The sequence below is a fragment of the Corynebacterium sp. ACRPQ genome, assembly GCF_022347225.1.
Lineage (GTDB): Bacteria > Actinomycetota > Actinomycetes > Mycobacteriales > Mycobacteriaceae > Corynebacterium > Corynebacterium tuberculostearicum_D.
Genome location: NZ_JAKRNF010000010.1, coordinates 1 through 54,852, shown reverse-complemented (window position 1 = coordinate 54,852; position 54,852 = coordinate 1). Strand labels below are relative to the sequence as shown.

At 61.3% G+C, this 54,852-nt stretch carries 58 protein-coding genes and 2 pseudogenes (1 of these 60 only partly in view); 34 read left to right on the top strand and 26 right to left on the bottom strand.

Features of this window, described 5'->3' with window-relative positions; genetic code table 11:
* From MHY24_RS07405 to MHY24_RS07395, 3 genes are all read right to left on the bottom strand, one after another.
* A protein-coding gene (locus tag MHY24_RS07405; protein ID WP_239229030.1) for a sodium:solute symporter family protein crosses the window boundary here: on the bottom strand, positions 1 to 440 show its start. Its footprint begins 1,210 nt before the window's first position; the window shows 440 of its 1,650 coding nt (coding positions 1–440); it begins with the start codon at positions 438 to 440; its stop codon lies off the left edge, out of view.
* Positions 441 to 451: 11 nt separating this feature from the next.
* Complete coding sequence (locus tag MHY24_RS07400) at positions 452 to 1,351, bottom strand: aldose epimerase (RefSeq protein ID WP_239229028.1); 900 nt, start codon at positions 1,349 to 1,351, stop codon at positions 452 to 454.
* A gap of 195 nt (positions 1,352 to 1,546) precedes the next feature.
* The gene (locus MHY24_RS07395) at positions 1,547 to 1,990 is read right to left on the bottom strand and encodes a YdcF family protein (protein WP_204610001.1); all 444 of its coding nucleotides are present in this window, start codon (positions 1,988 to 1,990) and stop codon (positions 1,547 to 1,549) included.
* Between the two features lie 129 nt (positions 1,991 to 2,119).
* Between MHY24_RS07395 and MHY24_RS07390 the strand changes: the two genes are divergently transcribed.
* From MHY24_RS07390 to rbsD, 6 genes are read left to right on the top strand one after another with little or no spacing between them, the layout of a single operon-like run.
* Positions 2,120 to 3,109 (top strand): LacI family DNA-binding transcriptional regulator, encoded by a 990-nt coding sequence (locus tag MHY24_RS07390; protein ID WP_239229026.1) that lies wholly within the window; start codon positions 2,120 to 2,122, stop codon positions 3,107 to 3,109.
* The gene (locus MHY24_RS07385) at positions 3,106 to 4,650 is read left to right on the top strand and encodes a sugar ABC transporter ATP-binding protein (protein ID WP_239229023.1); all 1,545 of its coding nucleotides are present in this window, start codon (positions 3,106 to 3,108) and stop codon (positions 4,648 to 4,650) included. Before MHY24_RS07390 ends, MHY24_RS07385 begins: the two co-directional genes overlap by 4 nt.
* Positions 4,647 to 5,588 carry an ABC transporter permease gene (locus MHY24_RS07380; protein WP_239229021.1) on the top strand — a complete coding sequence of 314 codons (942 nt, stop codon included), beginning with the start codon at positions 4,647 to 4,649 and terminating at the stop codon, positions 5,586 to 5,588. The genes MHY24_RS07385 and MHY24_RS07380 overlap by 4 nt, the downstream gene beginning before the upstream one ends.
* A 12-nt stretch (positions 5,589 to 5,600) precedes the next feature.
* Positions 5,601 to 6,515: a substrate-binding domain-containing protein gene (locus MHY24_RS07375; RefSeq protein ID WP_239229011.1), complete on the top strand. Its 915-nt coding sequence runs from the start codon at positions 5,601 to 5,603 to the stop codon at positions 6,513 to 6,515.
* Positions 6,512 to 7,420 carry a ribokinase gene (locus tag MHY24_RS07370; protein WP_239229009.1) on the top strand — a complete coding sequence of 303 codons (909 nt, stop codon included), beginning with the start codon at positions 6,512 to 6,514 and terminating at the stop codon, positions 7,418 to 7,420. Before MHY24_RS07375 ends, MHY24_RS07370 begins: the two co-directional genes overlap by 4 nt.
* Positions 7,413 to 7,787: a D-ribose pyranase gene (gene rbsD, locus MHY24_RS07365; RefSeq protein ID WP_204610011.1), complete on the top strand. Its 375-nt coding sequence runs from the start codon at positions 7,413 to 7,415 to the stop codon at positions 7,785 to 7,787. Before MHY24_RS07370 ends, rbsD begins: the two co-directional genes overlap by 8 nt.
* Here the strand turns inward: rbsD and MHY24_RS07360 are convergent.
* Positions 7,784 to 8,050 (bottom strand): type II toxin-antitoxin system RelE/ParE family toxin, encoded by a 267-nt coding sequence (locus tag MHY24_RS07360; protein ID WP_150851167.1) that lies wholly within the window; start codon positions 8,048 to 8,050, stop codon positions 7,784 to 7,786. The genes rbsD and MHY24_RS07360 overlap by 4 nt on opposite strands.
* Before the next feature lie 69 nt (positions 8,051 to 8,119).
* Here MHY24_RS07360 and MHY24_RS07355 point away from each other — a divergent pair, with 69 nt between their 5' ends.
* Entirely contained in the window at positions 8,120 to 8,371 is a 252-nt protein-coding gene (locus MHY24_RS07355) for a type II toxin-antitoxin system Phd/YefM family antitoxin (RefSeq protein ID WP_239229007.1), read from the top strand.
* Here the strand turns inward: MHY24_RS07355 and MHY24_RS07350 are convergent.
* The 3 genes from MHY24_RS07350 to MHY24_RS07340 form a co-directional block, all read right to left on the bottom strand.
* Entirely contained in the window at positions 8,368 to 8,649 is a 282-nt protein-coding gene (locus tag MHY24_RS07350) for a type IV toxin-antitoxin system AbiEi family antitoxin domain-containing protein (protein WP_239228998.1), read from the bottom strand. The genes MHY24_RS07355 and MHY24_RS07350 overlap by 4 nt on opposite strands.
* A gap of 257 nt (positions 8,650 to 8,906) precedes the next feature.
* On the bottom strand, positions 8,907 to 9,407 hold the full coding sequence (gene purE, locus MHY24_RS07345) for a 5-(carboxyamino)imidazole ribonucleotide mutase (RefSeq protein WP_239228989.1): 501 nt from the start codon (positions 9,405 to 9,407) through the stop codon (positions 8,907 to 8,909).
* 24 nt (positions 9,408 to 9,431) lie between these two features.
* Positions 9,432 to 10,547: a 5-(carboxyamino)imidazole ribonucleotide synthase gene (locus tag MHY24_RS07340; protein ID WP_239229128.1), complete on the bottom strand. Its 1,116-nt coding sequence runs from the start codon at positions 10,545 to 10,547 to the stop codon at positions 9,432 to 9,434.
* A 79-nt stretch (positions 10,548 to 10,626) separates the two neighbouring features.
* Between MHY24_RS07340 and budA the strand changes: the two genes are divergently transcribed.
* Positions 10,627 to 11,358: an acetolactate decarboxylase gene (gene budA, locus MHY24_RS07335; protein WP_239228961.1), complete on the top strand. Its 732-nt coding sequence runs from the start codon at positions 10,627 to 10,629 to the stop codon at positions 11,356 to 11,358.
* Here the strand turns inward: budA and MHY24_RS07330 are convergent.
* Together MHY24_RS07330 and MHY24_RS07325 are read right to left on the bottom strand one after the other, a co-directional pair.
* The gene (locus MHY24_RS07330; protein ID WP_049378610.1) at positions 11,336 to 11,776 is read right to left on the bottom strand and encodes a hypothetical protein; all 441 of its coding nucleotides are present in this window, start codon (positions 11,774 to 11,776) and stop codon (positions 11,336 to 11,338) included. The genes budA and MHY24_RS07330 overlap by 23 nt on opposite strands.
* A gap of 24 nt (positions 11,777 to 11,800) precedes the next feature.
* Positions 11,801 to 12,700, bottom strand: a complete 900-nt coding sequence (locus tag MHY24_RS07325) for a biotin--[acetyl-CoA-carboxylase] ligase (protein ID WP_239228959.1) — start codon at positions 12,698 to 12,700, stop codon at positions 11,801 to 11,803.
* Between the two features lie 44 nt (positions 12,701 to 12,744).
* On the opposite strand from MHY24_RS07325, the gene MHY24_RS07320 reads away from it, so the two are divergent.
* Positions 12,745 to 13,731 (top strand): ABC transporter ATP-binding protein, encoded by a 987-nt coding sequence (locus MHY24_RS07320; RefSeq protein WP_239228957.1) that lies wholly within the window; start codon positions 12,745 to 12,747, stop codon positions 13,729 to 13,731.
* A 29-nt stretch (positions 13,732 to 13,760) separates the two neighbouring features.
* Here MHY24_RS07320 and MHY24_RS07315 read toward each other — a convergent pair.
* From MHY24_RS07315 to MHY24_RS07305, 3 genes and pseudogenes are all read right to left on the bottom strand, one after another.
* Positions 13,761 to 14,209, bottom strand: a pseudogene (locus tag MHY24_RS07315) (integrase core domain-containing protein); the annotation flags it as partial.
* Positions 14,209 to 15,453: an MFS transporter gene (locus MHY24_RS07310; protein WP_239228946.1), complete on the bottom strand. Its 1,245-nt coding sequence runs from the start codon at positions 15,451 to 15,453 to the stop codon at positions 14,209 to 14,211. The gene MHY24_RS07310 and the pseudogene MHY24_RS07315, both read right to left, overlap by 1 nt.
* On the bottom strand, positions 15,450 to 17,102 hold the full coding sequence (locus MHY24_RS07305; RefSeq protein ID WP_239228944.1) for an ABC-F family ATP-binding cassette domain-containing protein: 1,653 nt from the start codon (positions 17,100 to 17,102) through the stop codon (positions 15,450 to 15,452). The genes MHY24_RS07310 and MHY24_RS07305 overlap by 4 nt, the downstream gene beginning before the upstream one ends.
* A gap of 401 nt (positions 17,103 to 17,503) precedes the next feature.
* Between MHY24_RS07305 and MHY24_RS07300 the strand changes: the two genes are divergently transcribed.
* The 5 genes from MHY24_RS07300 (at position 17,504) to MHY24_RS07280 (ending at position 22,377) form a co-directional block, all read left to right on the top strand.
* The gene (locus MHY24_RS07300) at positions 17,504 to 18,757 is read left to right on the top strand and encodes an ABC transporter substrate-binding protein (protein ID WP_239228941.1); all 1,254 of its coding nucleotides are present in this window, start codon (positions 17,504 to 17,506) and stop codon (positions 18,755 to 18,757) included.
* Between the two features lie 179 nt (positions 18,758 to 18,936).
* Positions 18,937 to 19,884 carry a carbohydrate ABC transporter permease gene (locus MHY24_RS07295; protein ID WP_239193485.1) on the top strand — a complete coding sequence of 316 codons (948 nt, stop codon included), beginning with the start codon at positions 18,937 to 18,939 and terminating at the stop codon, positions 19,882 to 19,884.
* Positions 19,884 to 20,705 carry a carbohydrate ABC transporter permease gene (locus MHY24_RS07290; RefSeq protein WP_239193378.1) on the top strand — a complete coding sequence of 274 codons (822 nt, stop codon included), beginning with the start codon at positions 19,884 to 19,886 and terminating at the stop codon, positions 20,703 to 20,705. Before MHY24_RS07295 ends, MHY24_RS07290 begins: the two co-directional genes overlap by 1 nt.
* Positions 20,705 to 20,890, top strand: a complete 186-nt coding sequence (locus MHY24_RS07285) for a hypothetical protein (RefSeq protein WP_236587053.1) — start codon at positions 20,705 to 20,707, stop codon at positions 20,888 to 20,890. Before MHY24_RS07290 ends, MHY24_RS07285 begins: the two co-directional genes overlap by 1 nt.
* Positions 20,887 to 22,377, top strand: a complete 1,491-nt coding sequence (locus tag MHY24_RS07280; protein WP_239193376.1) for an alpha-amylase family protein — start codon at positions 20,887 to 20,889, stop codon at positions 22,375 to 22,377. Before MHY24_RS07285 ends, MHY24_RS07280 begins: the two co-directional genes overlap by 4 nt.
* Positions 22,378 to 22,489: 112 nt before the next feature.
* Here MHY24_RS07280 and MHY24_RS07275 read toward each other — a convergent pair whose 3' ends face one another.
* From MHY24_RS07275 to MHY24_RS07265, 3 genes are read right to left on the bottom strand one after another with little or no spacing between them, the layout of a single operon-like run.
* Entirely contained in the window at positions 22,490 to 23,068 is a 579-nt protein-coding gene (locus MHY24_RS07275) for a hypothetical protein (RefSeq protein WP_005326721.1), read from the bottom strand.
* A gap of 2 nt (positions 23,069 to 23,070) precedes the next feature.
* Entirely contained in the window at positions 23,071 to 23,643 is a 573-nt protein-coding gene (locus tag MHY24_RS07270; RefSeq protein WP_198492602.1) for a hypothetical protein, read from the bottom strand.
* 33 nt (positions 23,644 to 23,676) lie between these two features.
* Positions 23,677 to 24,945 (bottom strand): hypothetical protein, encoded by a 1,269-nt coding sequence (locus MHY24_RS07265; protein ID WP_150851249.1) that lies wholly within the window; start codon positions 24,943 to 24,945, stop codon positions 23,677 to 23,679.
* Between the two features lie 350 nt (positions 24,946 to 25,295).
* On the opposite strand from MHY24_RS07265, the gene MHY24_RS07260 reads away from it, so the two are divergent.
* The 5 genes from MHY24_RS07260 to MHY24_RS07240 are packed head-to-tail and all read left to right on the top strand — an operon-like array spanning position 25,296 to position 28,765.
* A complete protein-coding gene (locus tag MHY24_RS07260) occupies positions 25,296 to 26,756 on the top strand; it encodes an acyl-CoA carboxylase subunit beta (protein WP_239193372.1) in 1,461 nt (486 codons plus the stop codon).
* Between the two features lie 8 nt (positions 26,757 to 26,764).
* Positions 26,765 to 26,974, top strand: coding sequence for an acyl-CoA carboxylase subunit epsilon (locus MHY24_RS07255; protein WP_239193361.1), 210 nt, complete (start codon positions 26,765 to 26,767; stop codon positions 26,972 to 26,974).
* Positions 26,974 to 27,561 (top strand): nucleoside triphosphate pyrophosphatase, encoded by a 588-nt coding sequence (locus tag MHY24_RS07250; protein WP_239193359.1) that lies wholly within the window; start codon positions 26,974 to 26,976, stop codon positions 27,559 to 27,561. Before MHY24_RS07255 ends, MHY24_RS07250 begins: the two co-directional genes overlap by 1 nt.
* Positions 27,562 to 27,592: 31 nt before the next feature.
* The gene (locus tag MHY24_RS07245; protein ID WP_239193357.1) at positions 27,593 to 28,009 is read left to right on the top strand and encodes a DUF3151 domain-containing protein; all 417 of its coding nucleotides are present in this window, start codon (positions 27,593 to 27,595) and stop codon (positions 28,007 to 28,009) included.
* Between the two features lie 15 nt (positions 28,010 to 28,024).
* Positions 28,025 to 28,765: a hypothetical protein gene (locus tag MHY24_RS07240; RefSeq protein ID WP_239228937.1), complete on the top strand. Its 741-nt coding sequence runs from the start codon at positions 28,025 to 28,027 to the stop codon at positions 28,763 to 28,765.
* Positions 28,766 to 28,876: 111 nt separating this feature from the next.
* Here the strand turns inward: MHY24_RS07240 and MHY24_RS07235 are convergent, their stop codons facing one another.
* On the bottom strand, positions 28,877 to 29,770 hold the full coding sequence (locus MHY24_RS07235) for a DUF4282 domain-containing protein (RefSeq protein ID WP_239193353.1): 894 nt from the start codon (positions 29,768 to 29,770) through the stop codon (positions 28,877 to 28,879).
* Positions 29,771 to 29,858: 88 nt separating this feature from the next.
* Complete coding sequence (locus MHY24_RS07230) at positions 29,859 to 30,920, bottom strand: Cj0069 family protein (protein WP_005326737.1); 1,062 nt, start codon at positions 30,918 to 30,920, stop codon at positions 29,859 to 29,861.
* A gap of 248 nt (positions 30,921 to 31,168) precedes the next feature.
* Between MHY24_RS07230 and MHY24_RS07225 the strand changes: the two genes are divergently transcribed.
* The 7 genes from MHY24_RS07225 (at position 31,169) to MHY24_RS07195 (ending at position 37,702) form a co-directional block, all read left to right on the top strand.
* Positions 31,169 to 32,032, top strand: a complete 864-nt coding sequence (locus MHY24_RS07225; RefSeq protein WP_150850515.1) for a sulfurtransferase — start codon at positions 31,169 to 31,171, stop codon at positions 32,030 to 32,032.
* Positions 32,033 to 32,188: 156 nt separating this feature from the next.
* The gene (locus tag MHY24_RS07220) at positions 32,189 to 33,952 is read left to right on the top strand and encodes an acetyl/propionyl/methylcrotonyl-CoA carboxylase subunit alpha (RefSeq protein ID WP_239228934.1); all 1,764 of its coding nucleotides are present in this window, start codon (positions 32,189 to 32,191) and stop codon (positions 33,950 to 33,952) included.
* 23 nt (positions 33,953 to 33,975) lie between these two features.
* Positions 33,976 to 34,419 carry a hypothetical protein gene (locus tag MHY24_RS07215; protein WP_239228922.1) on the top strand — a complete coding sequence of 148 codons (444 nt, stop codon included), beginning with the start codon at positions 33,976 to 33,978 and terminating at the stop codon, positions 34,417 to 34,419.
* A gap of 42 nt (positions 34,420 to 34,461) precedes the next feature.
* Entirely contained in the window at positions 34,462 to 35,043 is a 582-nt protein-coding gene (locus MHY24_RS07210; protein WP_239228920.1) for an ATP-binding cassette domain-containing protein, read from the top strand.
* Positions 35,040 to 36,062 (top strand): ABC transporter permease, encoded by a 1,023-nt coding sequence (locus MHY24_RS07205; protein WP_239228918.1) that lies wholly within the window; start codon positions 35,040 to 35,042, stop codon positions 36,060 to 36,062. Before MHY24_RS07210 ends, MHY24_RS07205 begins: the two co-directional genes overlap by 4 nt.
* Before the next feature lie 141 nt (positions 36,063 to 36,203).
* Positions 36,204 to 36,581 (top strand): GntR family transcriptional regulator, encoded by a 378-nt coding sequence (locus tag MHY24_RS07200; RefSeq protein ID WP_204610055.1) that lies wholly within the window; start codon positions 36,204 to 36,206, stop codon positions 36,579 to 36,581.
* Positions 36,582 to 36,628: 47 nt separating this feature from the next.
* The gene (locus MHY24_RS07195; protein WP_239228915.1) at positions 36,629 to 37,702 is read left to right on the top strand and encodes a DUF5808 domain-containing protein; all 1,074 of its coding nucleotides are present in this window, start codon (positions 36,629 to 36,631) and stop codon (positions 37,700 to 37,702) included.
* A 172-nt stretch (positions 37,703 to 37,874) separates the two neighbouring features.
* Here the strand turns inward: MHY24_RS07195 and MHY24_RS07190 are convergent, their stop codons facing one another.
* Positions 37,875 to 41,306 (bottom strand): pyruvate carboxylase, encoded by a 3,432-nt coding sequence (locus tag MHY24_RS07190; protein WP_239228906.1) that lies wholly within the window; start codon positions 41,304 to 41,306, stop codon positions 37,875 to 37,877.
* Between the two features lie 360 nt (positions 41,307 to 41,666).
* Between MHY24_RS07190 and MHY24_RS07185 the strand changes: the two genes are divergently transcribed.
* The 4 genes and pseudogenes from MHY24_RS07185 to MHY24_RS07170 all read left to right on the top strand — a co-directional run.
* On the top strand, positions 41,667 to 42,035 hold the full coding sequence (locus MHY24_RS07185) for a GntR family transcriptional regulator (RefSeq protein ID WP_049359605.1): 369 nt from the start codon (positions 41,667 to 41,669) through the stop codon (positions 42,033 to 42,035).
* Complete coding sequence (locus MHY24_RS07180; protein ID WP_239228894.1) at positions 42,022 to 42,876, top strand: ATP-binding cassette domain-containing protein; 855 nt, start codon at positions 42,022 to 42,024, stop codon at positions 42,874 to 42,876. Before MHY24_RS07185 ends, MHY24_RS07180 begins: the two co-directional genes overlap by 14 nt.
* Before the next feature lies 1 nt (position 42,877).
* A complete protein-coding gene (locus tag MHY24_RS07175) occupies positions 42,878 to 43,561 on the top strand; it encodes a transglycosylase (RefSeq protein WP_239228891.1) in 684 nt (227 codons plus the stop codon).
* Between the two features lie 112 nt (positions 43,562 to 43,673).
* Positions 43,674 to 44,315 (top strand): annotated as a pseudogene (locus MHY24_RS07170) (short-chain fatty acyl-CoA regulator family protein); the annotation flags it as partial.
* A 68-nt stretch (positions 44,316 to 44,383) separates the two neighbouring features.
* Here the strand turns inward: MHY24_RS07170 and MHY24_RS07165 are convergent.
* The 4 genes from MHY24_RS07165 to upp all read right to left on the bottom strand — a co-directional run bounded on the left by MHY24_RS07165 (position 44,384) and on the right by upp (position 48,223).
* Positions 44,384 to 45,811 (bottom strand): NAD(P)H-quinone dehydrogenase, encoded by a 1,428-nt coding sequence (locus MHY24_RS07165; RefSeq protein WP_239192811.1) that lies wholly within the window; start codon positions 45,809 to 45,811, stop codon positions 44,384 to 44,386.
* Positions 45,812 to 45,881: 70 nt separating this feature from the next.
* Positions 45,882 to 47,072 carry a M20 family metallopeptidase gene (locus MHY24_RS07160; protein WP_204610087.1) on the bottom strand — a complete coding sequence of 397 codons (1,191 nt, stop codon included), beginning with the start codon at positions 47,070 to 47,072 and terminating at the stop codon, positions 45,882 to 45,884.
* Between the two features lie 93 nt (positions 47,073 to 47,165).
* Positions 47,166 to 47,540 carry a helix-turn-helix domain-containing protein gene (locus tag MHY24_RS07155; RefSeq protein WP_204610089.1) on the bottom strand — a complete coding sequence of 125 codons (375 nt, stop codon included), beginning with the start codon at positions 47,538 to 47,540 and terminating at the stop codon, positions 47,166 to 47,168.
* A 47-nt stretch (positions 47,541 to 47,587) separates the two neighbouring features.
* Positions 47,588 to 48,223: a uracil phosphoribosyltransferase gene (upp, locus tag MHY24_RS07150; RefSeq protein ID WP_204610091.1), complete on the bottom strand. Its 636-nt coding sequence runs from the start codon at positions 48,221 to 48,223 to the stop codon at positions 47,588 to 47,590.
* A 57-nt stretch (positions 48,224 to 48,280) separates the two neighbouring features.
* On the opposite strand from upp, the gene MHY24_RS07145 reads away from it, so the two are divergent.
* From MHY24_RS07145 to MHY24_RS07135, 3 genes are read left to right on the top strand one after another with little or no spacing between them, the layout of a single operon-like run.
* Positions 48,281 to 48,559, top strand: a complete 279-nt coding sequence (locus MHY24_RS07145) for a hypothetical protein (protein ID WP_049383645.1) — start codon at positions 48,281 to 48,283, stop codon at positions 48,557 to 48,559.
* Positions 48,560 to 49,504 carry a C40 family peptidase gene (locus tag MHY24_RS07140; RefSeq protein WP_239228889.1) on the top strand — a complete coding sequence of 315 codons (945 nt, stop codon included), beginning with the start codon at positions 48,560 to 48,562 and terminating at the stop codon, positions 49,502 to 49,504.
* Positions 49,505 to 49,555: 51 nt separating this feature from the next.
* Positions 49,556 to 50,794, top strand: a complete 1,239-nt coding sequence (locus MHY24_RS07135) for a hypothetical protein (protein ID WP_239228887.1) — start codon at positions 49,556 to 49,558, stop codon at positions 50,792 to 50,794.
* A 102-nt stretch (positions 50,795 to 50,896) separates the two neighbouring features.
* Here the strand turns inward: MHY24_RS07135 and MHY24_RS07130 are convergent, their stop codons facing one another.
* From MHY24_RS07130 to MHY24_RS07115, 4 genes are read right to left on the bottom strand one after another with little or no spacing between them, the layout of a single operon-like run.
* Positions 50,897 to 51,103, bottom strand: coding sequence for a hypothetical protein (locus tag MHY24_RS07130; RefSeq protein WP_239228877.1), 207 nt, complete (start codon positions 51,101 to 51,103; stop codon positions 50,897 to 50,899).
* A 26-nt stretch (positions 51,104 to 51,129) separates the two neighbouring features.
* Positions 51,130 to 52,161 carry an alpha/beta hydrolase gene (locus MHY24_RS07125; protein WP_239228866.1) on the bottom strand — a complete coding sequence of 344 codons (1,032 nt, stop codon included), beginning with the start codon at positions 52,159 to 52,161 and terminating at the stop codon, positions 51,130 to 51,132.
* A complete protein-coding gene (locus tag MHY24_RS07120; RefSeq protein WP_239228857.1) occupies positions 52,162 to 52,839 on the bottom strand; it encodes a type 1 glutamine amidotransferase domain-containing protein in 678 nt (225 codons plus the stop codon).
* A gap of 11 nt (positions 52,840 to 52,850) precedes the next feature.
* Positions 52,851 to 53,741 carry an adenosine deaminase gene (locus tag MHY24_RS07115; protein ID WP_239228855.1) on the bottom strand — a complete coding sequence of 297 codons (891 nt, stop codon included), beginning with the start codon at positions 53,739 to 53,741 and terminating at the stop codon, positions 52,851 to 52,853.
* Positions 53,742 to 53,780: 39 nt separating this feature from the next.
* Between MHY24_RS07115 and MHY24_RS07110 the strand changes: the two genes are divergently transcribed.
* Positions 53,781 to 54,852, top strand: a 1,072-nt coding sequence (locus tag MHY24_RS07110) for a D-alanyl-D-alanine carboxypeptidase family protein (RefSeq protein ID WP_239228854.1), incomplete at its 3' end; no start/stop codon positions are given.

Below are 54,852 nucleotides of genomic sequence, written 5' to 3'. Positions count from 1 at the left end.
AGGTTCACGCCGGCAATAAGCAGCTGGGCCACAGCGAAGGAAATCGCATTGACCAGGTGCGCGGCATTGCCAAAACGCTTGCGCATGAACTCCGGCACCGAGCGCACCTTGGAGCCGTAGTAGAACGGCATCATCACAATGCCCAAAAAGACCATTGCCGGGATGGCGCCGATCCAGAAGTAGTGCATGGTTTGGAAGCCATACTCCACGCCATTGGCGGACATACCGATGATTTCCACCGCGCCCAGGTTGGCCGAGACGAAAGCCAGTCCGGTCACCCAGGCGGGCAATCCGCGGCCGGAGAGGAAGAAGTCGATGGAGCTAGACACTCGGGCCTTGGCGGCCCAGCCGATGCCTAGCACGAAGAGGAAGTAGATGGCTACCAAAAAGTAGTCCACCCAGGAGGCATCGAGCCTCAATACGGATTCAGCAGTCTCCATGGCTGACCTTTCTAGTTATTGTTCTCTGCTGCAAGGCGCAGCGTGAATCTCTGCGGGTTCTGAGCGCTCAGGTGCACGAGGTCTTCCCCGCTGCGCAGCGCATTCGGCGGCGCGCTCATGGGCTCCACGGCCAATGCCTTGCCGGGGCCACCTGCCCGCGGGAAATCGGCCGGGGTAAACATCTGCACCCAGTTCAGGCCTTCGCCCATCTCCAGGCGCACCCCCTTTCCACCGGCCGAATACACGGCCGTCAGTGGGCCTTCGCCGTGGAAGCAATCGTCCCAGTCCACCTCGGCGATGGGCTGATTAACAATGCGCACCTGCTCCGTCTTTCCCGTAGGCAGGTTGCGGGCGCCGAGCAGGTAGCGCTTGCCGACGTCCACACTGAGCACCGCTTCCTCCGCCCCTGCCCCTTGTGGGCAGAGGTAGAGGTGCAGCCCATAGGCGAAGGGAACCTCGCCGGGTTCCGCGGTGCGGGCGGTGAGCTGGTGGTGCAATCCCTGCTCATCGAGGGCATAGGTGGCCTCGAGCTGAATCGCCCACGGCCAGCCCTGGCGCGGCTCAATATCAAAGGTGATGACCACCCGGTTGTCCGAGCGTTCCTTGACGTGCCACCAATCCACCGCGAATCCATGGATGGCGTTATTGCGCTCTGGCTCCGTGATGCCTAACTGGTGGACAGTCCCCTGCCATTCAAACCAGCCATCTTCGGTGCGATTCGGCCACGGCGCCAGCACCACGCCAGCCATCAGCGGCGGCTTGCCTTCGTAGCTTTCTACCAAGGGCGCACCGCGATAGGTCAGCGCCTTGAGTGCACCGCCGAATAGACCGATCTCGGCCGCATAATCGCCGTGGGCAAGTGCGACGCTGGGGTAGTCGGCGTCAGGGCCAGCCGCTCCTCCACTGGTCATAACAAAGACCTTTCTGGCTATAACTTTCGTTGGATTTAGCCTAGGAGTACGGCGAAGCGCCGGTCAATCGTTTGCATAACTGCTGGCTCAAACCCACGGTTTCAGCAGCTCACCGCCCTTGAGTTAACCTCCAGTTAACCTCTTTCGGGGCTGGAAGCGCACGTGGGAAACAGGCCGCCACACCGGGCAGGAACACTACCCCTGCATCCGCCGCCACACTATTCGCGCCGCGGAGTGTGGCGTGGCCAAGACTTCGCGCAGGTAGTTGCGCGGCATCAACCGCCACGGGGTGCGCGCGGAATGCAGGTGCACGGCAATGCCGAGGTGCCAGGCCCACAACGCGGTGCGCAGGATATGAAAATCATTGGTCACCACGTGTAATACGGCATCCGGGGCCAAGCGGTGGGCATTCTCTAGATTTTCATTAGTGCTCGTGGCTTCCAGTTCCACCACCACCCGCTCGGCCGGCACGCCACGTTCGATGAGGTATGTAGCCATAGGCCCCGCCTCACCACGGCCGGAGACAATGATGCGCTGACCGCTATAAAGCGCCAACGCCTTATCAAGGCGCGAGCGCAGCATGGCGCCGGGATAGCCATGGGTTACGCGGGAGCCCAAAACAAGGAGCGGGTCAGACATGGATACCAGCATAGACTTGCCGGCTCTTGACATGAAGATGGAAATAGCCGTACCTTTAACTCAAATGTGCAATCGATTGCACCCAGGAGGGCCGGACGTCGGCTCATACGCCTAACCAAGGAGGACAGCATGGCCGGAACCACTCTCAAGGACGTGGCCGCTGCTGCTGGAGTATCCATTTCCACCGCGTCCCGTTCGCTCTCGGGCAACCCAGCCATCTCGGAGTCCACGCGCCAACGCGTAAAGGACACGGCCATCAAGCTCAACTATAGGCCCAATGCCCAAGCCCGAGCATTGCGCAGTTCCCGATCTAACGCCATCGGCTTGGTCATCCCCAGCCTAGATAATGCCTACTTCGCCGCAATGGCCGCAGCCATCGAAGAAGCCGCCGATAAGCAGGGACTCGCCACGATGATTACCAGTTGTGGCGAGGATCCGCAGCGGCTAGTCAAGGCCCTCGATGCCCTGATGGAACGCCAGGTAGACGGCATTATCGCGGTACCTCTCGAAGGCGCCGAAGAAGCGCTGGAGCAGGCGCGCGCTTACCGTCCACTCGTGCTCATTGACCGCACCCTGGGCCAGATTCCAGCAGTGCTATCAGACCCCCACCCGGGCATGAAACAAGCCGTGGAACAGCTTAAAGAAAAAGGGCACACGCACATCGGCTACCTTTCCGGGCCGCAGGAAACCTCCACCGGCCGCCAGCGCCTCCAAGCATTCGAGGCCGCCACCCGCGGTATGCCTACCCATATCCACCACGGCAGCTACCGCCACCGCGAAGGTTATAAGGGTGCTATCGCACTCCTGCAGGAAGGCGTCACCGCGCTCATTGCCGGAGATTCCATGATGACGGCCGGCGCGCTGGAGGCCTGCCATAACGCGGGCAAGCGCATCGGAGAAGAAATCGCGCTCGTCGGCTTCGATGACTTCATCTACCTGCGCTTCCAACCCTCCCCTATCTCGGTGGTGGACCAGGACGTTGCCCGGATGGGCGAGACCGCCACGGCTAAGCTCATCGCGGCCATCAATGATAAGCACCAACCGGAAGGCGAGGTGCTAGAAACCCGCTACATCCCGCGCATGTCCACCGCCCACCAACTCGATGGGGCCACGCCATGAGTGACTGCGTTTTGCGCCTGGACAATGTCACCAAATCCTTCGGACCGGTGGAGGTCATTAAGGGTGTAGACCTCACCGTCCGCCGCGGCCAGGTGCAGGCCTTGCTGGGTGAAAATGGCGCGGGAAAATCCACCCTCATCAAAATGATTGCCGGCGTGCACGAACCAGATTCCGGCCGCATCCTGGTAGATGGCACAGAGGTGAAAATCCCAAATACCAAGGCCTCTGAGGCGCTGGGCATCGCCACCATTCACCAAGAGCTCAACCTTGTGCCCACTATGTCGGTGGCCGAGAACATCATGCTTGGGCGCACCCCACGCCGCTTTGGGTTGGTCAATCGCAAGCATCTCAAGGCACAAGCCCAAGCTGCACTGCATCTTATCGGTTTGGACGTGGACCTAGACATGCCGGTGGGCGAGCTGGGTGTGGCCAAGCAGCAGCTCGTAGAAATCGCCAAGGCGCTGTCCATGAACGCGCGCATTCTCATCTTGGATGAGCCCACTGCCGCGCTCACCGGCAAGGAGGTTGATGCACTCTTTGCCGTGCTCGAGGAACTCAAGGCCAAGGGCGTGGCCATGGTCTTTATCAGCCACCACCTGGAGGAGCTGGCGCGCATTGCAGAAACCATCAGCGTGCTGCGCGATGGCTCTTTCATCGCCGAGGTCCCAGCCAATACGGACGAAGACGAGCTGGTGCGCCTCATTGTCGGCCGCGAGATTGAAAACCAATACCCGCGCGAGGTTCCTCCCGAGCGCGGCGAGGCCCTGCTGGAAGTCTCCGAGCTGACTGCCGACGGCGCCTTTCACGACGTCACCTTCACCGTCCATGCCGGCGAAGTCGTCGGCCTTGCCGGGCTCGTGGGAGCCGGCCGCACCGAAATCATTCGCGCCATCGCGGGCGCTGACCCGTACGATTCCGGCACCATCCGCGTCGGCGGCACGCAGCTGCGCGGCGGCGATATTCGTGCCGCCATCCGCGCCGGCGTGGGCCATATCCCCGAAGACCGTAAGTCCCAAGCGCTAGTTCTCGATGCCTCCGTGGGCGATAACCTCGGATTCGCCACCCTCTACCCCACCGCTAAGGTGGGGCTGGCCGACCGCAGCGGTCAACGCCGCCGCGCCGGTGACGTAGCGGAAAAGCTGCGCATTCGCATGGCCGATCTCTCCCAGCCCATCCGGAACCTATCCGGCGGCAACCAACAAAAGGCGGTCTTTGGCCGCTGGGTACTGGCCGGTTCCAAAGTCCTCCTCCTCGATGAGCCCACCCGCGGCGTCGACGTCGGCGCCAAGGTGGAGATTTATAACATCATCAATGAGGTCACCGCTGCCGGCGGCGCTGTGCTCATGGCCTCCTCCGATCTGCCTGAGGTGCTCGGCATGTCCGACCGCATCCTCGTCATGTCCGGCGGCCAACTCGCCGGCCAGCTACCCAAGGACTCCACCCAAGACGAGGTCATGGCCTTTGCCGTATCCAATGTGACCTCTTCTACCTCTGCCTCTGCTGCCGCGCCCGCCGGCACTAACCCCAAGGATGAAGCATGACCAAGAATCGAGTAGTTAACTGGGCGATGAATAATGGCGCGCTCGTCGGCCTCATTGCCCTGTGCATCGCGCTGTTTATCGCTACGCCGTACTTCCTCACCGTGGCGAACCTGCTCAATATCGGCATCCAAGCCGCCACGGTGGCCATCTTGGCCTTCGGCATGACCTTTGTCATCGTCACCGCAGGCATCGACCTCTCAGTGGGCTCGGTCGCCGCGCTCGGCGCCGTGGTCTCTGCCTACATGTTCTCCACCGCGGGACTGCCTGGCTGGCTCACCCTGCTCCTCGGCCTGATCGTCGGCGCGCTGGCCGGCGCCATCTGCGGCATGGCCACCGCGTGGGGCAAGATCCCCTCCTTCATCGCGACGCTGGCCATGATGTCCATCGCCCGCGGCCTCACCCTGGTCATTTCCCAGGGCTCGCCGATTGAAACCGCCCCGTCCGTCAACGCCTTTGGCGGCGATATCGCCGGCTTCCCCGTGCCCATCATCATGATGGTTATCGCCGGGCTCATCTGTTGGTTCATCTTGGAGCGCACGGTGCTCGGCCGTTCCATGTACGCCATCGGCGGCAACCTGGAGGCCGCCCGCCTCTCGGGCCTGCCGGTCAAGCGCATCCAGATCGCCGTCTTCGCACTCTCCGGTTTCTTCGCCGCCTGGGCCGGCATGGTCATGGCCGGCCGCCTCGAATCCGCACAGCCGCAGGCCGGCACCGGCTATGAGCTCGATGCCATCGCGGCCGTCGTCATCGGCGGCGCCTCACTCTCCGGTGGCCAAGGCAGGGCCACCGGCACCCTGGTCGGCGCGATTCTCTTGGCCGTCATCCGCAATGGTTTGAACCTGCTCAACGTCTCCTCTTTCTGGCAGCAGATCGTGATCGGCCTGGTCATCGCGCTGGCCGTCGGCTTCGACGTCATCCGCAATAAGACGGCCAACTAAGGAGCACCCGCTATGAAAAAGCTCATCGCCACCCTCCTCGTACCGGCCCTCGCGTTAGGCCTTGCCTCCTGCAACCGCTCGGAAGAAGACCGCAACCGCATTACGCTAGCGCTCTCCACGCAAACCAACCCCTTCTTCGTCGAACTGCGCCACGGCGCACAGGATAAGGCCAAGGAACTCGGCGTTCCGCTAGACATCCAAGACGCTTCCGATGACCCCGCCCAACAGGTCAATCAGCTGGGCAATGCCACCTCCATGGGCGCCAAGGTCGTCGTGGTCAACCCCACCGATTCCGATGCCGTTGCCCCGGCCGTGCGCGGCATCAAAAATGACGGCGTGCCCGTCATCGGCGTGGACCGCGACGTCAACGGCGTAGAGCTGGATTCCATGGTGGCCTCCGATAACGTCGCCGGTGGCGCGCAGGCTGCGGATAAGCTCGCCGAATCCATTGGGGAAAAGGGCGATATCCTCATCCTCCAAGGCACCGCTGGCACTTCGGCCTCGCGGGAGCGCGGCAAGGGCTTTGAAGAGCAGATTGCGAAGTATGGGGACATTCGGGTCGTCGGCAAGCAATCGGCGAATTTCGACCGCACGGAAGGACTCAACGTCGCCACCAACTTGCTGCAGGCCAACCCGGATATCAAGGCCATCTTTGCAGAGAACGATGAAATGGCGCTCGGCGCGGTCGAAGCTTTGGGCTCGCGCGCCGGATCTGAGGTCAAGGTGGTGGCATTTGATGGCACCTTCGATGGCCTCAAAGCGGTCAAAGATGGCAAGCTGGAAGCTACCATCGCCCAGCAGCCCGCAGAGCTCGGTGCCCGCGCCATCGAACAAGCCGCAGCGCTCCTGCACGGTGGCGCGGCGGAGAAGAACGTCCCCGTCGAGGTCATCACCGTCACCCGCGACAATGTGGAGGATTTCCAATGAGCAAGCTAACCGTCGTCGGTTCCATCAATGCCGATCTCATCGTGCACGCCGAGCGCCACCCACAGCCCGGCGAGACCCTGCTGGGCTCTGGCGGCGACATCTTGGCCGGGGGCAAGGGCGCTAACCAGGCCGTCGCGGCCGCACAGCTGGGCGCCACCGTGGCCTTCGTGGGCGCGGTCGGCTCCGATCCCTATGCCGAGCCCGCCATGCGCTACATGCGCACCTCCGGCATCGATCTGAGCGCCGTGGAGCAGGCCGATACCAACACCGGCCTGGCCGTCATTACCGTCTCGGCCGATGGCGAGAACACCATCGTCATCTCCCCCGGTGCCAATGCGGTTGTCGACGCCCCCTTTGTCACCTCCCGCGCCTCCACCATCGCCGATGCCGACGTGGTCCTCCTCCAGGGTGAAATCCCTGCCTCCGGTTTCCAGGCCGCGGTCGAGGCGGCCCAGGGCCGAGTGGTGGTCAACCTCGCGCCCGTGGTCGAGGTCGACCGCGACTCGCTCCTGCAAGCCGATCCTTTGCTGGCCAATGAACACGAAGCAGGGCTCATCCTGGACCAGCTCGGACTACCTGCAGAGGGCGCCCCGCGCGAGCTCGCCCACCGCTTGGTAGAGGCCGGTTTCCGCTCCGTCGTTCTCACCCTTGGCGCCCACGGCGCCTACGTGGCTACCCCGGAAGGCGGCACGGATATCCCCACCCCGCGCGTGACCGCCGTGGATACCACCGGCGCCGGCGATGCCTTCGCGGGTGCCTTCTGCGCCCAGCTGCTCACCGGTGCCTCGCTTGTCGATGCCGCCACCTTCGCCGCCCGCGTCGGCGCCTTCGCCGCCACCGGCAACGGCGCACAGCCTTCCTACCCCACCACCGAATCCGCCCTGCCGGAGGTCACCGATGCGTAAATCCGGCCTGCTCAATCCCGCGCTCACCAGCGCTGTCGCGCGCTTGGGCCACACCGATACCTTCGTTATCGCCGATTGCGGCCTGCCCATCCCCCGCGAAGTGCCTGTCATCGACCTCACGCTAACCTTTGGCATCCCCACCTTTGCCGATACCCTGGCGGCTCTCCTCGATGAGGTCGTGGTCGAAGCCGCCACCATCGCCGATACCACCCCGCCTGAGGTGCGCTCCCTGCTTCCCGCAGTACCGCTTACCGAGGTCTCCCACGACGACCTCAAGCGCGAGGTCGCCCGCGCCTCCTTTGTCGTGCGCACCGGTTCCACCACGCCGTTTGCCAATGTCATCCTGCGCTCCGGCGTGCCTTTCTAGCGCTTATAAACGCTTCCGCGTGCCCCTACGGTAAACACTTCCACCAGCACTTCTTGCTCCTCAACGGAGTACAGCACGCGGTAATTTCCCACCCTTATTCTTCGGCCACTCCTGCCGGACAAAGCGATAGATCCCGGTGGATATGGGTCTTTAGCCAGTCCACCGATCGCGCGCTTAATCCGTTGATATTGCTTTCGGTTTCCCTGATGGATTTTTTGTAACTCTCGCTTAGCCTGCCGCGTAAACGCGATGTTGTAGTCCATGACCTCTTAAAAAGTTGTACTCTTTGCTAACTTAGTACTAGTAGTACTTTGATGTATTAGGAGCTTTCATTGTCTTTGCCACTTTCCGAACTCCGCACCCGCTTAGGCCAGGTCATTGACCAAGCCCACTACGCAGGAACCCGCACCGTTGTCACCCGCAACGGTAAGGAAGCCGCAGTTATCATTTCGCCTCAAGAACTAGCTTTCCTTGACCGCCTCGAAGCCGCCGCAAATGCTGAAGCCCTCCGCCAAGCCCGCGCCGCCGATACCGGCGAACGCTTCTCTTTTGAGCAGGTCACGGAAGAAATTGAAGGGCGCTAGCCGTAAATTGGCTCGGCTTCAAACCACTGCGAACCACTCACGACATGCCTGTAGGCAAATTTCAGAGGAAAGGTCATCTCCTTCCTGGAGTACAGCTGCACCGCAGAGCTGCCCGCAAGCATGATTCCAGGCCACCGCTTGTGCAGGATGCGAGCTACCTCCATGGGAGTCGGTTCCCGCCACGTATAAATCCCGCGGCCGATTCGGATTATCTTTCCATTCGCTACATGAGTTTTAAGCTCTCCCCTGCTTAGGCCTGAAACCAGTACTTCTTCCATGCTTCCCCCTTTGAGCATTATTCCCCTGCCCGAAAGCTTAAAGCACGCTTCCTCACGCCGCAGGCTACAACGATGCACAGCAAGCACGTTTTATCCTTTTCCTCCGCGAATTCTGCCCGATCGTGCTTGTTTTGCATGTTGGCAAGGGGCGACGAGAACTTCGCTAAAGCTTAGGAGACAAAACAAGCACGTTTTGCCGAAAAACTACGTGGTTTTGGCTAAAACGTGCTTGTTTTGTTTGGCCTTAGACCGGAGAACTACTCTCCTAGCAGCTTGTCGCGCAGGTTCTTATCCTTCTGCTCGACTTCCTCGGCCATCTGCTTTTGGTAGTCCGCCATCTTGTCTTGGATGGCGGGGTCGCCAGCGCCGAGGATGCGGGCGGCGAGCAGGCCGGCGTTCTTCGCACCGCCGATGGAGACGGTGGCTACCGGCACGCCGCTGGGCATCTGCACGATGGACAGGAGGGAGTCGAGGCCATCGAGATCCTTCAGTGCGCGGGGGATACCGATGACCGGCAGCGGCGTAGCCGCGGCGACCATGCCGGGAAGGTGCGCGGCACCGCCGGCGCAAGCGATAATCGCCTTCAACCCGCGGGTATGGGCTTCCTTGGCATAGGCCAGCATCTTTTCCGGGGTGCGGTGGGCGCTGACCACGCCAACCTCGAAGGGGATGCCGAAGTCCGCGAGGACCTGAGCGGCGGGTTCAACGGTGGGCCAATCGGAATCGGAGCCCATGATGATGCCTACATGCGGTTGCATAGTGTCCTTTCTACAGGCAGGAATTTAAGCCCATTCGGCGTGCACGAGGAAGTGCGCGGCCTGGCGGGCGATGGTCAGGGGCTCGTCGGTATCTTCACCGGTGACGTTGACGTGGCCAATCTTGCGGCCAGGGCGGTGGTCCTTGCCGTAAAGGTGAATCTTGGCCTGCGGGTAGCGCTGCATGACCTCGCGGACGCGCCCCGGCATAGGCATGGCGGGATCTTCGTCGGCGCCCAGAACATTGGCCATCACGGTAACGGGTGCAAGCGCGTCGACTGCGCCCAAGGGGAGGTCGAGCACGGCGCGCAGGTGCTGCTCAAATTGGGAGGTCACGCAGCCATCCTGGGTCCAGTGGCCGGTGTTATGCGGGCGCATGGCCAGTTCGTTGACGGAGATATCCTCGCCTTCGGGGCCGTCGAAGGCAAAGAGCTCGACGGCCAGCACGCCGGTCACGCCGAGGGACTCGGCGATGGTCAGACCCAACTCGGAAGCGCGCTGGGAAAGTTCCGGTGTAAGGCCGGGGGCGGGGGCAATGGCCTCGGCGCAGATGCCGTTTTCCTGACGGGATTGGGTAATCGGCCACACCTTGGCCTCGCCGGAAGGACGGCGGGCGACCAAGATGGAAAGCTCGCGGGTAAGTTCCACCTTTTCCTCTGCCATCAGCGGGGTTCCGGCCTCAAGCAGCTCGGAGACCAGCTCAAAGCAATTATCGGCGGTGGGGAACCATACGCCCTTGCCGTCATAACCACCGCGGCGGGCCTTGAGGCACACGCGGCCATCGACGGCGTCGAAAAAGGCGCGGGCATCGGCCACCGAGTCGATGGCGGCAAAGCGCGGCACGGGAGCGCCCAGCGCGGCGAGCTTTTCGCGCATCTTGAGCTTGTCCTGCGCGTAGATGAGGGCGGTGGGCTGGGGCTGGACGTTAAATCCGGCGTCGATAAGCGCGGCGGAGTGCTCGTTGGGCACATGCTCATGCTCGAAGGTAATGGCATCCGCGCCATCTGCTACGCCGCGCAGCTCCTCCAAGGAGGTGTAATCCCCCAGCACCACGTCCGGGGTGACCTGCGCGGCGGAGGAATCCGGCTTGCTAGCCAGAATCCGCAGGTGAATATCGAGTTCCGCGGCGGCCGGCTGCATCATGCGAGCCAGCTGGCCGTCGCCACAAACAGTTACAATAGGCTTTAAGTCACTCACGTCCCCCAATACTAGCCTGGATACTATGTTCACTCGTCATACCATCTTCCAAAATTCCCTCATGACCGCTTTGCTGGACGGCATTTATGACGGCGAAATGACCATTTCGGAACTGCTTGGTAAGGGCAATTTTGGCCTCGGCACCTTTGATGGCCTCGACGGAGAGATGATCATTTTGGATGGCACCTGCTACCAGCTGCGTGGCGATGGCTCCGCGCAGATTGCAGACCTAGACCAGCGCACCCCTTACGCGGTGGCCACGAACTTTGTCCCGCGCATTACTGCCGACGCCCCCGCGGGCCTGCGCCGCGATCAGCTCTCCGCGTTCATCGATGAGCTCGAGCCTTCCGCCAACTACATGTACGCGGTACGCATCGTGGGCACGTTCAAGGAAGTGACCACCCGCACGGTGGTCAAACAAGAAAAGCCCTACCCGCCAATGTCTGAGGCCGTGGGCGGCGACAAGGAGCTGCATTTTAAGGACGTCGAGGGCATCATCGGCGGCTTCCGCACCCCCGTCTATGAAAAGGGAATCTCGGTACCGGGCTGCCACGTGCACTTTATCGACGCCGCCCGCACCTCCGGTGGCCACGTGCTGGACTATGTAGTGGATAAGGCAACGGTTGAGCTTTGCCCCGCCTCCGATCTAGAGCTGCGCCTGCCGCTGACGCAAGAATTTAGCCGAGCTAACCTCTCCCCTGAGGATCTGGATAGCCAGCTTCATACCACCGAGGTTAAAACCAAGGGCGATCATTAATAATCTCGGCCACGCGCTTGGGCTTGGCCACGTTGGGAAAATACATGGCTCGGTCCCAGCCGTGAATCGCTAGGGATACCCCGCCTCGGCGCTTGCGGGCACCGCGGATATCCTGCAGCGGAATGGAATCGATATTACGGCCCTCGCGCGCGATGACGCGCCTATTAGTCACGATGAAGCGCTTCCGGCGGGCCTTATAAAGAGGAATGAGAAAGCGCCAGATTCCCAGCAGCGCCCATACCGCGACGAGGCCGTTGCGCAGCATCGGGTCTACTGCTTGGACATCGCACCAGCCGATGGCAATCCACAGCAGGCCGGTAATGAGGATGAGCTCGAGGAAGGGGAAAATCAGCGCGCGAAACGGCGCGGAGACATCCGCGCGCTTGACCTCACCTTGGCCCATCTTCATTAGTCCCATAGCTATGGATGCTACCTCGCGTGTCTACTTCCGTGGACGCAGGTGCGTGACATCGCCCGCGGAGTAGTACTCGCCGGCGACCATGATGCGGCCGTCCTCGCCGATTTCATCGACGTGCCCGGTGACATCGCCGGACGGGGTTTCTAGGCGCACCTCCTGGCCGAGCGAGGAGCAGACCGCACGGTAGTCGCGCAGAAGCTGCGGATCCTGGTTCTCCCATTGCACGATGCGACGGCGCAGGTTCTTCAACACGGTAATGGCCAGCTCGGTGCGGTCCGTATCGCGGCCTTCGAGTGCGAGCGAGGTGGCCTTTTCAATCGGTAGATCCTCACGAGTCAGGGTGACATTGATGCCCATGCCCACGACGACGCGCGCGGATGGTGCGGCGCCACCTACTGCCTTATTGACCTCTGCTTTATTGACCTCTGCTTTATTGACTTCAGCCTTATTTACTTCGGCCTTGTTGACCTCGGCCTTGTTGACCTCAGCCTTGCCTACCTCCACCTTGGTGAGCTCGGTCTTTGGCGCGGCCTTGAAGGCTTGGCCCACGGGGCCGGCCTCGGCAAGGATGCCGCACAGTTTATTGCCGTCGATATGCACGTCGTTTGGCCACTTCAGCACGGTGCCCTCGATCGAATCGGTCACCGCGAGGCCCGCGGCCAGCGGTAGGGTGCCTAGCTGCTCGAGGGATTCCGGCAGCAAGAGCACGGAGAAGATGACCTGGGAGCCGGCCGGCGCGGTCCAAGTGCGGCCGAGGCGGCCCTTGCCGGAAAGTTGTTCGTCGGCAAGCAGCACGGTGCCATCCGCAACGTTGGTGGCCTGCATCAAATCGGTATTGGTGGAGCCGGTCTTTTCCACGAAATCGATGGTGGTGAAATCGTCTGCCAGCGCAGTGCGAATGCGTTCCAAATCAAGTGCAGTCATAAGCTTCAAGGATACCGGCCGCCAATGGTGCTAGTGTGTTGCGCATGGCAAAGGTCACTTTTGAAAAGGTCAACATCACCTACCCCGGCGCGAGCGCGCCCACGGTAAAAGACTTGGACCTCGATATCGCGGACGGCGAATTCCTAGTCCTCGTTGGCCCTTCGGGCTGCGGCAAGTCCACGACGCTACGTGCGCTGGCGGGGCTGGAACCTACATCCAGCGGCCGCATCACCATCGATGGCAAGGACGTGACCGACCTGGAGCCAGGTGATCGCGATATCGCCATGGTCTTCCAGAACTATGCCCTCTACCCGCACCTGACGGTGGAGGAAAACATGGGCTTTGCCCTGAAGCTGGCAAAGCTTCCCAAATCCGAGATCAAAGCCAAGGTGCACGAGGCGGCGGAAACGCTCGGCCTGACCGAGTATCTCAAGCGCAAGCCCAAGGATCTGTCCGGCGGTCAGCGCCAGCGCGTGGCTATGGGCCGAGCTATTGTGCGCGAGCCGAAGGCCTTCCTTATGGACGAGCCGCTATCTAACTTGGATGCCAAGCTGCGCGTACAGACCCGCGCGGAGTTGGCCAGCCTGCAGCAGCGCCTGGGTACGACGACGGTGTATGTCACCCACGACCAGGTGGAGGCTATGACCATGGGTGACCGCGTGGCGGTGCTCAAGGACGGCGAGCTGCAGCAGGTTGCCCCGCCGCGCGAGCTTTACGACGCCCCCGCGAACGAATTCGTCGCCGGCTTCATCGGCTCACCAGCCATGAATATCTTTGACTACAACGGTTCCCGCGTAGGCGTGCGCCCAGAAAAGATGTTTATCAACAAAGGCCCGGTGGGCTTCCAAGGCGTGGTGGACATTGTGGAAGAGCTGGGAGCCGAGTCCTATGTCTACGTCACCGTTGGCGACAATCGTCTAGTTGCCCGCGCCGAAGGTACCCCACCGCAGCGGGGTGAAGCGGTGGTACTGACCTTCAACCCACGCGAGGCGCACCGCTTCGATCCAGAAACGGGCCGTCGCATCGCCTAGGACTAGCTGAACTAACCGGAGCGGTAAGTCAAACGTGAAAACGGCGGCTGGTCTCCACACGCAGTGTGGGGACGATGCCGGTTGTAGTAATGCAGCCAGGCGTGGAGCTCACCGCGGCGTTCGGCTTCGGAAGTATACCGGTGGGCGTTGAATCACTCGCCAACCCCACCAGGACCGCGGTGGCGGTGATTGCGGTTTCGCCATCGTGAATCTCGGCGTAGACGAGGCAGAAGTAGTCGTCGATGACGGCGTGGACGTAGACCGTGCCTATCCACGGGTCGTAGGGCTTGCTCCGGGGTGGTCATGCTCGTAGCGCGGCCGACGCGAGTCAGCCGGTTGAAATGGCAAGACGAGAGGATACGGTCGGCCATGAGACCTGGAAGCGGGCAGCGACCTCGCTAATCGGCCATCCGTCGTCGACGAGGAGTTGGGCGACCTCCGAGCGGTGGCGAGGTGTGAGGATGGCGTTGGCATGCATTAATCCTCTCCTGCCTCGACAAGCGTCTTCTGCGGCATCTTGAGTTGTCCCAGGGCTGCGAGGAGTGCTCCCGTGGCCAGTGGCACTAGTCCGGCGGCGATAAACAGAGTTCTGATGTCGATGTGGCGGCTGAGGAGTCCGGTGAGAGCGATGGACAGAGGCATGAAGGCGATGGATATAAAGAAGTCGAGGCTGGCGACCCGGCCGAGCATCTCCAAGGGGACGTGTTCTTGGAGTACTGCTCCCCAGATGACCATTCCGATCCCGATCAGCGCCCCGTAGAACGCGAGGCCTGCGCCGATGGCCCACGAATTGCTGGTGAGCGCCGGGATGGACAGGGGCAGGCATCCGATCACCCAGGCACCGACCATGGCCGGCAGGAAGCGTTCCGGTGTGCGCCACGACCCAGCTAGCAGAGAACCCACCACCCCGCCCGCGCCGAGGGCAGCCAGGACGGTGCCGTAGAGTGCAGGTCCGTTGTCATGCGATGAGCGCATGAGGGCAGGTAGGAGGACTTCGAGTGGTCCAGTCACTACCAGTCCCATTACGGCCGCGAACAGGACACTGGAGCGGACCCAACGTGTGCGGGAAACGTAGCGGAAGCCGTCGAGCAGGTCGGTGATCAGTGAGTCTTCCGCACCGTCGGTCTCGGGCTCGGCGCGGGTGGGGGCGGGAAGCTGCAGAGCCGCAAGCAGGGCAAGTCCGAGTGCTGCTGCGATGAGGTATCCGCCAGCGGCGGGCATGCTGGCACCGATGACCGCTCCGACGGCGGCGGGCGCAATTGCCTGTCCGACCAACGGGCGGGCGGCACCTTCGAGGCCGTTGACGGCCATTAAGTCGTCACCGTCCACCAGGACTGGCACCAGCGCCGTGTAGGCGGGGAAGAAGAAGGCGGTTGAAGTGCCAATAATGAACGCGGAAACCGCGAGCATCCAGAAGGTAACAATGTCGAGGATTGCTGCCGTGGACGTCGCGGTCGCGATAGCGAGGTTCAGGGTGAGCACGCCCACGATGACGGACTTATTGGGGATCCGGTCTGCAATTACGCCAGCTGGGAGGGATCCTGCAAGCAGGCCAATGCCGCTCCAGACTACGACACCCGACAGGGTGGCTGGCGTGGCGCCCAGGTCGAGGGTCTGCATGGCAAGGTAGAGGGCCCAGGCACCCTGGGCGAAGATGGTCAGCACCATCGCTGCGAACAGCTGACGGTACGTGGTGATGGTCAAGGGGTGAAGCGGGTTCATGGCATGTCCTTCAGGTCAAGGTTCAGGTGGGGCCAGTCGGCCAGGTCGTGGAGCATCTGCCGGTCATGCGTGGCAACGATCACCGCGCAGGAGGTCTGCAGCAGCTCGGTGGTGATGTCATCAACGAGGATCGAGGACAGATGATTGGTGGGCTCGTCCAGGAGCAGCAGGTCTGGATCCTGGGCCAGACACATGGCCAGGTGGAGACGGCGTTGCTGTCCTTGCGACAAGCGCCCCACCGGCGTGCCGGTTGCGGAGGCTTCCAGCAGCCCGAGCGAGCCGAGGGACGGCGCCTGAGCTCGACGGCCTAGCTTCGTCAGGTACGCCTCATAGACCTCGTGTGCGGGGCTGGAGCGGTCCCAGTCGGGGACCTCTTGGGACAGCAGAGCGATGCGCGCTCTCGGATTAACTCGCACATGTCCCGTGGTGGGGGCCAGCCGCCCTGCGACAAGTGTCAACAGGGTGGATTTTCCCGTGCCGTTCGGTCCGGTGACCACCAACCGGTCACCGCCGTTCACGTCGACCGAAACCGGAGCGTCCAATCGGTCCTTCACAGTAACCTGGGTGGCGTTCATGATGCTCTGTCCGGCACGGGTTGCCGAGGCGGGCCACGCAAGACGCAGTGGCGGCGCCGGGACGCCGATTTCATGACTTTTCAGGTCTTCGATACGTCGGTTGAAGGCTTGGACCACTCCAGCAGCGCGTGTGGCGCGTTGGTGCTTGCCTGTGCCCTTTTCAGGTCTCCATCCACCCTGGGACAGGCGGGAGCGCGCCTCGGCTGCAGCGCGTGTCAGTTCCTCGTGTCGGGCAACCTGGGCGGCGTGATCCTGTTCCCACTTGAGGCGTTCTCGTCGGCGGCCTTCAATCCAGCCTTTGTAGCCGCCCGAGTAGGTTCGCGGGACACCATCTCGGGTCGGGTCGAGATCCAGGAAGGTCGTCGCCACATCATGCAGCAGCGCGCGGTCGTGACTGACCAGAGCCAGGCCACCAGGGTGGTCACGCAGTTGCTCGGTTAGAAAAGACAGTCCTTCAGCATCCAGGTGGTTGGTGGGCTCATCCAACAGGAGCAGGTCGGGGGTCGATCCAAGTGCGACGGCGAGCCGGACCCGGTAACGTTGTCCGACCGACAAGGTCGACAGGATGCGAGCGCGGTCGCTGCAGGCGTCAAGGCCTGCCAGTGCGATGTCCACCCGCCTTTCTGCGTCCCAGGCGTCCAGTAGCGTGGCGGTCTCGAGCGCTGCGGAATAGGCATCGGCCGCGTCGTCACCCGCGGCGAGTGCAGCGCTCGCGACGTCAAGGGCCTCGAGCGCAGACCTAGAGGGAGCAGTCGCTTCGGCGATGAGGTCGCCGACGGTGCGGTTACCCTCGGCAGACATGTCCTGCTTAACCAAGACGCGGGAACCCATCTGGGTCACTACTCCCGAGTCAGGGGTCAGGAGCCCGGCCAAAATGTGAAGCAAGGTGGTCTTGCCACGACCGTTGTCCCCGACGATCGCCAGACGTGAGCCGGCGGAGACGGTGACGTCCAGCCCGTTCAGGAGGTGCCTGTCCCCCAAGGTGATGTGGATTGATTCAGCGCGGATGTGTGCGGCGAGCCCTTGGGGCGTTCCACTCCACACACATGACCGCAAGGTTGGTGTGTTTGGCATTGCATACTCTCAGCTCGTCATGGAGCCGGGCAGCACAAGATGGCCGCCCGGCAGATGGCCAGGACGGCAGACGAAAGATCAGAAGGGGTCCCGCCGCCGTCAGCGGACGGAACGCAGCTTCATGGAAGCGATGCCTGAGTACATGCGGCAGAGTCTACCCAGCGGGGCGGATCTCGGCAAACCAATTAACATCTAAGGTCAATACAACTAGCACCCACGATTCCCCACGGAGGAGACTTAGCCGCGAAGGCAGCTAGGCCGTCGTAGAACAGGTACACGGCCAAGCCAGCCACATCCCCCTTTACTACCCCCATTTAGAGTTAAATAGGCCAAAATTATCCACCTTTTGGTTTCCGTATTTTAGGTTTAAAGAACCGAAAGTTTTCCGAAAGGTGAATTCCATGAAGAAATTCCTGCTTCGCACCACCGTTGCGACAACCGCAGTTTTGGCACTGGCCGGCTGCTCTTCTTCCTCCTCTTCCGATTCCGCGGCGGGCGGTTCCTCCGAGGGCGGCGCGGATGCGCGCGGCCCCATCACCTTTGCCATGGGCAAAAATGACACGGACAAGGTAACCCCCATCATCGAAAAGTGGAACGAGCAGCACCCAGAAGAGAAGGTCACGCTCAAGGAGCTGGCCGGCGAGGCTGACGCTCAACGCGAGACCCTCGTGCAGTCCCTCCAGGCGGGCAGCGATGATTACGACGTCATGGCGCTGGACGTCGTGTGGACTGCGGAGTTCGCCGCCAACCAGTGGCTCCAGCCCCTCAATGGTGACTTTGAAACCAATACGGATGAGCTGCTGCCAGCTACCGTAGAGTCCGCCACCTATAACGACGTACTTTACGCGCTGCCGCAAAACACCAACGGACAGCTGCTTTTCCGCAATACCGAGCTCGCGGATAAGGCGCCGGAGAAGTTCGCGGACCTTAAGTCCGCGTGCAAGGCACTGGACAAGGACAAGGACTGCCTGACCACCCAGCTCAAGCAGTACGAGGGCCTGGCACTCAACACCGCCGACTTTATGGAAGGCTGGGGCGGCTCCGTCCTGGATAAGGACGGCAACGTCACCGTGGACTCCAAGGAGGCCAAGGACGGCCTGCAAGCCATGGTGGATGCCTACAAGGAGGAGACCATTTCCAAGGACTCCACCGCCGCCACCGAGGAAGAAACCAATATGGCCTTTACCGAGGGCAAGACCGCCTTCGCCATGAACTGGCCCTATATGTACTCCAACGCGGTGGATGCCGGCGTCGACGTCGAGGTTCAGGCCCCGCTGGGCAAGGACGGCGTAGGCGTGTCCACGCTGGGCGGCTATAACAACGGCATCAATATCAATTCCAAGAATAAGGGCACCGCGCTCGACTTCATGAAGTTCATCATCAACGAGGACAACCAGAAGTCCTTCGCGGAGCAGTCCTTCCCGCCGGTCTTGGCTTCCATCTACGATGACCCGCAGCTGCAGCAGGAATTCCCGTATCTGCCGGCACTCAAGGAGTCTCTGGAGAACGCAGCACCACGCCCAGTTTCCCCGTTCTACTCGGCAATTTCCAAGGCCATCCAAGACAATGCCTACGCTGCATTGACGGATGGCAAGTCGGTAGATGATGCCACCGCCGATATGAAGGCGGCCATCGAATCGGCTTCCCAGGGCTAAACGCCCAATCCGGGTGAGGTAGGCGGACACCCCGCCGCCTCACCCTTTGTGGTTTTCACTCCCCTAATGGGGATAGAATCTAGCCAATACTTAGCATTTCTTGAACAGAAAGGCGGTCCAGCGTGGCTATAGCTTCGCCGACTGCGTCCAAGGGGGCGCCGAAGGGGGCGTCGGCAAGCGTGCCGAAGCCCCAGCGCAAGAATTATGGGCGTGTGGCCGGGCTGATTGCTCCGGCGCTCATCGTGCTCGCCGTCATCATCGGCTACCCCATCATCCGCGCCATTTTTCTGTCCTTCCAAGGCAATAGGCAGCTCAACCCGCAAACGGGGCTTTTTGAGGAAGGCGGCTTTGCCGGGCTGGAAAATTATCTGTACTGGATTAATAACCGGTGTGTTTCCGGCACTGGTCAGATTTCTACCTGCCCGCCGGGCGTTATCGCCACGGACTTTTGGCCGGCGGTTAAGATCACGCTCTTTTTCACCATCGTTACCGTGCTGCTGGAGACCATCCTGGGCATGCTGATGGCGCTCATTATGAATGGTGAGTACCGCGGCCGCGGGCTGGTGCGCGCTGCGGTGCTTATCCCCTGGGCCATTCCTACGGCCGTTACGGCCAAGCTATGGCAGTTCATGTTCGCCCCGGAGGGCATCGTTAACTCGCTGCTTGGTGCGAACATTGCTTGGACCACGGACCCGTTTTACGCTCGCCTGGCTGTCATCATCGCGGACGTATGGAAGACCGCACCGTTCATGGCGCTGCTCATCCTGGCCGGCCTGCAGATGATTCCCAAGGACGTTTACGATGCCGCCCGCGTGGACGGCGCCAACCGTATTCAGACCTTCTTCCGCATCACGCTCCCGCTGGTGCGCCCGGCGCTCATGGTGGCCGTGCTCTTTCGCACCCTGGATGCGCTGCGCATGTATGACCTACCGGTCATCATGATTTCTAGCTCCTCCAACTCCCCCACCGCGACTATCTCGCAGCTGGTGGTAGAGGATATGCGCCAAGGCAACTTCAACTCCGCCTCCGCGCTTTCCACCCTTATTTTCCTTCTCATCTTCGTCGTCGCCTTTATCCTCATCCGCTTCCTTGGCGCGGATGTCTCCGGCAGGAAGGCAGCTAAATAATGCGTAAATTCGGACACTACGCCGGCATCATTTTCATCATGTTCTGGGGCCTGGCGCCCTTTTACTGGATGCTGGTGACGGCGCTGCGGGATCAGCGTTTCACCTTCGATACCACCCCGTGGCCCACCCACGTCACGCTGGATAATTTCCGCGATGCCTTGGCTACCGATAAGGGAAATGACTTCCTAGCCGCGCTCGGTAACTCGCTGCTTATCTCCCTGGTTACCACCGCTGTGGCCGTGCTCATCGGCGTCTTTACCGCCTATGCGCTCTCCCGGTATGACTTCCCGGGGAAGGGAATCGTGACCGGCATTATCCTGGCCGCCTCTATGTTCCCGGCCATTGCCTTGGTCACCCCGCTCTTCCAGCTCTTTGGCAACCTGGAATGGATTGGTACCTACCGCGCGATGATCATCCCCAATATTTCCTTCGCGCTTCCGCTGACGGTGTATACGCTGCTGAGCTTCTTCCGCCAGCTGCCTTGGGAACTGGAAGAAGCGGCCCGGGTGGATGGTGCCTCGCGCTCCCAGGCCTTCCGCCTAGTGCTTCTGCCGCTTGCGGCGCCGGCGCTCTTTACCACCGCGATCATCGCCTTTATCACCACGTGGAATGAATTCATGCTGGCCAAGCAGCTGTCCACCACCGATACCGAGCCGGTGACCGTAGCCATCGCGCGCTTTTCCGGCCCGTCCGCTTTCGAGTACCCCTATGCCGCCACCATGGCCGCCGGCGCGTTGGTGACCATCCCATTGGTCATCATGGTGCTCATCTTCCAGCACCGCATCGTCGCCGGTCTCACCGCGGGCGGTGTCAAGGCCTAATGCGCCGGGCCATGCTGTGGGATACCGCCTTAGGCTTCCTCGGATTCTTTAGCGTCCTCGCGGTTATCCAAGCTGTACTCAATCTCTTCCACGACTCCCCCGCCCTCTGGCCCGGCCTCTTGGCCGGCGCCCTGTGCCTCCTTACCTACCTGACCTGGCGGGCGAAAAGAAAGGACCTTTCATGAGCTGGTACCACAATGCCGTCTTCTACCAGGCCCTCGTCGGCTCCTTTAAGGCCGATGGCGATAAGGAGGTAGGCACGCTGCGCGGGGTCATCGATAAGCTGGATTACCTGCAGTGGCTAGGCGTGGACTGCCTGTGGCTCTCGCCGTTTTATGCCAGCCCCTTGCGCGATGATGGCTACGATATCGCGGACTACTACTCCATCCATCCGGATTACGGCACGATGGAGGACTTTGAAGAGCTCATTGCGCAGCTGCACCGCCGCGGCATGCGCATTATGACGGATTTGGCGCTCAACCACACCAGCTCCGACCACCCGTGGTTCCAGGCCTCCCGCACGGATCCCACCGGCCCCTATGGCGATTTCTATGTGTGGGGCGATGACCCGGAGCGCTACCCCGAAATCCGTGTCATTTTCACCGACGTGGAGACCTCCAATTGGACTTGGGATGATAAGCGCGGCCAGTACTACTTCCACCGCTTCTACTCCCACCAGCCGGATTTGAACTACGATAACCCGGCCGTGCAGGAGGAAGTGTTCAAGATCTTGTCCTTCTGGATGGACAAGGGATTGGACGGCCTGCGCCTTGATGCCATTGCTTACCTCTTTGAACGCGACGGTGCAGGCGGCGAGTCCCTGCCGGAGACCATCGAGTTTGTGGAGAAGATTCGCTCCTTCATGGACACCCACTACCCAGATGCGGTGCTCATCGCGGAGGCCAACCAGCCTCCGGCCGAGACCATGCAGTTTTATGGCAACGGCGAGCGCTTCCACATGGTCTTCAACTTCCCGGTTATGCCACGGTTGTACCAAGCATTGGCGCTTGCCGACGCCACCCCGGTCTACTCCATCCTCGACGAGCTGCCCGACCTGCCGGATGGCTGCCAATGGGGTACCTTCCTGCGCAACCACGATGAGCTCACCCTGGAGATGGTGGACGATGACGTGCGCGAGCTGATGTATGAGGCTTTCCTCCCCGATGATGAAATGCGCGCCCATGTGGGCATTGCCCGCCGGCTGATGCCGCTGATGAACGGCGATCGCCGCAAGGTGGAGCTCATGTTCTCGCTGCTGATGACCCTGCCGGGCGCACCGTTTATCTACTACGGCGATGAGATTGGCATGCTCGATGACACCACGCTGCCGGACCGCTATGCGGTGCGCACCCCGATGCAGTGGGACGATTCCGAGCATTCTGGTTTCAGCACCAAAGCACCTTCCCGCCTTCCGGTTGTGGGAGGTACCTCCGTGGCCGCCCAGCTTGATGACGCCACCTCGTTGCTCAACACCGTCCGCTCCATGATTGCCGAGCGCCACGCCCATCCGGATCTCGGCACCGCTCCGTGCGAGCCGGTCGAGACGGGCGAGGAAGCCGTCCTTGGCTACCAGCGCGGCGATCTGCTGTGCTTGCACAACTTCAGCGATCGCTCCATCGACTTGGGACCAGTAGAGCTCGGTCCGTACGGCTACGCCTGGCTGCCGGCCTAAGCCTTAGCGCGCGGCTGCAGCCTCCTCTCCTACTGGCGCACCGCGCAACCCACAGAGAAAAGCGCCCTGTCGGCCCTTATGGGCCGAGAGGGCGCTTAATAGTTAAGGTGGCCTAGTTCCACTCAGGGGCGTCTTCGAGGCGCAGCTCGGAGTAGCGCGCTTCTGGCACAGAAGCCGAGTATGGCTTGCCCTGGGCTTCCCACTGCTGGTCAGAGTTGCAGCGCACATCCTGACCGTCAGTGTCGAGCATGGTAAAGCCCCACACCAGCTTGCCCTGCGAGTTCGCAGGCAAGGTGTACGGGCCAACCACCTGGTTTAGCTTCCAGTGCTGCTCGCTGACGTAGTTGAAGCCATAGGTCTTGGTCAGTACCTTGGCCAGCTCGCCGGTGCCCTCAACGGATCCGGAGACCTCGATGGTCTGGGTGCGAGCCTGGGTGACGGTGTGCTTGACCGGTACTTCCTCGGCGTTGCGGTTAGCCACGCTGGTGGCGTCGGTCTGCTTGAACCAGCGGCGCTTTGCGGTGACGTAGGTGCCGTTTTCACCTGGCGTCGAGCAATGCGTGCCTGGCTTGTAGTCGTCGTTCCAGCGCTGGGGCAGCTCAAAGTCCCCACCGAAATCAGCGGCGTGGGCAACAGGAGCGGCCACCAGGCTTAGCGCCGCGAGGGCGCTAGCGATGGACGTCTTGCTCACGTTTAGCCCCAATCGTTGTTATCGCGGGTGGAGACCTCGATGTGGCGCTCCTTCGGCAGGGTGGCGGTAAAGGTGCCGCCGTTGGCCTGCCACTTGTGGTCGGAGCCGCACACAGTCTTCTGGCCCTCGAAGTCAGAGACAACCCAGCCTGCGCGCAGGACGGCGGTCTTGCCCGGAGCGATGTTGTACGGACCAACCTGCTCGCCTACCTCGTAGGACTGGCTATCGGTGTAGCTGGAGGAGAAGGTGAAGTTGATGAGGTCCATCAGCTTGAAGTCAATGCCTGCGGACACATTCCAGGTCTTGGTCTTGGTCTCGGTGATGGAACGGGTTACCGGCAACGGCTCATCGTTGTAGTTGGACACGGTCCAGGAACCGGCGGAGCCATCGAAGTAGGTGCGCTTGATGTCAACGGTCTGGCCGGTGTCGCCCGGGTTGGAGCAACGCTCACCGATGGTGGTCGGGTTGGCCGGGCCGAGGTCGCGCTGCGGCAGGGCGTTAGCGGCCGGAGCGAAGATGAGGCCGGAAGCAACGGCAAGAGCCGCGGTGGTAGAAGCAATCTTGGACTTGAACATGGAATTTTCTCCTTGCGTAGATGAGGGTGGTGTTTAGTAGATGGTCTGGGTAGGAACCGGCAGGTCGCGGAATTCGTCCGGAGTGACGTCCTCGGTGCGGGTATTGCCGTCCTTATCGGTGATCTTGGCCTCGGCCCAGAAGCCGCTCGGGGCGGAGGTCTGCTTGTAGTTAGAGGTGAGGTCGTAGTTTCCGCTCTTGCCGCAGTGAATCTCGCGGTAGTTGATGCGGGTCATGGTGGTGCCATACTCCACGCGCACGCGCTCGCCTGGTTTAAGGTCGACGTGCTTGAGCTCGGTACCGACCGGCATGTAGGCGCGCTTTACGGCACCGACGGACTCCAGCCAGCCCTTCGGAATATCGCCGCGGTTGCCCTGCCAGTTGGTGTACGGGGCGTGCTCGGCGCCAACGACGAAGTCGGTTACCGGTGCAAACTCGTAGTCACCCTTGGACCAATTGAGGAAGTCCGTGGAGTAACCAGCCTTGCGGTAGGTCGGCTTTACCGCGGTGATGTCCAGCGGGTACCAGGAGGTATCGCCGGCTTCACACTTATCGCCTTCCTTAGGCCAGGAGGGATCGCGCTGCAGATCCGCAGAAGGCTGCATGATCTCATCCTTCTTCGGATCGGCAATCTTCTCTAGGCTCGGGCCAGATACGGAGGTGTAGTTGCCCTCGATCGGCTTGGAGTTTGCACCCGGGGAACGGGATGGAATTTCCATGGCCAGATCGGACACGGAGCCGTCCGCCTTGATGATGTAGGCGAAGGCATAGCGCTCGGCCGGGCCCTTACCGCGGATGACGTTAGAGCCTGGGATGTTTTCCAAGCGGTCATCGTTGCAGCCTACGAACATGGAGATGAAGTCCTTTTCAATGACGCCGTATTCGACGCGGAAGGACTCACCCGGCTTCAGCTTCACTGGGCCGAAGGTTTCTTTATCGCGCCAGCCGTTGGTCATCTTCAGACCGATATCGGACTTAGCGGTGGTGTCCCAACCGGAAGGCAGCTTGGCCTTGGAATTGGCTTCAATCTCGTGATTGGTACCAGTTTCTACCTCGGCGGTGTAGGGCACTTCTTGGTTGGTGGTGTTTTTAAACTGCAGGGTGCCGTCGCTCATGTAGCGGCGGCCGGTTTCTGCAAAGCGCCATTCGCGCTCTGCATTATCGCCGGCGGCACTGCAGCTCTTGTAGAGGTTGGAAATGGGATATGCCTGCGGCATCGGGGGAACATCTCCCGCGTGTGCCACTGGCGTGAAGAGAGCCGCTACGGCGAGCGGTGCGAGCAAACGCAGTCCCTTTTTAATCACCAGAAGACCGTCCTTAATAGATCGTTAAAAATCAGGGGAAACATTCATGAAGACTCAGGCAATCATAAGGGCTTACAGGGCTCACATCAATAGTTGAATGAAATTCTTTCTAATGTTTTTACCTACCTTGAGGTGCAATAATGGGCGCCTACCTGCCCGGCACCGTTAAATGTTTACAGCAGACCCTACCCCCAGATTAGGGCCCTTCGGCCTAGCGCCACTCAAGAACTTCCCAGGTTTTATGCACCGCCCACGTTCCAGTGGCATTTACCACACAATCGTTTTCCACTCCACGTCCCCGCAGCGTTCCATTCCGCATTGTGAGGGGTGCGCTAGTAGTGTGGGGGCCTATGACTGACCTGAAAACCACCGCCGGCAAGATCGAGGACCTGGACGCCAAGCTCGCCGAGTCCCGCGCGCCGCTGGGAGAAGGCGAGCCGGCCGCCCGCACCCGCGTGACGCAGCTGCTCGATGAGGGCTCCTTCGTGGAAACGGACGCGCTAGCCCGCCACCGCTCTACCGACTTCGGTCGCGAGCATGACCGCCCCTATACCGATGGCGTAGTGACCGGCTACGGCACTATCGACGGCCGCCGCGTCTGCGTCTTTAGCCAGGACGGCGAAATCTTCGACGGCACGATGGGTGAGGTTTATGCCGAAAAGCTCACCAAGGTATATGACCTCGCCATCAAGACCGGCGTGCCCATCATCGGCATCTATGAATCCACCGGCCCGCGTGTGCAAGAGGGCATCGTCACCATGGCCGGATACGCCCGCCTCCTGGCGCGTGTCTCCCAGGCTTCGGGCCTTATCCCGCAGATTTCCGTTGTCGCGGGCAATACCAGCGGCATTGCGGCGTTCGCGCCGACGTTTGCCGATGTCCTCGTAGTTACCCAAGGCACCGCCCTCCACCAGGCCGCCAGCCACGTGGCCGGCGCTGAACCAGAGACCTTCGGCGGCGCCGCAGCCCACGCAGAGTCTGGCACCGCTCACCTGGTGGCCAGCGACGACAAGCAGGCTTTGTCCCTCGTGCGCGATGTTTTGGCCTACTTCCCCGCCAATAACCGCGCCGAGGCGCCGCGCGTGGAGGCCGGTAGCGTCGCGGACTTTGATCTCAATAGCGTCATCCCCGATACCGCCGCGCAGGCCTATGACATGTGCGAGGTCATCAAGGCTGTCGTCGATGAAGGCTCCTTCTTCGAGCTTTCTGCCGAGGCGGCACAAAACATCGTTACCGGCTTTGCCTACATCGATGGCCGCGCCGTCGGCATCGTAGCCAACCAGCCGCTGGCACTGGCCGGCGCCCTGGACTCCGCCGCAGCCGAAAAGGCCGCACGCTTCGTGCGTACCTGCGATGCCTTCAATACTCCCATCGTGGAATTCGTGGACTCCCCAGGCTTTGTGCCTACCCCGGAAGAGGAAAAGGCCGGACTGCTGCGCAGGGCGTCGAAGTTTGCCTATGCGCAGGCTGAAGCGAGCGTCGGCAAGCTCACTGTGATCACCCGCAAGGCCATTGGCCCGGCCTACGCATTTATGGGCGCCAAGGACCTCGGCGCGGACCTGGTCTACGCATGGCCCACCGCGGAAATTGCCGTCACCCAGGCCTCCCAAGCTTCCCTGGCCATTTATGGCTCGGAGGACAAGGAAGAGGAGATGGACGACCTCTTCTTGCACCCGTATGCCGCAGCAGAGCGCGGGCTGGCCGATAATGTTATCGAGCCAACGGCAACCCGCCACTACCTGGTAGAAGGCCTGCGCCTGCTCGAGCGCAAGGCCGTGGCCCAGGTACCGAAGAAGCACGGAACCGTTTAGGAGGGGAAATGTCTACGCCGGAAATCAAGGTAGTCAAGGGCAATCCCACCGAGGATGAGCTCGCGGCCCTGCGCACCGTATTGGCGCAGATGAGCGCCAAGCACTCGGGCGCTACCGGAGAACGCAATGAATGGGGTAACCCAGCCGAGCGCTTCGAGCGCTTTGGCGCGCAGCGCGTCTACAACCCCTCCGCCTTCCATACCGTCCGGTACTTCTAATGCGACTTATCCTCGCCTCCCAATCACCCTCGCGCGCGTCTATTCTGCGCGGCGCGGGCGTGGAGCCCGTATTGGAGCCGGCCGATATTGACGAGCGCTCCCTCGAAGCCTCGCTCGCGGGCCACCCGCCGGCCGATATCGTGGCGGCCCTCGCCACCGCCAAGGCTGAAAAGGTGGCCGGGCGCTACCCCACCGAGCCCGTTATCGGCGGCGATTCCATGCTGCTGCTCGACGGCGAGCTACAAGGCAAGCCCCATACCGAGGAAGCCACCATTGAGCGCTGGCACCAGCAAGCCGGCCGCACAGCCGAGCTGCTGACCGGCCACTGCCTCATCTTTGGCGATAAGCGCCATGTGGAAACGTCCACCACCACGGTGCACTTTGCCCAGGCCAGCGATGCCGATATCGCAGCCTATGCCCACTCCGGCGAGCCTCTGCACTGCGCCGGTGCCTTCACCTTGGAGGCCATGGGCGGCTGGTTCATTGACCGCATCGAAGGCGATCCTTCCTCCGTTATCGGGCTCTCTCTGCCGGTGGTGCGCCGCGCGCTCTATGCCTTTGATCTGAACGTCTCTGATTTCTGGTAGCAGCGCGCGGGCGTCGCTACAGTGGGGTGACATGGAAATGAAAGACATGCTTGCCCCGAAACCCATTGAGCTGCCGGCCGATCCCGGCGCAGAGTCCACCTCGGATCTCGCCGCCGGCATTGTTGCCCACCCCGATTCCCCGCTGCTGTGGGCGCTCCTGGCGGAGCAGGAGCTCAAGGAGCAGGAAGGCTCTGAACCGTCCGCTTTCATCACCGCCTACGCCTACGCGCGCACGGGCTACCACCGCAGCCTCGACCGCCTGCGTGGCAATGGTTGGAAGGGTTGGGGCCCTGTCCCCTTCTCCCATGAACCGAACCAGGGAGTCCTACGCGCCATCGCCGCGCTCGGCCACGCCGCCAAGGCCATCGGCGAGGACGACGAATACGACCGCATTCGCCAGATGCTTTCCGACGCCGACCCAGACTCCGTCGCCACCCTCCTCGACTAATCCTGGAGTTCCCGCATGCCTGCCGTGACACCGCGCTGCCTACGCCGTTTCTCCGCTGCCGCACTGCTCACCGCTTCCGCGCCGTTCGCGCTGAGCGCCTGCGCTGCTCAGGAGGATTCTTCTTCCTCCCCAGCGCCGGTCTTTTCCAGCCAAGCACCTGCCGAGGACGAGTCCTCCAGCGGGGAGAATGCGGATTCCGCAGCAGCACCCTCCCCATCTGAGTCCACCGACGGGGACGAGGAGGAAACCACGCAGCAGCAGGAGAAGGGCAAGGACAGCGAGTGCACGGAGCTGCCCAACGACCCACGCAAGGTCTACGCCTCTGGCACGGCCCCCGGGCGCATGCCCGCCGATGACGGCAGCGATTTCAATTACTGGATCGCCGATATCGACAACTCCTATGACCCGTGCGCCACGATCAGCTGGATCATCTTCCGCGGCTCAATGGGTGACTTGAACGGTCCGGCGGGCACCGGCGCTTCGATTGCTGATGGCATAGCCTTTTACGTCAATGGCGCTCCGGCCAAGGACATGTCCATCTTCCACAAGGTAGAGAGCATCACCCCGGTCTCAGACAACGAGGTCGATTTCACGTGGGGAGAGCGCAGCCGCACCACCGCAGAGGGCATTACCGCCCACCACACTGTGCGCTTGCGGGCACAGGGCGATTCCCTCGAACCGGTATCCGGTGAAGTCGCGGAATTCAACAAGATGTGGGTTGACCTTCCCAGCTACCAGCTTGGCACCTACGACTAACTTTTAGGCCGGCACTTAAACGTCTCTGCCTGTAACAAAGCGCGCCCCAGCGGAATCCCGCCGGGGCGCTCGCCTTTGCTCGCTTAATTGCGCAAGCAGCTCATTACAGCGCTAGTCCATCTTGTCCAGGATATCGCCGGTGTTTTGGGCGATGCGCACGTTAGCCACCATGGCTTCCAGGAATAGCCTGATGGCGACCATGATTGCGTAGTAAATGACAGTGCTCAGTACCGCCAGGAAGATGAACGCAAAGATGCTTCCGAAGATGGCGGACGCGGAATCTTCCTGAATGCCATAAATGCCCATGCCGGTGGCGAACAAGAAGGCACCGAGGAGGTGAAGGATCCACATGATGCCACCAAGGATCATGGCAACCTTGTAGATTTCCTTCACGTGGGTAAGTGTCAGGAAGTGCTTGAACTCGAACTCAAAGAGTCCGCCCAATAGGCCGTCTTTCTTGCCCAAGCCCTTGAGGGCGTCACTCATCTGGTTCTTCTTATTACCGAGAGTCTGGCCGGAATCGGCAGTGGCATCGCCTGCTTGCGGGAACTGTCCGAATCCCTGGCTCGTGCCCTGCTGCTGGGTATAGCCGCCGAAAACCGGCCGATCGTTAGCGGACTGGGCGGAGCCGAATTGATCGCCGTTCGCAGCAGCGTCCGACGATGCCGAATCCGTAAATGGATTATGCGCACGGGAGGCAGCGCCCCCGCTTGGGGTGGAGGACTTCGAGGAGGCCCAGAAGTCAGAGGAGTTGCCCTCCGCGCTCGGCTTCGGGGAGGAAAGGTCACTCGAATTTCCAGGCTCACCAGGCTTATCGGTGTGGCCGAAAGACTTCGTCTCCTTGGCATCGGTAGAGCCGAATTCCTTAGTCTCATTCACCTCGGAGGCACCGGCGCCTTCGGCGCTTTTCGCAGCGTCCTCGGCGCGGTGACGCGGGGTTTCAGAAAAATCGCGCGGAGAAAAATCCTTCGGAAACCCGTCGGAGTTGAAATCATTATCAGCCATAATCTGGTCCTTAGAAAATGCTTTAGGGGGATGGTAGGAAAATGCCCCACGGTCACCCGTGGGGCCACTTGGCAGAATACAGCGTGCGCTAGGCGTTCGCGTCCTGAACGCGACGAATTGCCTCGGCGGCAACCTTTTCTTGGATGCCCATGTCTAGCTCGGAAGTGAAGCCAACACAGGAGCAGTTGATCTCGCCGAGGACATAGGTGTCGGTGCCATCGGGGGCATCGTCAAGCATGAAGTCCGCGGTCCAAATTAGCGGAACGTCCTTGGTATCGCCGAGCTTCTCTGCGATAACGGGGCGAGCCTTCTCGAACATCTCGAGCAACTCCGGCCAAGATTCCGGCTTATCGTAGGTGTACTTTGCGCCGGAGAAGAGCGTGGCAGAGAAGTTGTCGCCGCCTTCCGCTGGCTTTTTGTGCACGATGAATACCGGCTCATCTCCCACGAGGAGAATACGGATTTCACCTTCCACAATGCGCGGCATAAAGCGCATGTCCACCAGCATGCCGTTATCGCCCTCAATGTACTGGTCGCAGAAGTCCATGAAGGCGCCCAGCTTATAATCGTGGGTCTGGTTATCTACTGCCTCGGTGCACTTCAGGGCGGTGTCGAGCGGGAGCGCGGTGCCCGGTTCTACGGACTGGGCAAGCTCCTGGTCCGCAAGGCGCACGCGCCAGATGCCCTCACCGGTGGAACCGCGGTTCTGCTTGAGTACGCGCTCGCCATAAGACAGCGAGGTGGGGAAAGTATTGTGCAGCTCTTCTACCTCGTAGTACGCGGCGGTATCGTCCGGCACCAGAGGGGTGTCATTGAGCTTGACCAGTGCATCTTTGGCGCCGTAGGCCATCATGTCCGCCGGAGTGGACATGCCTACCAGGCCGGCGTCTGCCAGCTTGGTGAGCAATTCGAAATAGCCCTTTTCGCCACCGGGGATATTGCCTGGGTTCACACGAGAGATATAAGCATCAAAGTTTTCAGAAACCTGGGCGTAGATCTCCTCTGCCTTGTCTGGGTGGAAGTAGATGACCTCCGCATCCCAGCCTTGTTCCTTGATCGCATTGACGATCGGCATGGTGTCCTTACGGTGACCATCTGCGCCTTTATCGGAGCCGCCCTCTACCTCAAATACAACGATTGCCTTGTGCACTAGCAGTTCCCTTCTTAGGTGGTGTTCATAGCACGTTGTCGCACCATATCCGTAGTTTATCCCAGTTTTTCCTCCCCCGCGCGGCCAACTGCCCCCTCTGACTAACCCCGCCGGCCGGCGCCCCTATTTCCCTGGCGGAGCCCTGTATCACACACCACAGGAATAATCCCCGAGTGATCACCACGGGAAAATTCGGGTTAAAGTGGTGGGAGCAAATTACTAACCCTTATAGGAAAGGCAGGCGGACAGTGGCTGACGTTGATCCCTATCCCCCATTTCAGGAATACGCACACCCCGAGCGCCTCGTGTCTGCACCGTGGCTGTCCGCACGCCTAGGCATCAAGGGCCTGCGCGTCATCGAGGTCGATGAAGACTCGCTCCTCTATGACATTGGCCATATCCCCACCGCCACCCGCATCAACTTCCGCACGGAGCTATTGAGCCCACTTACTCGCGATTTCATCGATGGCAAAGAGTTCACTGCCTTGATGCGAGACAAGGGCATTAATGCCGACGATACGATCGTCCTTTATGGCGATAAGTCCAACTGGTGGGCCGCCTACGCCCTGTGGGTATTTACCCTCTTTGGCCACAAGGATGTTCGCCTGCTCGATGGCGGCCGCAATGCCTGGATGGCCGAGGAACGCGATACTTCCTTCATGGTGCCGGACTTCCCCGAATCCGAATACCCCGAGGTAAGCCGCGATGATTCCGTCCTGCGTGCCTTCGTAGACCAGGTGCGCGAGTCCGAAGGAGCGCTCGTGGATACCCGCTCCCCAGAGGAGTTTGCGGGCGAGGCCACCGAGCACGATCCCAATGGCGATTCCGCCTACGGCACCACCATGCGCCACGGCCACATCCCGGGCGCCATTAACCTCGAGTGGGACCGTTCCAACTATCCCAACTCCTGCTTCCGCTCGGCCGAGGAGCTCAAGGTCAACTACGGAATGTTGGAGCCTGAATCTGCAACGATCCTCTACTCCCACGTAGGTGCGCAGGCCGCGCACACCTGGTTTGTGTTGACGCATCTTTTGGGATTCACAAAGACGCAGGTCTACGATGGTTCGTGGTCTGAGTGGGGCAATATGGTGAAAATGCCGATTGAGCGTTAACTTTTTCGGTTTCGCCACATAAACCCATATCCGGCAGGGATGTGGGTTTATTTTTGTTCAAAAACATCCCCACTCGCGTGCGTGAAAATTAACTCATGCTTTTGTGTGCAAGAATAGATTGCGTATTCAACCTAATGTGTTCAGGAGGTTGCTGCCGTGGCAGTAGAAACCAAAAAGATCTCTAAGGTTCTCGTGGCGAACCGCGGTGAGATCGCCGTTCGCGTGATCCGCGCGGCCCGCGACGCTGGCATTGCCTCCGTCGCCGTCTACGCCGAGCCAGACGCCCAGGCACCTTTTGCCTCGCTTGCCGACGAAGCCTTTGCCCTCGGCGGCACCACTTCTGCCGAGTCTTACCTCGTCTTTGACAAGATTCTGGACGCCGCAGAAAAGTCCGGCGCCGATGCCATCCACCCCGGCTATGGCTTCTTGTCTGAAAACGCCGACTTTGCCCAGGCCGTCATCGACGCCGGCCTGACCTGGATCGGCCCCTCCCCCGAGTCCATCCGTGACTTGGGCGATAAGGTTACCGCGCGGCACATCGCCGAGCGTGCCGAAGCCCCCATGGCCCCAGGCACCAAGGATCCGGTAGCCGGCGCTGATGAGGTGCAGTCCTTCGCCATGGAATACGGCCTGCCCGTAGCCATTAAAGCTGCCTTTGGCGGCGGCGGCCGCGGCATGAAGGTCGCCTACTCCGCAGAGGAAATCCCGGAGCTTTTTGAATCCGCCACCCGTGAGGCGACTTCCGCCTTCGGTCGCGGCGAGTGCTTCGTAGAGCGTTACCTGGACCGAGCCCGCCACGTCGAGGCCCAGGTACTGGCGGATAAGCACGGCAACGTAGTCGTCGTCGGCACGCGCGATTGCTCCCTGCAGCGCCGCTTCCAAAAGCTGGTCGAAGAAGCCCCGGCTCCTTTCCTCACTGATGAGCAGCGCGCCTCCATCCACGAGTCCGCCAAGCGCATCTGCCGCGAGGCCGGCTACTACGGCGCAGGCACCGTGGAATACCTAGTAGGCGCCGATGGCCTCATCTCCTTCCTTGAGGTCAATACCCGCCTGCAGGTGGAGCACCCAGTGTCCGAGGAAACTACCGGTCTCGATCTCGTGCGCGAGCAGTTCCGCATCGCTGAGGGCCACGAGCTCTCGCTCAAGGAAGACCCCACCCCGCGTGGCCACGCCTTCGAGTTCCGCATCAACGGCGAGGATGCCGCGGCGAACTTCATGCCAGCTCCTGGCACCATCGTGAAGTACTCCGAGCCAGCGGGTCCGGGTGTGCGCGTTGATTCCGGCGTCGTCCAGGGCTCCGTTATTGGCGGCCAATTCGATTCCATGCTGGCCAAGCTCATCGTCTGGGGCCCAGACCGCGAGACCGCGCTGCGTCGCTCCGCCCGCGCCCTGTCCGAGTACACGGTGGAGGGCCTGCCCACCGTTATCCCGTTTGACCAGGCTGTCGTTGCTGACCCCGCCTTCGCTGCAGAAGACGGCAACTTCGGCGTCTACACCAAGTGGATCGAAGAGGAATGGGATAACCAACTGCCCGCCCACGATGAGTCCACCGATGCCGAAGCCGCCGACGCAGAGCCTCCCCAGGTGCACACCGTGGAAATCGATGGCCGCCGCATCGAGGTTGCCCTCCCTGCCTCCTTCGGCGCCAATGGAACCCCACGCAAAAAGAAGAAGCGCAAGGGCTCCAGCGCCAAGGCCGCTGTATCCGGCGATGCCGTTACCTCCCCGATGCAGGGCACGGTCATCAAGGTCAACGTCGAAGAAGGCCAAGAGGTCACCGAGGGCGAGGTCCTCCTCGTGCTCGAGGCCATGAAGATGGAAAACCCCGTCAAGGCACATAAGGCCGGCACCGTTACCGGCTTGGCCGTGGAAACAGGCGCTTCTACCACCAAGGGCAGCGTACTGCTGGAAATCAAGTAGCCTGCCCCGCTAGCCTTGGAAGAATGACTGATTCTTCTCTCGGCGTGCGCTTGGCCAAGGAAGAGGACCGCGACTATCTTGCGGGCCTCTTCCCTTCTTCTATTGCGGACTGGTCCCCGATTGTGGACGGCGGGGTCATCGCCCTGCCCATGGCCGCCAACGAGGACCCGACCGTTGCTCCCCGCGGCGCCGCGCTCCTGCGCTACTATCCCGCCGCCGACAAAGGCCCAGCTTTCTTAGGCGATCCCTCGGCCCACCCGCTTGACGACGCCACCTGGCTTACCCCCTTCGACCCCGAAGACATTCCCGAGCTCATCGTCTCCAGCGATGACCCCGCCGCCCGCGAGTTGCTTATTGCCAACGCCATCGACCTCGCGGCCGAGCAGACTGCCCCCGGCATCTCTTCCGCTGAGCCCTTGCCCGGATTTGAAGAGCTCGACCCCGGTAAGTTCTTCCGCCGCTTCTAGCTCGCCCCTAGGTCCGGCCGCCCTCCTGCTAACCTAGCTACGATGCTGAAAATAGATGCAACTTATGGACATTCCACCGCTTTAGGGCGCCTGAATCGCACCTTCGACGCCGGTCGCGTATACGGCTTGAAGGGCCCCAATGGTGCGGGTAAATCTACGCTGCTGCAGACGTTGAGCGGCGAGATTGCCCCACTCGAGGGCACCGTTACCATCGACGGCACCGGGCCCGGCAGCGCAGAGGCCGCCGGCTCCGTCATCGCAGTCGCGGACCCGGTCTTCTTGCCCGACCTCACCGTCGGCGAGCACTTCACCCTGCTTTCGCGCCGCTCCGGCGTGGACTTTGCCGAGGTCCATGAGCTCTGGGCTATCGACGACGCCATCCGGAACTCCGCGGTCAGCGACCTTTCTTCTGGTCAGCGCCAACGCGTCTACCTCGCCGCCCAGCTCTATCAGCCTGCCAAGACTCTGCTTATCGACGAACCCGGGCGCCACCTTGACCACACCTGGACCACCTTCCTGGCCGAGGAGCTGCGCCACCTCGCCGCCGAGGGCCGTTGTGTAGTGCTGGCCTCCCACTCCCCGGCCATCTTCGATGCCTGCGACGAGGTGGTGGAGATTTCATGAAGCTTTTATCTCAAGCCTCTTCAGCCCTCTATTACGCCTTTATCGCGGCGCTAATCGCGAGCGTCAGTGTCTACGCTTGGCAGAATGCCGCCGAGGTTTTGCCCTCGCTCGCGCAACGCACAGCCGCGTCTCTTCCCGCCACCGCGACCATTGGCGCTGCGTTCGGCTCCCTCGCCCTCATCGTTCTTCTTGAAGCGCTCTATCCGCTGCGCAGCCTTTCGCTCAGCCGGTGGGTCTATGTGGACAGGCCGCGGGGGCGTATGCGGGGCGTCGATAAGCTGTCCATTGCCCAGCTCGCCGGCGTGAGCCTCCTCGGCCTAGCCCTGTGCACGTCGCTGCGCCTTCCGCTCTATGCGGCGATGGCCCTCCCCTTGCTGCGCATAGCGCTCGGCTGGCGTTCCTTCGACCTCGCCTCGCTTCTTCGTGCGGGCCGCACCCGTGCCGTCGGCTCGTCTTCCTTTGGGCTTTTGGATTCTGAGGTTTCTGCCGATGCCATTGCCTCCCAGTCGGCGCGCCTGCGCCCCAGCTCGCGCGCCACGGCGTCGCCCAGCCGCCTCTTTTTCCGGCGCCTATACCGCCGCTGGTACATCCCGCTCGGCGCGGTAGCTGTCATCGGCCTCACCCTAGGCCTTGTCCCACAACTCGGCAGCCTGGGGCTCATGGGATTCGCTGCCGCATGGACCATCGTCAGCGCCGCCACCGGCCGCGCCGCATCCTTTGGCCGCATCATCGACGGAACCTGGCCCGACTGGGGACTTCCCTTGACCGCGACAGCCGGTGCCGCCGTTCTCGGTACCGCCTTCATCGCCGCCGTGTGGAAGCTGCCTGTACTCGTACTCGCCGCGTGCTGTTTAGGACTTACCTATGCCTCTTTCAAGCGCTCCCGCCCAGCGCGAGTGACCACTATGAACATCATCGACACCGGCGGATTCGGTGCTTCATTCTCCCCCGAAGTCTTCGGTTACTTCCTGCGCGGTGGCTACGGCATTGCGGCCATAGCTGTGGTCCTCTTTTTCTAGTCGCCCTGCACTTTCCCCAGGTACGTCACTTCAATAAGTTGCACATACCTGGGGATTTCTTTTGAGCTTTATTCTGTATTACCTCACATAACACAGTTTGTGTTACCATAAGTAATACAGACTAAAGATTGGAGGTGACAGATGTTCATTAACCTCAACCCCGATTCAGATGTCCCCGTCTTCCAACAAATCCACGATGAATTAGTACTGGCCATAGCTCGCGGCCAGCTCTCTGATGGCGACAAGTTAGATCCTGTCCGCCGCGTCGCCAAAGATATAGGCATCAACCCGGCCACCGTAAAGAAGGCGTACGACCTCTTGGTCTCTGACGGCCTCATTGAAACCGCCGGCCGCTCCGGCTCCATCGTCAGACCCGGCGCTCACACCGAGGCTCAAGAAAGACAACTAGCTGAGCAATTAGGCCGAGTAGTTGCGCTCGCCCGTGCCCAAGGCTTTAGCCCAGATGAGCTCCACACCCACCTCAGCTCCACTCTTAAACACTTGGAAGTATCGTCATGATTTTCGCCCTCTTAATGGCCGCCACAACTCTCGCAATTACTTGGATTATGGCCAAAGCCCCCTCCCTTGCCTCACCCGGCACACCGCTCGGTGTGCGCGTGCCAAAGGACTACCTTTCCGATAGTGCAGTTACCTCTGCTCTTGCTGGATACAAGGTCCATACTTGGGGCTGCGGCATCGCGGCAACAATTCTGTCCCTCTTTGCCTGGAAATTGCCACTCCTCGCCGCCGTACCGTCCCTCTTGGTGACGCTCGGCGGCTTGTGGGCCTACATCTCTCAACGCCGCCGCATCATCGCGGCGAAAAAGACCGGCGGTTGGTTCGACGAGGTCGAAACCACCATCGCTGCTCGTGTTTCCACCACCGCCATTGGCACACCCGAATTCGAAGGCATCCCCACGCCGACTTTTCCGTGGATAACAATGCTCGCCTCGCTGTTGTGCATCGCGGCCGGTGCCATCATCACCTCTTCCCACTGGTCCGATATTCCTGACCCCGTTCCAGTGCACTGGAATTCTTCCATGGAGGCGGATAATTGGAGCGAAAAGAATATCGGCAGCGTATTTTCTATCTCCTTCATCGCCTTAGGAATGCTCTTGCTTTTCGCCATCATCTGCTCTTTTATCGCACATAGTGAGGTATCCCCACGTTCAGAACGCAGCATTAAAGCTCGGCTGCGCAACGAGGCCAACCTCGCCTTCACGAATACCGGAATGGGAGTTCTCACCCTGCTCATGTGTGCCGGCATGGCCTTCATGCAAGTAACCGGCCCTGTACCGCAATTTCAGCGATTCAACGGCGCCGCCGTTATCACGATGTTGGTGCTTACCATCGGTGGCAGCATCGGACTGGTTGCATTTCTTCTCTACAAACAATCTCAATTATCTGAGCAACTGCGTGGAATCCGCTTTCCCGATGAAGACAAAGAATCACCGGACAATGACCACCTCTATAAATGGGGCGTTATGTACTACAACCCGGAGGATCCGGCGGTACTAGTGGATAAGCGCTTCGGCACAGGCGTGTCGTTCAACTTCGCCCGCTGGCAAGCCAAGGCATTCCTTATCATCACGCTTCTGGTTCTGGTCGGCTCAATAGCGCTACCTTTCCTACTAGGCTGAAAATTTTAGCCCTCCCCGCTGAATCAAGATTTTCGTCCATATAAACCACCGATTTCGTCGACGGTTTTGGTGGTTTATATGGACGAAAATCGCGAAAAGCCGCCTACAGACAGCACAGCGCCCCGCTTCCTAGAGGTTTGCTCGAAGGAAGCGGGGCGCTGGCGTCAGTCAGTTAGTTGATAACGGCGATGAGGTCGCCGCCTTCCACCTTGGTGGCCTGGCCGATGGCTACACGCTCGACCACACCATCCTTGGTGGCGGAGATGGATGCTTCCATCTTCATCGCCTCGATGACGGCGATTTGATCGCCGGCCTTCACCTCGTCGCCAGGCTTGGCGGTGGGGTTGACCACGCCGGCGAATGGTGCGGCGACGTGTCCCTCGTTGGAGGGGTCGGCCTTTTCTACGGTAGCGACCGTGGATTCGGCGTTCTCGTCGCGGACCTTCATCGGGCGAATCTGGCCGTTGACGTTGAGAACCACGTTACGCATGCCCTTTTCGTCCGGCTCGCCCACGGCGTCGAGGCGCACCACGACCTGTTTGAGGTCGGCGCGATCGGTGGAGTCCTCCGGGAAGAAGTGGACGACCTTTTCTTCGCCTTCGGTAAGACCATAGAAGAAGGTGGTATCCGTCAATGCTTCCGTGTTGCCGTACTTGCGGCGGAACTCGTTGAATTCCTCGAACTGCTTCGGGAACAGGAGGCGGTTCAGGCTGGCGCGGCGCTCATCCGAGTTATCGGATTCCAGATGCGGCTGTTCTTCCGCAGGGACCTCGCTCACCTTGGCGCCGGTTTCCTCGCGGCCATCGAGCACCTTATCGCGCAGCTCCGGCCAACCGCCCGGAGGGGTACCGAGCTGGCCGCGGAGGAACTGGTTGACCGAGTCCGGAATATCGAACTTGGTCGGGTTGGCAGCGAAGTCCTTCGGGTCTACGCCTGCACCGACAAGGTGAAGGGCGAGGTCGCCCACAACCTTGGAAGATGGGGTGACCTTGGTCGGGCGGCCCAGCATCTCGTTGACTGCTGCATAGGTATCCTCGATGACCTCGAAGCGGTCCGCCAAGCCAAGGGCAGCGGCTTGGGCACGCAGGTTGGACAGCTGGCCGCCTGGAATCTCGTGCTTGTAGACGCGACCGGTCGGGCCAGGGATACCGTTCTCAAACGGGGCGTAGAGCTGGCGCACGGCCTCCCAGTAGGGCTCGAGATCCGATACGGCCTGCAGGTCGATGCCGGTATCGCGCTTGGACTGAGAGAATGCTGCAATAAGGGCGGACAGCGACGGCTGCGAGGTGGTACCGGCCAACGGCGCGGAGGCGCCGTCGACGATGTCGGCACCGGACAAGGCGGCCGCATAGTAGGTTGCCATCTGGCCGCCCGCGGTATCGTGCGTGTGCACGTGCACCGGCAGGTCAAATTCCTTGCGCAGCGCCATAACCAGCTTGGAAGCGGCCTCAGGGCGGAGCAGACCGGCCATGTCCTTGATGGCAAGGATATGGGCTCCGGACTCTACAATCTGCTCGGCCAGCTTGAGGTAGTAATCCAGCGTGTACAAGTTCTCCTTCGGCGAGGCAAGGTCACCGGAGTACGCCATGGCCACCTCAGCAACGGTGGTATTGGTCTCGAGTACGGCATCGATGGCGGGGCGCATCTGAGAGACGTCGTTAAGTGCGTCGAAGATGCGGAAGACGTCCACGCCGGACTTGGCTGCTTCCTGGACAAAGCCACGGCAGACCGAATCTGGGTACGGGGTATAGCCCACGGTATTGCGGCCGCGCAGGAGCATCTGGATGTTCTGGTTCGGCATGGCCTCACGCAGCAAGTCCAAGCGGACCCACGGATCCTCGTGGAGGAAGCGCATGGCGACGTCATAAGTCGCACCGCCCCAAGCCTCAACGGAGAAGAGGTTCGGAGTCATGCGCGCTACGGCCTCGGCCGCAGAAACCAAAGCAGTGCCACGAACGCGGGTGGCCAACAGGGACTGGTGGGCGTCACGGAAGGTGGTATCCGTAACCATCAGCGCATCCTGCTGGCGGATCTTCTCCGCCCACTTTTGCGGGCCAAACTCGAGCAGATCATCGCGGGAGCCGCGCGGGAGCGGTTCGGAAAGGTCCAGCTCGGGGAGCTTATCAAAGGGGCGCAGCGCCGTCGGGCGCGTACCGTTGGGCTTATTAACGGTGGTCTCCGCGATGTATTCGAGGATGCGACCAGACTCGTCGACTGCCGGCGGAGCCTTGAGCAGATGCGGGTGTGCGTTGATGAATCCGGTGTCCACGCGGGTCTGAGTGAAGTGCGGTTCGCGCAACAGAGCGCGCAGGAAGCCGATATTGGTGGCCACGCCGGAGACGGTGAACTCGTTGAGCGCACGCTGGGCGCGCTGCACAGCCTGTTCGAAAGTGGCTCCGCGGCAGGTCATCTTCACCAGCAGAGAGTCGAAGTTGGGCGAAACCTCTGCGCCCACGGAAGTTGCACCGTCTAGGCGCACGCCGGCGCCGCCCGGCGAACGATACGCGGTCAGCGTGCCGGTATCGGGACGGAAGCCGTTATTCGGGTCCTCGGTGGTGATGCGGCACTGCAGGGCAGAACCGGTGATGGAAATCTTGTCTTGGGCGAGGTGAATATCTTCCAGCGATGCGCCGGCCGCGATATTCATCTGGGCCTTGACGATGTCTACGCCGGTGATTTCCTCGGTCACGGTGTGCTCCACCTGCACACGCGGGTTCATCTCGATGAAGACGTGGTTGCCACGCTCATCGACGAGGAATTCCACGGTACCCGCACCCTCGTAATTGATGTGCTCACAGAACTTCACCGCATCCTGGCAAATGCGGTCACGCAGCTCGGAATCCAGCGACGGCGCCGGCGCAATCTCTACCACCTTCTGGTGGCGGCGCTGCACCGAGCAGTCGCGCTCGAAGAGGTGAACCACGTTGCCCTGGCTATCGGCCAGAATCTGCACCTCGATGTGCTGTGGTTTAATGACCGCAGTCTCCAGGTACACGCTGCCGTCACCGAACGCCGCCTCCGCCTCGCGCGAAGCCTCGGCCGCCTTTTCGCGCAGCTGATCCTCGGATTCCACGAAGCGCATGCCGCGCCCGCCGCCACCGGCGACAGCCTTAACGAAGACAGGAAAGTTAAAGTCCTTGGAGTATTCCACCAGCTTATCGACGTCCGTCGATGGCTCGGAATCCTGCAAAGTCGGCAGCCCAGCTTCCTTCGCCGCACTAACTGCAGCCGCCTTATCACCGGTGAGATCCAAAGTCGTTGGGGTCGGACCAATGAACTTGATGCCATTGTCCTCACACGCACGAGCAAGATCCGCGCGCTCCGAAAGGAATCCATAGCCGGGGTAAATGGCATCCGCTTCAGCCTTCTTGGCAGCGCGAATGATTTCATTAATGTCGAGATAAGCCTTTACCGGCTGTCCCTCATTACCGATGCGGACAGCCTCATCCGCGAAGGCGCGGTGGAAGGAGTTTCGATCTTCGCGAGGATAGACCGCGACGGTCTTTGCCCCAGTCTCAAAGGCAGCACGGAATGCACGCACGGCGATTTCGCCACGGTTGGCTACCAGAATCTTTTTGAACGATGGAAGCGCGGGATTAGCCACTTCTGTGTTCCTTTCAACTCGGAAGGCGCTGAAATACAACGTCTCCACTCGGGTGATCCGTATCTCAGTTTAGAGATCGAAACCTTCCTTGTCTGCCCATTTTCAAGCGGAGTTCGCCACACCGACCAGCGATTAAAGCAACGTCTGAGAGATTTCTACAGCCCGACCAGTAATAACGCGCTTGACCTTCCTGTAAATGTTGTAAATTTTTGGTTCAACAAAATATGCAGCGGGGACACCTGCCAGACCAACCCGCTTCGTATTGACCAGATTCATAAACACCTATATGGTTACCCACATAGGTGGTTAACCCATACACCAGAAAGGGAGTCATATGCCACGAATTAGAGAGGCCGCAGCATGAGTGACACCCGGCCTATTTACCAGCAACTGGCAGGAGGAATCAGGGACATGATTATTTCCGGCGAACTCCCAGAGGGAGAACGCGCCCCTAGCACCAATGAACTTTCGGCTTTCCATTCCGTCAATCCCACTACCTCCGCCAAGGCACTGACCGTCCTCTTCGAGGAAGGGCTGCTGGAAAAACGCCGCGGCTTGGGCATGTTTGTACGCGAAGGCGCGCGCGAGAAGGTTCGCCATCAACGCCAAGAATCACTCAGGGAAGACTTCATCGTTCCCCTCCTGAAAGAAGGAGCCGCGCTGGGCTTAAGCGCCAGCGACATCGCCGACCTCATCGAAGCCGAAGGAGACCATCATGACGCACCTTAAGTTGAAGAACGTCACCTGCAAGCGCCGCCTGCACGTGCCACACCTCGATCTCAACGCCGGCATGTACGGGCTGATCGGCCCCAATGGCGCCGGCAAGACCACGCTCTTGCGTGCGGTAGCGGGATTCCTTCCTACCAAGGGCAGCATCGATACCCCACAGGTGGGGATCGCGCGCACCGGCGCCGATATTCTGCTCTCCGGTTCCACTGTGCGCCAGCACCTGCGCGCCGCAGAGCACGTACGCGAGGGATTCGCCGTGGGGTATGCGGAGGAGCTGTTGGATAAGATGGGCATCGATAAGCGCAGCAAGAACCGCTCTTTGAGCACCGGCCAGCGCCAATTGGTTGCCTGTGCCACTGCCCTGGCAGCGCGCACGCCGGTCACCCTCCTCGATGAGCCCTTCAATGGCTTGGATGCGCCGACTCGCACGCGCCTGCGTGAGCTCATCATCGCCCATGCCGCCGCCACCCCGGATTGGCTGCTCGTGCTTTCTTCCCACCGCGCGGAAGACCTCGTGGGGCTGATTGACCAGGTCATTACCGTGCAGGAAGGCACGGTCAACGGGCCCACAGATCTTGAATCCCAACGGCCGCACTACCCCGTGCTCACGGGCAACGCAAAGGACGTTGAGCAAGCCCTCGCGCTTGCCGACGCCCTGCCTCTCCACCAATCCTCGCTTGGCTCGACCACCAAAGTTAATGCTTGGTCCCCGGTACCGTTTCCGGACGATACCGTGAACGCCGCTCAAATCACCGTCTCCTACCTTGACGACGGCCAGCTCATTGATTCCCTTGTTTCCCGCGCCCATGAATCCGCCCGCACCCCACATGAGGAGTCCTAAAATGTCCCTGCTGAAGACCTTTAATCTCAACGCTGCAAAGACACTTATCGCCGTTAGCGTTATCGTCGCATTGCTGTGGAGCGTGCCTAATTTTCTACCCTCCGACCAAGCAACGATTAGCGCTAACCCTGCTGGCTGGGGGATTCTCGCCGTATTCGTTTGGGGTCTCTACTGCGCCTTCACAGCAACAGAATACCGGGCCTTTCGCGGCCTGGGAATGCGCCCACGACAGTGGCTGCTTAGCATGCACGCGACGCTCTGGCTCGCTGCGTTCGTATTCGGCGCCATTGCTTGGCTGACCTATTATGTCGCGCTACGTGCCGGCGTGGACATACACTCTTCCTGGGTTATCCTTCCTGGCAATTCCGGTCTCAGGCCTCTTTTCGCTCGAGTAGCGACCTTGGGAAGCTTCATGTGCGGTCACCTACTCACCGGATACATCGGCACACTCATCGGTGTGGTTGTAAGTAGCGCAAACCAAAGCTCCCTATTCGTTCGGCTCCTGCTAATCGCCGGCATCATCGTCGGCCTATTCCTAGCGGATGGCATTGTGATTACTCTCGTTGAATCTTTTGGAGCTATAGAAATCGGTGCCCCATGGCCCGGCATGTTTTTCTTCGCTGGTTTAGCTGCCCTTATCTGCACCGCAGCAATTCACCTCCTAGCACGGCGTACCCAGCCATAGCCCGACCACAGGAAAGCCACGACAAGTATGTCAGCTCCCCCGCTCCGGCCAACTTGACGGTGCCGGAATTTGGGGGAGCTGACGCGTTTTAAAAGGACTTCGGCGGAACCGAGCCCAAGAATTAGCTACTTTAGGGCTCGCGCAATACTTCGCCGCCGCAGTCACCATGCCCTACCAACCGTTCCTATCGATGGCTGAGGAAACCCGCTACGACATCGACCTTTTGTGCAACTACTTTGGCACCGGTTTCGAAACCACCGCGCAACGCTTGGCTACCCTCCAGCGCCCGGGCCTTAACGGCGTGCCCTTTTCCTTCATCCGCACTGACCGCGCCGGAAATATCTCCAAGCGCCAATCCTCCACCGCCTTCCACTTCGCCCGCTCGGGTGGTTCTTGCCCGCTGTGGGTAGTCCACCGCGCCTTTGAAACGCCCAACCGCATCACCCGCCAGGTAGCCGCCATGCCGGATGGCCATGCCTTCCTGTGGATAGGTCGCTTTGTGCAAGGAACCGCAAAATCTTGGGGAACCCCTCGCAAGGAATTCGCCGTAGGCTTAGGCTGCGATATCTCTGAAGCCGACCGCATTGTCTACGCCGATGCTCTTAATCTAGACTTATCCGCCGCCACCCCTATCGGCCCTGGTTGTACCGCTTGCCCGCGCGAACATTGTCCCCAGCGTGCCCTTCCACAAGCAGATCGCCCCATCCAGGTTTCACTCAATCGCACCGCTGAGCATTCCTACTCCACCTTTTAAAACGCATGCAAAAGCGCCCACCCTAGGCTGGTTACTAAAGGCGGGCGCAAAAGAAAGGAAAAGATCGCTTACTCCAGGTCGTCGTGAGCCACGAGGCGTCGCGCAGCCTCGGTGATGGTGCCGGACAGGGACGGGTAAACGGCGAAGGAATCAGCCAACTGGTTTACGGTGAGCTGGTTGGTCACGGCCATAGCGATGGGCAGGATGAGCTCGGAGGCGGTCGGCGCGACGATGACGCCGCCGATAACGCGGCCAGAGGTGGCGCGGCAGAAGAGCTTGACAAAGCCGTGCTGTAGCGAGCGCATCTTGGCGCGCGGGTTAGTCTTGAGCGGCATGGTGATGGTGCGGGCGGCTACCTCGCCTGCCTCGATTTCTGCCTGGGTAAAGCCTACGGCTGCGATCTCTGGGCGGGTGAACACGGCGTTGGCCACGGTCTTCAGGCGCAGCGGAGAAACGCCCTCACCCAAGGCGTGGTACATGGCCACGCGGCCCTGCATTGCAGCGACGGAAGCCAGCGGGAAGAGGTCAGAGCAGTCACCAGCGGCATAGATGCCGGCGATATTGGTGCGGGAGACGCGGTCGACCTGAATGTGGCCGGACTTTGCGGTTTCCACGCCAACGTTCTCCAGCTTGAGGTCCTGAGTATTCGGGATGGAGCCGATGGACATGATGACGTGGGAGCCGGTGATTTCGCGGCCGTCCTGCGTGGTGACCAGGACGTTGCCGTCCTCGGTGCGGTTGACGGTTTCCACGCGGCAGTTCTTTTCCAGTTCCACGCCGCGCTCGCTCAGCACGGTCTCGAGAACGTCGGCCGCGTCGGCGTCGTCATGCGGCAAAATGCGGTCGCGGGAGGCAACCATGGTGACCTTCACGCCCAGCTCAGCGAAGGCGGAGACGAACTCGGCACCGGTGACGCCGGAACCGACGACGATGAGGTGCTCCGGCAGCTCGGTGAGGTTGTAGACCTGCTGCCAGGTAAGGATGCGCTCGCCATCCGGCTGAGCGCCGGGGAGAATACGAGGGGTGGCGCCGGTGGCCACCAAGACGAGATCTGCGTTAATGGTTTCCTCGTGGCCGTCCTCGTTGAATACGGCAGTGACCTTGTGGCCGCCGAAGGCATCGGCTTCCTGGTCCTCTGGGAAATAGCCGCGGCCATCGATAACGCGTGCGCCCAGGGATTCCACGGTGGCGCGGATATCGGAGGACTGCTTGCTTGCCAGATCCTGCACGCGCTTATTCAGTGCGGTCAAGGAAAGATGGGCCTGGCCAATGCCCTGGTTAAGTTCCATATCCTCGGCACGGCGCAGGTCGGTTTTAATATTGGCACCAGCGATGAAGGACTTGGAAGGAACACAGTCCAAGATAACGCTGTTGCCGCCCATGCCCTGGTCTTCAATAATGGTGATTTCTGCACCATATTTAGCACCTGCCAACGCTGCCTCATAGCCGGCCGGGCCGCCGCCGATGATGACGATTCGCTTGGTCTGGTTCAACACGCACTTGCTCCTTTATAGGCTCCACAGTAAAAGTCGCCTACGAGTTTAACGTGTAGAACCTTTCAGCGCGTTAGTCTGTCTCCGCGTTCTCCCCTATGAACTGCTCAACCACGGCGCCAAAGAGCTTGATGCCCACGCCAATAGCCCGCTCATCCACGATGAGATCGCCCATGTGCAGGTCATGCTGCTCGCCCTCGCCGGACCAGCAACCAAGCCGCGCCATGGAACCGGGGACCTTTTCTAGGTACCAGGAAAAGTCCTCGCCGCCGGAGGACTGCGGGGCTTGTACGACGGCCTGCGGGTCGATGGATTGGGCTGCGGAGGCAAGCAGGGCGGTTGCGACGTCGTCGTTAAGCACCGGCGGAACGCCGCGGTTATAGGTCAGCTCGTGCTCTACGCCTACCGGCGCAAGGATTTGATCCACCAGCTCGGTAAAGAGGCTTTGCATATCGCGCCAGATGCCAATATCGGCCGTGCGCATGGTGCCGGTTAGGCTGCCAGTCTCCGGAATGGCATTGGGCGCATAGCCAGAATTGACCTGGCCAAAGACCAAAACGGTGCCGGTACGCGGGTCAACGCGGCGCGAGAGCAGCGCGGGCAGTTCGGTAATGACCTTTCCTAGGGCATACACAACGTCGGCCGACAGGTGCGGCCGGGAGGTATGCCCGCCTGGGCCCTTGATATTGAGCTCCACCACGTCGGTAGCAGAAGTGATAGCCCCGGCGCGGATACCGATGCGCCCCACGCGCAGCTTGGGCTCGGCGTGGATGGCAAAAATGGAATGCACACCTTCCAGCGCGCCCCATTCGATAACGTCGGTTGCGCCGCCGACCCATACTTCCTCGGCCGGTTGGAAGATGACTCGAATACCCAGCGGCAGGTCGTGGACGCGCTGAAAATCCGCCAATGCGCAGGCCAGGCCCAGCGCCACGGTCGTATGCACATCGTGGCCGCAAGCATGCATCTTGCCGGGAACCTCGGAGGTATATTCCAGGCCGGTGACCTCGGTGACTGGCAGGGCATCGATATCGGCGCGGAAGGCCAGCCGGCCTAGCTCCGTATCGGGGCCGATGTCGACCATGAGACCGGTCTGTGGGAAGCGCTGTGGCTCCAGACCATAGTCCTGCAAGACGGTGGCTAGGAAGTTGGTGGTTTCCACCTCTTGGTTCGCGGTTTCCGGGTGGCGGTGGATATGGCGCCGCCACGCGATGACCTCCGCACGGTGGGCATTGAACCACTCGTTGATGAATTCCGAGATCATCCGCGTGCCTTCCCTGTCGTTGAAATACGTCTGGGTGCAAAGTCTACAACTAGACCATGCGGTTCAGTAACTCAGGTGGTGATGCGGGGTGCTCTAGCTCAAGGCGCCATTCCACGTGGCGGCAAACCGACGCCGGTCCACGTATCCCCGCGGGAAAGGCGCGACGTCCTCGGCGACGACCACCGCGGAATCAGCCAAGTGCCCTTCCACCACGTCCCCGCCGGCCGGCAGCAGTACCGCCGGCGGGATTTCTAGAGCCAAGGCCAGCTTATATACCGTAGACAGCTGCGGATCGGCCATGGCGTGCACGCCATTTTCGTTGCGCTCCAGATTAGAAATTTGGCTGCGAGAGACCCCAGAAATCTCCGCCAGCGCCTGCTGCGAAATCCCCCGACGCTGTCGCACCCGCCGCAATTGTTGCGAAAATCCGTGGCCGTAGCTCGACCACATTAGATGAATGAAACTCATATTCTCCCCCTGGAAAGTGCGGTCGCCTTTCCAGGGAGAAGATTACCTTAAAGGTCGATATTGCGCGGACCGTAGAGGCGGTCGCCGGCATCGCCCAAGCCCGGCACGATATAAGCATCCTCGTTGAGCGAAGGATCGATAGCGGCGGTAACTAGGCGCACCGGCAGATCGGATTCAGCCAGCGCATCCACACCCGGCTGCGCCGAGACCATGCAGATGGCGGTGATATCGGTGGCGCCACGATCGGCAAGCAGGCGCAATGCGTGCAGCAGGGAACCACCGGTGGCCAGCATTGGATCCACCACGAACACCGTGCGGCCGGTCAGGTCCTCCGGCAATGCCTCCAGGTACGGCACCGGCTCATGCGTCTCTTCGTTGCGCGCCATACCGATAAAGCCCACCTGCGCATCCGGAATCATGGACAGGGCCGGGTCCACCATGCCCAGCCCGGCGCGGATGATCGGCACGATGATAGGCGGGTCCTGCAGGCGGGTGCCCTGTGCGGTAGAAACCGGGGTGGCGCAGTCGAAGTTCTCCACGGCAAGGTTGCGGGATGCTTCATAGACAAGCATGGCGCCCAAGTCTTTCAGAGCGGCGCGGAAAGCGGAGTTATCGCTGCGCGCATCGCGCATGAGGGTAAGGCGGGAGGCGGCAAGCGGGTGGTCTACTACGTGGATGTCCATGACCACCACTTTAAACTTTTTGGGAACCAAATGGGCCATCGGGCAGTCCAATAGGGCATGAGACCTTTCACGATCGATACTGACTATGCCCGCCACCTCGCCCGCGACCTGCACGCCCAGTCCCAAGGGGAGAATCCGCCCCACCCCGTTTTGCCTGAAGATTCCGCATTCACCGCTTTCAATGAGGCGGTGCATGCCGCGCTCGATAATGTGGGCGCGCGCATGAGCGTGCTGCGCAACGATATGGGGCAGGTTGCCCACTCCGGTTTCCAGATGTCGCGCGAGGCAGAAGACACCGATGCCGCGCTAGGCCAGCACCTTGGGGCGGCGATGTAGATGCTCGATACCGCGCTTAAGCAGATTGCCACCATGCAACCGGCGCAGCTTCCGGAGGTAGAGCTTCCTCGCGTGCCGGATCTCTCCGCCGCCGAGCCTTTGGCCGCCATCGCCCACGGCAATCCCGCTCCCCTACTCGAATCGGCGAAAAATATCGATCTCGATAATGCAACCATCTCTGCCGCGCTCGGCCAGGCCCGCACCTTGGTGGCGGGCACCATCCGGGACCTGGTGGGCATCGCCACGCAGCTGGTGCGCCAGGCCCTGCCCACCGCGCTGGGTTTCCTGTCGCTGGATCCGTCGGCGCGTGCCGCCGCTCTGGCTCAGCTTCGCGCGCTTATCTCCCAGCACTTGGGCATGGCCACTGCCCGCGTGCAGCGCTTGATGGGCGATCTCAGCGCGGCCGCTCAGTCCTTGCAGCCGGTAGCGCAGCGGCCGGTGCACTCCGCGCTTGCCGACGCCTCCGCAAGCCCCACCAGCACCCAGCAAACCACCGCTCTTCCAGAACAATCCGCGGCGGGCGTTGGTGCCGGCGCCGATGCTGCCGCACACGACGCGCCTTCTTCCCCGCCCGCACCAGAGCCCTCTGCCGAGGGCGGTTCGGCCGCCGGGCAGGCCGCGGTCGCCGCAGCGAAGAGCCAAGTGGGCCAGCCCTACGTGTGGGGCGGCACCGGAAACGGTGGCTTCGATTGCTCGGGTCTTACCCAATGGGCCTATTCGCAGGCCGGAGTGGACTTGCCGCGCACGGCGGACCAGCAGGCGGTTGGCCAGCAGGTCAGCGCGGATCAATTGCAGCCCGGTGACCTGGTGGTATGGGATGGGCACGTGGCAATGTATTCCGGCAATGGGGAAATCGTGGAGGCCGGCGACCCGGTGCAAACCAACCCGCTGCGCACCACAAATATGGGCATGCAATTCAAAGGCTTTTGGCGCCCCACGGCCTAAGGCCGGTGCGCTCTCGCGCGCTGCTTAGGGCGTTGGGTAGACTAAAACGCCATGAGCACCCGCGCAATTATACCTGTAAAGCTCTCGCTGACCGAGGGCGATTTTTATACCCTCTGGGCACCCAAGTGGCGCCAACATGGCTCCGAGTGGCAGGCCTTTTTGGGCGATGAAGAGGCAGTCCTAGCCTTCAACTCGCCCGCCGAGCTGCTGTGCTTTGTGGAGTCTGGCACCAAGCATGATTTGCTGGACCACCCGCAGTGGGACCAGTTTGCCGGCCGCGATGCGGACCGCGTCACCCCGGCGGAGCGCGATGAGTATGACCTCATCGGCATGCCGGAGGCGCTGGCTGGTCGCCCGAGCCACCGGAACGTATCCACGGTGGCCCGCAACCTGGAGATGGCCTCCGCGCTTGCCGACGTCGCCGGTGCAGAGCACACCACCATCTTCTTCGCCTCCCACTCCATCCTGCGCAACGTCTCCCGCGGCGCCGACCACTACTCCGGCGAACAGGGCATGAGCGAGTGGTCCGGCGTGGGCCACGTCATCGCCGGCAACTGGAAGAAGGTCATCGAGGACCTGGATGAGCACGTCCGCGTGGTCTCCAGCGATGACTTTGATGCGGCCGAGGTCTCCGATGCCAAGGAGCGCATCTCTTCTGCTGCTGCCGCCTCCGCTGCAGCGGCCAAGGAAGCCGAGGAAAAGCGCAAGGCCGCCGCCGAGGCCGCTGACCCGTACGATAACTCCCCGTGGGCCGCGGCCGGCATCGATCCCATCAAGATCACCGCGCAGTCCAAGTCCGTCTACACCCTGCGCACCTACCTGGATGGCAAGCCCATCTTCTTGGGCAAGTGGGGCGAGATCTTCACCTTCGATTCCCCGAAGACACTGGTGCGCTGGATCATGGACAACGATGACCACGACCTGGCACGCGTATCCACCTGGGAAGAAGTTGTCGCCGCCGCTAATGCCGGCGAGCTAGAAATTCAGGTCCACCCGGATAACCAGTACTCCTTCAACGGCATCGTCCGCGATATCGAAAAGGGCCCAGAGGCCGTCGATTCCGATCAGATGGCACGCTGCTATGAGGTATGCGCCGATGCCGCCGACTGGGCAGGCGACGATTCCATTAACTCCTATATGCTGGCTCACCCCCGCCTGCAGGACTACTTGGGCTACATGCTCGGCTCCACCGAGCACGCCGGCTACGTACCGTCCAAGCCATATAACGAGCACGCCGAGTCTTGGAAGGGCTTGGAGGATATGCTCATCAAGCGCTTCTCCAAGTTCTAAACCCGTACCAGGTCGCGCGGCCCCAGCCGCGCGTAACATCCGCCGCCCTAGCCTCTGCCCCACTGCACAGCAGCTGGACGGAGAGGGGGCGGCTTTTTGTGTCTAGCGGCCCGGCGCTTCTTCCTCTTGGCGTCGGATCCGGGTCCGGTCGCGCATGTATTTATCGAAAATCAGCCACACTATCCACAGACTGAGTCCGACAATGGATCGGCCCAGGGTTCCTATCCCAAAAACCCCGCCCAGAATCAGACCGAGAACAATCACGCTGGTGAAAAATACGACCCACGACACGTGCGTGTTGTATTTCATCGCTCGTCCTCCCTCAGTACGTGACTTTAGAGGTGGCGGCGGAGGTGGTCAATGAGGGCGTCGATAAGCTCGCGCGATTGTGGCGCCTTGGGTTTAATCTGGTCGAAGCCGTGATAGGCGCCGGCCCACACGTCGAGGGTGGTGTCTACACCGGCGGCGTCGAGGGCTTGGGCAAAGGCCACGGATTCATCGCAGAAAAGGTCGATGCCACCAACCCCGATCCACGTTGGCGGCAGGCCGGAAAGATCACTGCGCGTGGCCGGCGAAGCATAGGGCGGCAGGTCAACATCCAGGTGATCGTCTCCCAGGTACATGGACCACGCGCCGCGGTTCGGGCCCGCCGTCCAGATGAATTGGCCCACCGCACCGGACTTGTCCGTGGTGCGGTGATCCAGCATGGGATAGACCAAGCCGAGCGCGCGGACCGGATGTCCCTCATCAAAGGCCCGCTGAACCAAGCCCGCGGCCAAGCCACCACCGGCGCTATCGCCGGCGACCGCGATGCGCGAGGTATCCACGCCCAGCTTATCGCCGTGTTCTTGCACCCAGCGCAGCGCGGCGTAGCACTCATCATGGTCCGCGGGGAACGGCTCCTGGGTGGATTTGTGGTAGCGCGGGGCCACCACGATGGCACCGAGTTCGGCCGCCATACGTGCATTCTGCGGGTCATACATGGCCGGACCACCAATGAGATGGCCGCCGCCGTGCGTCCACACCACCACGGGACGCGGCCCAGCGGTGGCTGCGCCCTGGGAATCGCCGCGTGGGGTAAGCACGCGGGCGCTAAAGGCGTGGCCATCGAAGGAAGCGGAGAACTCCGTAATATCCACCGCGTGCCGCACCGGACGGGAGAAATCGATGCTGGCAAAGAAGCGGCTGGCGCGGGCAAAGGTGGCGTCGGCAAGCAGGTGCATAGGCAGGTACAAAATCGGGCTGCGCAGCCCCGGTGCCACCTCACGCAGGTACGGCCGGCGGCTGAGTGCATACGCCGCCATGCCCGCTACCCCGACCACGCCGGTCAGGGTAGCCCCGGCCTTGAGAACTCGCGAAACGCTCATTTAGAAATCGCGCAGAATACGCTGTGCCAGCGGCTCAGAGGAAGCCGGGTTCTGGCCGGTGTACAGGTTGCGATCCACAATGACGTTCGGGGACATCGGATCGGTCTCCTGGTAATCCGCGCCGAGCTCGCGCAGGCGGGTCTCCAGCGCCCACTTAGCGGCGGCGATGGCGTCCTCGCCCTCCTCAGCGTTGCTGAAGGCGGTCATCTTGTAGCCCTTGAACGGCCAATTTTCGTTATCCAATGCCAATAGCGCGGCTGGGGCGTGGCAAACGAGGCCGAGCGCGCGGCCGGAATCCATACGCGCCTGAATCAACTTGGCAGAATCCTGATCGTAGGCAAGATCCTCCATCGGCCCGTGGCCGCCTGGGTAGAAAATGAGGTCATAGTCTTCCTCATTGACATCGGCCAGGTTCAGCGGGTTCTCTAGCGCCACGCCCAACTCCGCCAAGTAATTCTCCTGCGCCATGCGCACGTTATCGGGCAGTACCTCCAGGCTGTACTCGTCTACGACGGGAGCCTTTGCTCCGGGGGTAGCGAAGTGGATATCCCAGCCTGCGCCCTGGAAGGCGCGGTGCGGTGCAATAAGCTCCTCGGCCCAGTAACCGGTCGGGCGCTTAGTGCCATCGGCCAGTGTCCATTCCTCAGCGGCGGTAACAACAAAAAGTACGGAAGGCATGTAATTCTCCTTTAGTCAGTAGTTTCTTCAGCGGCGTCTGCCAAAGACTCTTCAGTGTCTGGGCCTGCCAGCTCGGGGTCTGAAAGTTCCTCGTATGCTGGCAGGATAACCGTTTCTAGCAGATGCTGCCGTAATTCCTGGTCAGCGAAGGAATTCTCCACCGCTTTGACGGTGAGATCGAAAAATTCCTCTAGCCCATAGCCAAAGGTCTCACTCAGCGCGAGGAACTGCTTAGTCAAGGTAGTCTCGCCTGAGGAAATCGCGCAGGTAAAGCCCAGCTGCTGCAGCAGTGGCAGTGGGTGGTCGGTCAGCTCCTCGGCCTCCTCCAGTGGGGTAAAGACCAGGGGGATATGGCGGTCGCGGATGTAGCCGGAGGCCTTACCGGGCACGATGCCTTCGATATTCGCAGTGAAGTCATCGATCATGTTTACCGGGTGGATAAGGCGGTTCACGCCGGCTTGGGCGGCGCGCTCAACTTCCGCGAAGTCCTCGCCCACGTGAATCTGGGTGGGCAGGTAGGCGGCGCGGAAGTCCGCGGCCGCGCTCGCCTGGTCCTGCGGCAGGTTGTAGCCCACCACTGGGGCGTCGTCAGGCACTGCTGCCTCAGGGGCCGTGCCGGCCAAGACGAGGCGAGAGTCGAGGGAAGGAATGCGGGCTGCACCGGCGGCTTCAACAACCGCGGCAGCGTCCAGGCCAATCTCTGCTGGATCCAGGTGCAGTTCCGCGTAGACCACGCCATCGGCGGCCAGGGCCTCGTAGCGCTCGCGGATGGTCGCGGTAAGCTCCTCCGTCGTAGCGGCCGTGGAGTTAATGGTCTCAAAGAGGGAGACCTTAGGCAGCTTGGCCACCACGTCGGCGGCGGAGTCCTTGTTCTCAGGGCTAATCAAAGGCGCGTCATGCATGCGTCCCATCGTAGGCACGGGCCTAAGATGTGTCATGTCATGAAAAGAATTATCGCTAGTTCTCTCGTTACCGTCCTGCTCAGCGGCGCACCGCTCGCCCTGGCGGAAGAGCCGGAAACTCCGACCACCACGCGCACCGCCGCCCCGGATACCGATAAGTGCCCGCACGCCGAGCGCCCGGAAAAGGCCACCACCACCTCGGAGCGCCTCGCTCCTGGGCAGGCCTCACCCACCCCGCTGCCGCCGGTGGAGAGCGATGAGGCCTGTGGCACCACCCTGCCCGAGGGGTTCAAGGTGGATAAGGATGTGGTGGCCGCGGCGTGGATGGTCTCCGATATCGATTCCGGCGAAATCATCGCTATGAAGGACCCTAACGGCCGCTACCGGCCGGCCTCCATCATCAAGGCGCTGCTGGCGCTGGTGGTTATCGACGAGCTGGATCTGCACCAGAAGGTCGAGGTGGGCGAAGAATCGGCACAGATTGACGGCTCGGCGGTAGGCATCGGCCCGGGCGGCACGTACACGGTGGAACAGCTTTTGCAGGGCTTGCTCATGGCCTCTGGCAACGATGCCGCGCACGCGCTGGCACAGGAATTGGGCGGCGACGAGGCCACGCTGCGCAAGGTCAACGAGAAGGCGGCCGAGATCGGCACGAATTCCACTTACGCGGCCAGCTACTCCGGGCTCGATGCCCCGGGCATGTCTACCTCGGCCGAGGATATTTCCCGCATTTACCGCGCGGCTTTCCATAACCTGACCTTCGCGCGCATTGTGGATACGGAGTCTGTGGATTTTCCCGGCTGGGGCGACCTTGACGGTTACCAATTAGGCAACGATAACGGGCTCTTCCTCAATGATCCGGACGGTATTGGTGGCAAGACGGGCTTTACCGATGACGCGCACCATACCTTCGTCGGCGCGCTTGACCGCCATGGCCGGCGGCTGCAAGCGGTGCTGCTCGATACCACCGTGGAGCACGGCCCGCGCGCGTGGGAGCAGGCCCAGAAGCTGCTGCACCAGGCCTACAAGGTGCATCCCGGTGATGGTGTAGGGCAGTTGCTTACCGACGCCCATTCCGACGCCAACTCCCCTGCCTCCCCCGCTCCCACCC

Bases quoted from the DNA above. Each gene is read 5' to 3' on its own strand.
- MHY24_RS07400 (WP_239229028.1), bottom strand. From the start codon at position 1,351: ATGACCAGTGGAGGAGCGGCTGGCCCTGACGCCGACTACCCCAGCGTC.
- MHY24_RS07395 (WP_204610001.1), bottom strand. From the start codon at position 1,990: ATGTCTGACCCGCTCCTTGTTTTGGGCTCCCGCGTAACCCATGGCTAT.
- MHY24_RS07390 (WP_239229026.1), top strand. From the start codon at position 2,120: ATGGCCGGAACCACTCTCAAGGACGTGGCCGCTGCTGCTGGAGTATCC.
- MHY24_RS07385 (WP_239229023.1), top strand. From the start codon at position 3,106: ATGAGTGACTGCGTTTTGCGCCTGGACAATGTCACCAAATCCTTCGGA.
- MHY24_RS07380 (WP_239229021.1), top strand. From the start codon at position 4,647: ATGACCAAGAATCGAGTAGTTAACTGGGCGATGAATAATGGCGCGCTC.
- MHY24_RS07375 (WP_239229011.1), top strand. From the start codon at position 5,601: ATGAAAAAGCTCATCGCCACCCTCCTCGTACCGGCCCTCGCGTTAGGC.
- MHY24_RS07370 (WP_239229009.1), top strand. From the start codon at position 6,512: ATGAGCAAGCTAACCGTCGTCGGTTCCATCAATGCCGATCTCATCGTG.
- rbsD (WP_204610011.1), top strand. From the start codon at position 7,413: ATGCGTAAATCCGGCCTGCTCAATCCCGCGCTCACCAGCGCTGTCGCG.
- MHY24_RS07360 (WP_150851167.1), bottom strand. From the start codon at position 8,050: ATGGACTACAACATCGCGTTTACGCGGCAGGCTAAGCGAGAGTTACAA.
- MHY24_RS07350 (WP_239228998.1), bottom strand. From the start codon at position 8,649: ATGGAAGAAGTACTGGTTTCAGGCCTAAGCAGGGGAGAGCTTAAAACT.
- purE (WP_239228989.1), bottom strand. From the start codon at position 9,407: ATGCAACCGCATGTAGGCATCATCATGGGCTCCGATTCCGATTGGCCC.
- MHY24_RS07340 (WP_239229128.1), bottom strand. From the start codon at position 10,547: ATGATGCAGCCGGCCGCCGCGGAACTCGATATTCACCTGCGGATTCTG.
- budA (WP_239228961.1), top strand. From the start codon at position 10,627: ATGTTCACTCGTCATACCATCTTCCAAAATTCCCTCATGACCGCTTTG.
- MHY24_RS07330 (WP_049378610.1), bottom strand. From the start codon at position 11,776: ATGGGACTAATGAAGATGGGCCAAGGTGAGGTCAAGCGCGCGGATGTC.
- MHY24_RS07325 (WP_239228959.1), bottom strand. From the start codon at position 12,700: ATGACTGCACTTGATTTGGAACGCATTCGCACTGCGCTGGCAGACGAT.
- MHY24_RS07320 (WP_239228957.1), top strand. From the start codon at position 12,745: ATGGCAAAGGTCACTTTTGAAAAGGTCAACATCACCTACCCCGGCGCG.
- MHY24_RS07310 (WP_239228946.1), bottom strand. From the start codon at position 15,453: ATGAACCCGCTTCACCCCTTGACCATCACCACGTACCGTCAGCTGTTC.
- MHY24_RS07305 (WP_239228944.1), bottom strand. From the start codon at position 17,102: ATGCCAAACACACCAACCTTGCGGTCATGTGTGTGGAGTGGAACGCCC.
- MHY24_RS07300 (WP_239228941.1), top strand. From the start codon at position 17,504: ATGAAGAAATTCCTGCTTCGCACCACCGTTGCGACAACCGCAGTTTTG.
- MHY24_RS07290 (WP_239193378.1), top strand. From the start codon at position 19,884: ATGCGTAAATTCGGACACTACGCCGGCATCATTTTCATCATGTTCTGG.
- MHY24_RS07285 (WP_236587053.1), top strand. From the start codon at position 20,705: ATGCGCCGGGCCATGCTGTGGGATACCGCCTTAGGCTTCCTCGGATTC.
- MHY24_RS07280 (WP_239193376.1), top strand. From the start codon at position 20,887: ATGAGCTGGTACCACAATGCCGTCTTCTACCAGGCCCTCGTCGGCTCC.
- MHY24_RS07270 (WP_198492602.1), bottom strand. From the start codon at position 23,643: ATGTTCAAGTCCAAGATTGCTTCTACCACCGCGGCTCTTGCCGTTGCT.
- MHY24_RS07260 (WP_239193372.1), top strand. From the start codon at position 25,296: ATGACTGACCTGAAAACCACCGCCGGCAAGATCGAGGACCTGGACGCC.
- MHY24_RS07255 (WP_239193361.1), top strand. From the start codon at position 26,765: ATGTCTACGCCGGAAATCAAGGTAGTCAAGGGCAATCCCACCGAGGAT.
- MHY24_RS07250 (WP_239193359.1), top strand. From the start codon at position 26,974: ATGCGACTTATCCTCGCCTCCCAATCACCCTCGCGCGCGTCTATTCTG.
- MHY24_RS07245 (WP_239193357.1), top strand. From the start codon at position 27,593: ATGGAAATGAAAGACATGCTTGCCCCGAAACCCATTGAGCTGCCGGCC.
- MHY24_RS07240 (WP_239228937.1), top strand. From the start codon at position 28,025: ATGCCTGCCGTGACACCGCGCTGCCTACGCCGTTTCTCCGCTGCCGCA.
- MHY24_RS07235 (WP_239193353.1), bottom strand. From the start codon at position 29,770: ATGGCTGATAATGATTTCAACTCCGACGGGTTTCCGAAGGATTTTTCT.
- MHY24_RS07215 (WP_239228922.1), top strand. From the start codon at position 33,976: ATGACTGATTCTTCTCTCGGCGTGCGCTTGGCCAAGGAAGAGGACCGC.
- MHY24_RS07210 (WP_239228920.1), top strand. From the start codon at position 34,462: ATGCTGAAAATAGATGCAACTTATGGACATTCCACCGCTTTAGGGCGC.
- MHY24_RS07205 (WP_239228918.1), top strand. From the start codon at position 35,040: ATGAAGCTTTTATCTCAAGCCTCTTCAGCCCTCTATTACGCCTTTATC.
- MHY24_RS07200 (WP_204610055.1), top strand. From the start codon at position 36,204: ATGTTCATTAACCTCAACCCCGATTCAGATGTCCCCGTCTTCCAACAA.
- MHY24_RS07195 (WP_239228915.1), top strand. From the start codon at position 36,629: ATGGCCAAAGCCCCCTCCCTTGCCTCACCCGGCACACCGCTCGGTGTG.
- MHY24_RS07185 (WP_049359605.1), top strand. From the start codon at position 41,667: ATGAGTGACACCCGGCCTATTTACCAGCAACTGGCAGGAGGAATCAGG.
- MHY24_RS07180 (WP_239228894.1), top strand. From the start codon at position 42,022: ATGACGCACCTTAAGTTGAAGAACGTCACCTGCAAGCGCCGCCTGCAC.
- MHY24_RS07175 (WP_239228891.1), top strand. From the start codon at position 42,878: ATGTCCCTGCTGAAGACCTTTAATCTCAACGCTGCAAAGACACTTATC.
- MHY24_RS07160 (WP_204610087.1), bottom strand. From the start codon at position 47,072: ATGATCTCGGAATTCATCAACGAGTGGTTCAATGCCCACCGTGCGGAG.
- MHY24_RS07155 (WP_204610089.1), bottom strand. From the start codon at position 47,540: ATGAGTTTCATTCATCTAATGTGGTCGAGCTACGGCCACGGATTTTCG.
- upp (WP_204610091.1), bottom strand. From the start codon at position 48,223: ATGGACATCCACGTAGTAGACCACCCGCTTGCCGCCTCCCGCCTTACC.
- MHY24_RS07145 (WP_049383645.1), top strand. From the start codon at position 48,281: ATGAGACCTTTCACGATCGATACTGACTATGCCCGCCACCTCGCCCGC.
- MHY24_RS07140 (WP_239228889.1), top strand. From the start codon at position 48,560: ATGCTCGATACCGCGCTTAAGCAGATTGCCACCATGCAACCGGCGCAG.
- MHY24_RS07135 (WP_239228887.1), top strand. From the start codon at position 49,556: ATGAGCACCCGCGCAATTATACCTGTAAAGCTCTCGCTGACCGAGGGC.
- MHY24_RS07130 (WP_239228877.1), bottom strand. From the start codon at position 51,103: ATGAAATACAACACGCACGTGTCGTGGGTCGTATTTTTCACCAGCGTG.
- MHY24_RS07125 (WP_239228866.1), bottom strand. From the start codon at position 52,161: ATGAGCGTTTCGCGAGTTCTCAAGGCCGGGGCTACCCTGACCGGCGTG.
- MHY24_RS07120 (WP_239228857.1), bottom strand. From the start codon at position 52,839: ATGCCTTCCGTACTTTTTGTTGTTACCGCCGCTGAGGAATGGACACTG.
- MHY24_RS07115 (WP_239228855.1), bottom strand. From the start codon at position 53,741: ATGCATGACGCGCCTTTGATTAGCCCTGAGAACAAGGACTCCGCCGCC.